This is a genomic window from Lysinibacillus sp. UBA5994 (assembly GCF_002429725.1).
Taxonomy (GTDB): domain Bacteria; phylum Bacillota; class Bacilli; order Bacillales_A; family Planococcaceae; genus Lysinibacillus; species Lysinibacillus capsici.
This window is the reverse complement of the sequence record NZ_DJAU01000056.1, coordinates 1-57671: the sequence shown is the minus strand read 5'-3', so window position 1 is coordinate 57671 and position 57671 is coordinate 1. Positions and strand designations below refer to the sequence as shown.

Below are 57671 nucleotides of genomic sequence, written 5' to 3'. Positions count from 1 at the left end.
TTTCACTAAATTTAGTACAATGGTACAGTTGAAATATATAAAGAGAGTGGTGTTAGCCTTGAGCAATTCACCTGTATACGGGGGACAAGCACAATTAGANNGGTGTGATGTTCGGAGGAAAGGAACATACTGTTACAGCCATTCGTCGTAACGATGATTCCATTGATTATTATCATTTCAAAAAAGTACAAAAACCTTTGTTACAAAAGCTTAAAAAAATCCCATTTGTACGAGGCGTTGTCGCGCTAATTGAATCCGCTGGCTTAGGTTCTCGTCACATGCAATTTGCTGGGGATCGCTATGATGTGACACCTGGTGAAGAGGAAGATCATAAAGAAGAAGGCTCTAAACTTCAAATGATACTGGGCGTTGCTGTAGTAGGTATTCTTTCCTTTCTATTTGGAAAATTTGCCTTTACATTAATTCCTGTTTTTATAGCTGATTTTTTCTCAAAATGGATTGAAGGAAAAACGGGACAAATTTTACTGGAAAGCGGTATTAAATTATTGTTACTGCTAGCCTATTTATATTTTATCTCGTTAACCCCCCTCATTAAACGAGTATTTCAGTACCATGGTGCAGAGCACAAGGTGATAAATTGCTATGAAGCTGGGTTAGACATTACCGTAAAAAATGTTCAAGCTCAATCACGCCTACACTATCGTTGCGGCAGTAGCTTCATATTATTCACAGTGTTCGTTGGGATGTTTTTATATTTCTTTGTGCCTACAGATCCACTGTGGCTTCGTATTTTAGATCGTATTCTATTAATTCCTGTTGTTCTGGGGATCTCATTTGAAGTCTTACAAGCGACAAATGCCTGCCGTAATATTCCAGTGTTACGCTTCCTTGGCTACCCTGGCTTATGGCTCCAATTACTAACAACTCGTGAACCGAAGGACGATCAAGTAGAAGTAGCGATTGCTTCCTTTAATATGCTACGCCAAGTAGAGCAGCAACCTGAAATCGCTGCGACATTAAATCATGATTAATAAAAAAGGCAGCCCAACGTCGGAGCTGCCTTTTTTTTCATTTTGTACTGCCTTGCATTTTCTGCTTAAACATAAAGATAGCGAGAATTGTCATAATTATTGTATAACCAAAGACAACAATAAGTGAATAAAACACATTCGCATACTCTGCATGTAAGATAGCCCTAGCTGCATTGACTGCGTGCATGAAAGGTAAAAGCTGCGCAATCTTTTGGAATGGTCCACCAATCATATCTAATTCGAACCATGTTCCACTTAACCAAGTTGTCACATTAACAAAGATGGCAAATATCCCTCCTACCTGCTTATCTGTAAATAATGTCCCAAATAATAATCCACAACTAATATAGAGTGGTGAAATTATTAGAAGTACAAGAATCATAAAGAGGATAGGCTTATTAAATGGCAACCCTAAAAACATGGCGGTAGCTAAACAAACAAAAATTTGTAGCAGAGCTATTGGTAGTAAAGGTATCATATACCCTAAAATGTAATCAGCGGCAGACAAAGGAGAAACAAAAATCCTCATTAAAAAGGATGAACTTTTATCTTTTCCTAGTAGCATTCCTGAAAACAGTGTGAGAAAAGAAAAACTAAATACAATGACGCCCGGTGTTAGGTTATTCATTTCATATAAAGCAAATGGCATATTTTTTTGCATAACAGAAAATAAGCCCAATAAAAGAATTGGTAAGCCTATACCAAATAATAAAGTGATTGGATCGCGGACAATCTCTTTATGATTCCTTGTTGCAAACGCAGCTACCCTCACAATAACGCCTCCTCTGTTTTTTCCAAGAATACCTCTTCTAAAGAATGCTTGCCTGTTTCACTGATCAATTGTTGGATCGTGCCTAGTGCACATATTTGCCCATGATGCATAATTCCTACACGATCAGCTAAAGCCTCTATCTCCTCCAAATAATGGGAGGTCAAAATAATCGTGACATGTCCTTTTAAGTGCTTCAATATGTTCCATACATCATTCCTTGCCCGTATGTCCATCCCTAAAGTCGGTTCATCGAGGAACAATACCTTTGGGTTTGACATTAAAGCCATTGCTACACTTAAACGACGCTGGTAGCCGCCAGATAGTGTCTTAGCCTTGTCATGCTGATGTGGAGTCAGTCCGAATAAGGCCATTTTGTCATATACTTGTTGTTGTGCTTTTTCTTTTTCGTAGCCATAAATCTGACTGAATAATAATAGATTTTCATATACCGTTAAATTAGGCGCAATGGCCGTTTCTTGAGGAGAAATATTAATAACTTGTTTTACAGCCTGTGTATTTTGCACAATGCTTTTTCCATCTATTGTGGCATCCCCCTCTGTAGGTGAAAGGAGCCCACACAACATTTTGATTGTGGTTGTTTTGCCAGCACCATTTTGTCCTAAAAGAGCGAAAAGTTCACCTTGATGGATTTGTAAATTTAATTGATTAACGACTACACGCTCTTTATAAAGCTTTGTTAAATCTCTTATGTTAATCATCCTGCTCTTCACCTCGATTGGTAAGAATCGCATTAATTTTTTCTATGTCACGTTGTGAAAATCTATATTGTAAAACCCATGTCACAATATAAGTTCCAAGAAAGCTGGCTACGAGAGAAAAAATATTAGCCATCGTTTTTGGCATCCATAGTAGCGTTACAATCGGTATCCAAATCATTGCCGTTATGAAAAAGTGGACGAAATATTGCTTCAACATTCCCCAGCTAGCCATTTCAAAAATAAGTGCAGCAAGAGCAAAGGTAATGCCAATAACACCCGTTAATAGAATTTGAGTAATTATTGCACTTATTTCATCTGTAAAGTAAGCACGAAATTCTGGTACCACCCAAACATATTTTCCTTGCCCTATGCCCATTGATACAAAGAATTGCACAATTTGTCCCATCACTATACCGATCAAAAATCCACCAATAATACGTGTTAAAATGTCTTTTCGCATATTTATCACCTCAGATTCCTAATTGCTTCTTAATTTTGCTTACATAACGCCTAGAAGCGTATGTTTTCGTGCCATTCTTCAATTCAACTCCGATTGTACCTGTTCTACTAATGTCCATATGCTTGATCATGTAGCGATTGACTATTTCAGCATTTGAAATACGGAGAAACATTTGAGGATTGAGCTTTTCCTCCAGCTCATAAAGACGCAAACGTACCGTATAAACACCGTGAATGCTCTGGACACAAACCTTTTTTTGCTCTGTATAAATACGCACGATCTCCTTACTATCGATCAATTCAACGCCTTTATGGGAGAAAGCTAATAAAGTGCTTTCTGCTGTCGTAGTAATAATTTGCATAAGATGCTCAATGTCATCAGTCATTTTATCTGTGAGAATGATTACTTTGGGTTCTTTATATGTAGGGTCAATCGATATTTCCACCTTCATATGATCACTGTCCTTTCTACGCCTCACTATAAATTTTTCCATACATGTTGTAAATGGATTATCGACAACTGGTCGTTATCAAGGAATAAGTGGTAATCTCAAAGATTCTGGCGAACAATAAAAACACCCTTTAAATAGGCCTATCCAAAGGGGTTAAACGTACAATTTAGCTTACTTAGAATCTTTTTTTACTTACTAGTAGGGCTGTAAAAACACCCATCATATTCAGGAGCTTTTAAAATATTGGAGGTAAGCTCTAATGATTGATTAAATTTTCCCAAATCAATTGCAATGATTGATTGTTTTGAGACACTTTTATTTTTCAAACATCTACAGATAAATAAACCTTGCTAAAAATGTACATAGAAAAAAACGTGTTTTGAATGGACAAAACACGTTTTTCTGTGAATTATTTACTTAGGATATTGATAATCTTCTGTTGCGCATCCACTGCCTCAGGGATTGGCATCACAACAAACACATGATTCATCTTAGGATAAACAAAGGTATTGATTGCAACGCCTTGTTCTGTTAGCTTCTCATCAAACTGTATTGCATCTGGATATAAGCTTTCGTGGGACCCAATAAAATGAGTTATCTTGCCAACTCCTTGAAAATCGCCGTAAATTGGACTAATTATTGGATCCTTTAGAGCTTTATCAGCTGCCCATATTTTTGTTATGACTTCCATTCCTTCACTAGCTAACATGGGATCGTTTTCTTCATATTCCTGAATAAGTGGATTTTCTAAACTCATATCAACACATGCCGACAATAACATAATATCTTGTGGTTGAGGCAGACCGTCTCGCTTCAACAGTTGAATTAGACCAAGTGCTATATTTCCACCTGCTGAATCTCCTATAATGGTTAATTGATTGGAGCTTTCAATAGATGCTAGAATCTCTTTATATAAGTTGAGCATCTTTGGGTACGTATCTTGATAGCTAAAATGAGGGACTTTTGGATAGATAGGCGCAATAACTTTTGCATTTAAGGCTTGTGCCATTTTATCCATGAACAACCAGTGTAAATTTAAAGGTTGATTCGTCCAAGCTCCACCATGAATATAAAGAATCACCATTTGTGATGAAGACTTTTGGTCATTTAAAATAAAAACCTGCATATCCTCGAATGTTTGCTCCTTCAAAGCGCTTAAAAGATTGACATCCTCCCCAATCACATAGGGGTGAATATTTTCTGTTCCTCTTTGCTTAATAATTTGTTGAGCATTTTCAATACTAGAAAAGCTCTTTTTATTACTTTGTGAAAACAATAATTTTTCAAATTGCACACTCTCTACAGATCGTTCTCCATTAAAAATTTCTATACTCATGTTTTTCTCTCCTTTTATTGTTCATTCTGTTTCCAAACATGTAATGATTAATAAAGTGATGTGCCAAACCACTAAAACTGAGTCTCGACGATGGTAAAATGCATCTTTTTAGCGAACTTTATTTTAATTCCACATTTTGAACAATACTCCTTCCAAAATCTATCATCAAATAAAAAGACCTTCCTGTTGTAATCCCTAAATGTAAAGAGCATTGATTGTGCTGTATATAAAAAGCTGCCATTTTGAAACAAAATGACAGCTTTGTTGTTGAAAAAAGATGATGTCAACAGCAGAAAAAGTAACTTTGCAAGGTGAGAGGTTGATTTCCGTTCCGCCAGCGTCCTTTCCAGGGGGCGTCCGATGAGCCGCTTCACTCACTTACGTTCGCTCTAGGGTCTCATCTGTGACGCTAAATCCCCTAGGAGTGACGCTGGCTCCACTCCAATCAACTATTCTGCAAAATGTCTTTACTTTTTTCATAGTAGTGGAGCGATCAAATCGCCCATTATCTATATTCTTAGAGGGTTATTTTCAATGTGGAGATGTGATGCTTGACAACACCACTTCATAAAGAGTAGTGAACACCTTCAATTTACTAAAAAACTTTCTATAAAAAGGTAACACTTTGGTGGGTTGGAGTGGAAGGCTACTTGACTCCCGTGGGATAGAGAGACAGGCGAGCCACTAAACGGAGCGGTAGCGGAGGAAGCGGCTTGGCGGTCGCCCACAGGAAAGCAAGTAGCTTGCAACGGAAATCCATTTCTACCTTTCAATTGACTGTTTTATTTTTCAACACTAAGAAAGCTGCCGTTTTGAAACAAAATGACAGCTTTCGATTGGGTATCTATCCCCTCCAAACTACCGCTATATTAATGGAGGTGGATTTGATAATGGCGAGTAACTATACCTATCCCATTTTCTAACCTCTTCCACTCTATGAATGGGGCTAATCAATTTTGTCTTGCTAACATGTAGATAGTTAAGATTAATTATCCTGAAATAATTCATCTACTTCTTTTGATAAAATTTCTACCTCATCTTCTGAATTTGGAAATAGGGCTTGATTTGCCTTTTCATCTATTGCTTTATGTTTTTGCTTTTTATTATGTGGAGTTCCATCATTCAGAGGTAGCTATACAAAAGCGACACGTATGTATTCCTCGTTCTTTAAGCTTTCAAGGTGATGCAATTCAAGGTCATCCATCGTAATACGACGGATTTTTAGTTTTTTATCATAATCCCCTGCCCAGAACCTCATTAATTCAGCACCTTGCTCTGGTTGTATATGTTCCTTCAAATAACTTAAAAAATCTTCTAAAAATTGAGGACCCCAATTTCCCTGGATGCCGTATACAAAGGATTTTTCATTATAAAGCCCTAAGTCGTAAGGTGGATTATTCCATTCGAATATATTCAAATTTTCAAAAGCTGATTCATCTGCTGCATGTAAAACTCGTGCATCATCATCCATCAAATGCCACGACTGTGTTGGTGTACTCTCTGTAATTGGATATAATTTTTTTAATTCTCTTACTGTTATTTCAGCAATTCCTGTACAATCAACTGTTTGTAAAGCACTGTTCGCCACTAGGACAGAATATAACGTCATATGCTTGTCTCCTTAAGCTTTAATAAATGAAACTCAAAATATTCTAAGCAAATCAATAAACTAACCTGCTCCACATACATTATAGTGGATTTAACATAAATATCCCAAAAAATCATCTCGTTCTACAAATCTAGCTAGATGATAGGCTCTCTCTATTCCCTCAAAAAAAAAAACAAGGAGTAGTCATGATTGTTTTAATAATTGTAAAACTGCTCATTTAAAAACAAAGGGCAAAATTTAGGAGCATGTTTAAAATAACTGATAAAAATCTGATAAATTATTGAATAACACAAAAAGATTACATATTCAAATATAAGTATGGATTAAATGTATTTATTAAAGACTTGTAAAACTCTTCTATCTAAATAGGAAAATTCATTATTTTTTTGAGAGTTATTTGAGAGTTTGTTTATTTATAATAACTTTGTTAATGAATCCTCATTATAAAAAAATATAAAACGAGGCATTATCCTATTCGGAAAGGAGAAAAAGTTATGAAAAAAAGCAAAGAATTATTGATAATGACAATTTGTATGTTATTACTTAGCTTGTTTCCTATAAGTTCTGTAGGAGCAGAAGAATCACAAATTGAAGAGCCGATAGCGCCGGAAGAATCTCAACCTGAAGAGTTGATAGTTCCGGAAAATGTTTCCTATGCGAGACATGAAAAAGTTGGTGATGATATCTTCCTTGGAGGAAAATACATTGAGATGGGGATTTCAAAAGGTGGTTCGTTTGGAACGGAAAGTGCAGCCCCAATAGATTTCCATCCTACTGGACGTCAAAATTTAGGATTTACAGTGGATTCTGATGGGTTTGATAGTGGGGAAGCAATGAACAGTGGCGATTATTTCTTACCAGGAAGCCCATACGAAGGATTTTATGTTGGTTATAAAGAAAGTGATGATAGCACAAAAGTATTTTTAAATGCAAATGCTTTAGGATCTATGGAGATTCTAATGAGCACTAATGAAGATTTATCGACAGAAGATAATTTAGTAGCAAAAACGAGTGGGGTAACGTCTGATGGTGCATTAAAAATAGAACAAACTGTTTCATTTAAAGCAAATGATAAATTCTTTAAAGCTACAGTTAAAATGACGAATATGACAGATAGAGAACTTTTAGATGTACGTTATATGCGTTCTGTAGATCCTGATATTGATGCGGATAAGAATCTTATATTTGATACTATCAATTCGGTTCCATTTAACTATCCGAATGATGCTAAATCTGTTGTATTATCGAAGGGTCCTATTACTGGAAATGCATTGATTTTGATGTCTACAGATTCAAAATCACGCGCATCCATTAATAGTTCCAATCCATTTGATCCAACTGCATTTAATGATGACGGTAAAGTAGCTGAAACAACTTATGATTCATGGATTGGTTTAACTTTTGCTGTTGGTAACATGAAACCTGGTGAAGCTAAAACAGTTGAGTATTTTTATAGTTTAGATAGCAATATTGAACAGACTTTAGAGGATGTTGAAAATAATTCAACACCAACTGTAAGCAATAATGCAACATTAAGAGACTTAACAGTTAATGCTTCAACTGTAGCAGAGTTTGAATCTGAAAGGGAAATATACAACGTAGAATTACCAGCAGGTACTACTACGGTTCCAGGTGTAATGGCGACTGTTGCAGATAAGGATAAAGCGAATGCTGTTGTGACAAATGCAACAAGTTTACCAGGCACAACAACAATTGTTGTCACAGCAGAAGATGGGTTTACAACAAAAACATATAGAATTAATTTTACGGTTAAAAATTTAACACCAACTTTAAGCAATAATGCAACATTAAGTAATCTAACTGTTAACGCCTCAACTGTAGCAGAGTTCGAATCTCAAAAAGAAATATACAATGTCGAATTACCGTCATACACTACTATGGTTCCTAAGGTAATTCCGACTGTCGCAGATAAGGATAAAGCGAGTGCAGTCGTGACGAATGCAACAAGTTTACCAGGTACAACAACAATTGTTGTCACAGCAGAAGATGGATTTACAACAAAAACATATAAAATTAATTTTACGGTTCAAAAATCAAGTAGCAATGGTGATACATGGACGCCAAATTCTATCCCTGCAACAACTAATCCAAGCTCGACAACAACGAAAATCCAAGTAGCATTAGAAATTGATGGTAACCATCCACTTGAAAAAACAACAGTGGAAATTGAACGCACTAAACATGCCAATGGTGAAATGACTGACTTCGTCAACTTCACACCATCGCAAGCATTAGAAACTGTAGAAAAAGCAAAACAAATTGGCAATAACATTGCACGTATCGTCATTCCTGATGTGAATGATGAAGTGGATAAAGTAACAGTAGAAATACCAAAGCAATCTCTACAAACATTACGTGACAATGGTTTATCACTAGAAATTTCAACAGTAAATGGTCATATTGCAATTCCACAAAGCTCAATGGAAGGCCTTGACGATAACTTCTACTTCCGTTTAGTACCAGTAAAGAAAGAAAGCGAGCGTCAAGCGATTGAAGAACGCGCTAAAGTAGAAAAAGTTGTCCGAGAGACACTACAAAGTAACGATTGGGGTGTGGTAGCTCGTCCAATGACAATAGAAACGAATATGCCAAGTCGTCCAGTACAAGTAACACTACCACTAAGAGATGTAAAGGTACCAACAGAAGCAGTAGCACGTCAAAGATTCTTAGAGCAACTAGCCGTCTTTATTGAACACTCAGATGGTGAGAAAAAAGTGGTCTTTCCTGAAGTCGTCACAATGGCAAAGGGTGAGCTTGGTCTACGCTTCACTGTAGATAAGTTCAGTACGTTTACCATTATTCAATTTGAAAAGCCAGAGGTAAGCGAGCATGAAGCTTATATTAAAGGATTCCCAAACGGCACATTTGGTCCTGATAAGAATGTTACACGCGCACAAGTAGCGATCATGATGGCTCGTATTTTAGGCTATACAGAAGGACAAGCATTAAAGAAAGCACCGTTTAAAGATGTAGCCAAAAACCATAGTGCTGCAGGAGCAATTGCCTTTGTAAAAGAACAGGGCATTATGAATGGTGATAACAATGGTAACTTCCATACAAATGCCAACATCACACGTGCTGAAATGGCGGCAGTCGTAGCCAACTATAAACAGCTTTATGTTGAAGAAGGTGTGGCAATTACGTTCAAGGATACTGAAGGCCATTGGGCACAGTGGATTATTGAAGCAAACCGTACTGCAGGCCTCATCAATGGCCTTGAGAATGGAAGCTTTGCACCAAATGTTGCTTTAACACGTGCACAAGTAGTCGTAATGATGAACCGCATGTTTGAACGTGGTCCATTAAACGGTGTGACAAAACCAAGCTTCCCAGATGTCAAAGCAACACATTGGGCATTCAAGGAAATTGAAGAAGCCGCAAACTCTCACTCTTATATAAAAGATACAGTTGGAAAAGAACAGCTTTCAGAATAGAAAAAGCCAAATACAAGAGGCTGAGACAAAAAAGAAAAATGTTAGATCGCTTGTATTGGTAGTGACCCCTTAAAGTTAGAGTTTTATTTATGCAGCTAATTGGCTGGCATAAGTTCGGTATTTTACTGAACTCATGCCGGCCAATTTTTGTTTAATTCGATCATTATTATAGTAATCGATATACTTTTCTATTTTCTTCTTAAACGCTTCGTAGGAGATCAATTCTTCTCTGTAATACATTTAGCCAAAGAAGTTCTCCATGGCCGCATTGTCTGCACACGTTGCTTTACAGACATGCTTAGGAAAATCTTATTTTGCTTGAATGTTATCACCAATGATGTTGATAGTGCCAACCCTGGCTTGAATGAATTGCTGCACAAAATCATTTCATTTAGTTTATTTAATGTATCTAACAACACTTCTTTTTATTGTACTAACATTCCCCTCCAACTCAACAAGAGTCTCCTAATTGAAGTAATTTGCACCTCAAAAAATTCTTCTTGTTATACAGCCAATTATAATTTTAGATGTTCTGTTTGTGTTAGACATGAAAAATACCCCTTTAGATAAAATATCTAAAGAGGTATTTCATTGCCATTATGATTGCAACTTTATTTCAAAGCCACAACAAATTAATTTAAAATATTAATTACAGGCCGCATTTCAACTGTGCGCCACAGTTTGTACATGTATTACAGCCGCCCATTTCTTCGACTGTGCCTTTACGGCATACTGGGCATGTATTCCCAACGTCTGAGCCAATAACAGTTGTTGACTCTAACGCTTGAATCGTATCTACTAATACGACTGGACGTTTTGTATGTTCTTCAACCAATTCCTCTTCAAATGAAAGTTGATCCATATCATTTTCTTCTGCTTTTAGTGTAAGTACTTGTGAATCACGGCTACCGTCAACATAGACCGTACCACCTTTAGCGCCACCTTTATATAGTCGCTCGTACACTTTTTCAACTTGCTGTACTGTATAGCCTTTTGGTGCGTTTACAGTTTTAGAAATAGATGAATCGATCCATTTTTGAATAATACATTGCACATCCGCATGCGCTTCTGGTTTTAGCTCCATTGCTGTAACGAACCATTCTGGAAGCTCTTGCTCATTTACTTCTGGATGACGGTTCAAATATTCTTGGACAATTTCAGCTTTTACTTCAATGAATTTACCTAGACGACCAGAACGATAGTACGTGAAGGAGAAGTATGGCTCAAGACCTGTTGCTACCCCTACCATTGTTCCTGTTGACCCTGTTGGTGCAACCGTTAATAAATGTGAGTTACGGATACCAGTCGCTAAAATTTGCTCTTTGATATGAGCAGGCATTTTTTGCATAAAGCCTGTCTCTGTAAAGGCTTTACGTAAACGAGCTGTTTCTTCGTCTGTAGCACCTACTAAGAATGGGAAGCTACCACGCTCCTTCGCAAGCTCTGTAGACGCCTCATACGCAGTTTCAGCGATTGTTTTAAAGATTTCATCGACTAACGCATTACCTGCTTCTGAACCGTATTCTTTTTCACAGTAAATCAGCAAATCGGCTAAGCCCATAACACCTAATCCGACACGACGTTCACCAAGAGCTTGTACACGGTTTTCTTCTAAGAAGTAAGGTGTCGCATCAATCACATTATCCTGCATACGAACACCAACACGAACTGTTTCACGTAGTGCTTCGTAATCAACTGATTGATTTTCTTTATTCGCAAACTGTGCTAAATTCACAGCAGCTAAGTTACACACAGAATATGGTGCAAGTGGTTGCTCACCACATGGGTTCGTCGCTACAACACTTTGACCGTATGCCTTTGCATTTGTCATGTCATTGGCGTTGTCAATGAAGAAAATACCTGGCTCTGCCGAGTATGTTGCACATACATTAATTAAATTCCATAACTCTTTCGCTTTAATTGTACGGTATGTGCGGACTTTATAGCCCATTTTCTCCCATTCACGAACATCACCAACTTCATGCCATTTCGTGTTGTAAACGCTCATTTCTTCCTTTGTATATTCTTCAACAGCTGGGAAACGAAGCTCGAAGTCAGCATCTTTTTCAACTGCTTCCATAAATTCTTTTGTTAATGTCACAGAAATGTTGGCACCTGTTAAAAACTCTGGGTTATGAACAGTGTACGTGCCACCATCACGTAATTTATTTTCAGCCTCACGAATGATAGCTGTATCAAATCCACCTAAGCCTTCAATGTTTTTATAATTCACGATGCCTTGATACATCGCTTCTTCTTGCATAGAAAGTGGCTTGAAGTTTAATTTTTCTTTGGCTAGACGGATGATTGTTTCATCCGTTGTATTTTCGATCAGGTAACGCAGAATACGTGGATTTTGCATTTTGGAAATAATAAACTCCACAATATCTGGATGCCAATCTGCTAGCATAATCATTTGTGCGCCACGACGTGATCCACCTTGCTCCACAAGATGTGTCAATTTAGCAATATCATCTAACCAGGAAACAGAACCAGATGATTTACCGTTTACACCACGAGCTAATGTGTTGCGTGGACGTAATGTTGAACCATTTGTTCCTACACCGCCACCACGGCTCATAATCTCCATTACTTGCTTACGGTGATCACTGATACCTTCACGAGAGTCAGCGACAAATGGCATCACGTAACAGTTAAAGAAAGTTACATCTGTTTCAGAACCAGCTCCATAAATCACTCGTCCAGCTGGAATGAATTTCAAGGATACTAATTGCTCATAAAATTTTTCAAACCATTCTTGACGTTTTTCTGGTGTTTTTTCAACAGCGGCAAGGCCCGTTGCATTTCGTTTTGCAATTTGTTCATAAAATATCTCAAGAGGCTTTTCTAACACGTCAATTGAACGCGTAATCACACCCGTTTCTTGCTCTTGCGGATCGTCTAATGCGCTACGATAATCCTCTTCAATCAAAATCTCTGCTGTTTTTGTAGACATATCCAATTTTTGAATTGTCCCTAAACCACGTGCAGGAAATTTCGGATCAGCTTTTACCGTTAATACAACAAAGTCGCCGGCTTTCAATGTTTTCTTTTCTGTGTCTTTAAACGAATAGCGATCGATCATGACAAGTCTTGATACACCTTTGTGTGTAATATGCATATCAGATGTTACGGGGTGTACCTGCGGGAATTGTTCAATATCTTTGTTTAACTGTTCAAATTGATTGTTTACTTCGGGTTGATGATTTGTGAGTACCATCGTTTAGCCTCCCTTGTTTTCTTCATTACAAAATAAATACACAATATCTTGTGTCGTTAAACACTACATATTGTGTATATGTCTTTAAAAAAGATACTATATATAGTTTTTTAATTCAACTCTTGCTTTTTTTAATAGATTCAGAACTACTTGTTATGACTAGGATTGAACGTTAAAAAATATTTTTTTCATACCATTTTTTACTTTTTAAAGTTCCACTCATCTGAAGCATATTTTTTTTCTTCTAAAGCTTGCACATATTCTAATTGCTCCTCAGAAAGTGTAAATGGTTTTAATTCAATTTGCAACGATTTTGCAAAGCCATCTCTAAAAGCTGTCACACATTGTTCAACTGTCACTGGCTCTTTTACAAGACTGTTGATGGCAACAGCCTTTTCTGGTAGCTTTCTACGCATACGATTCTTCGCTTCTTCACTGGAGAAATTAAATACGGATAATAATTTCTCTTGATCCAAATCTAATAAAATGGCGCCATGCTGTAAAATGACACCCTTTTGACGTGTTTGAGCACTTCCAGCTATTTTTTTCCCTTCTACGACAAGTTCATACCAACTTGGTGCATCAAAGCAAACAGCACTTTTTGGACTCTTCAGGTCCGCTCTTTTCTCCTCTGTATCAGGTACACTAAAATAGGCATCCATACCTAGGTTATGGAAACCTTGCAAAATTCCCTCACTTAACACACGATATGCCTCTGTCACAGATTCTGGCATATTCGGATAGCTTTCCGTCACAATGACACTATAAGTTAGCTCATGTTCATGTAGGACAGCTCGTCCACCAGTTGGTCGACGTACAAAACCTAAGCCTTGTTCACGCACAGCATCTAAATTAATATCTCTCTTAGCTTGTTGAAAATAACCAATGGATAATGTCGCAGGCTCCCACTCGTAGAAACGAATTACTGGTGGAATTAACCCCTCACTATGCCAATCAAGTAAGGCTTCATCTAGTGCCATATTAAAAGAAGGACTACATTTCCCTGAATTTAAAAAATACCAAGTTGTCATATGCTCATCTCCTACAAATATAAAATGATCCATCAGGCCCCACCTGTGGGTCAACTTTAACGAATATTATACTACAGTTCAACTTGCGAACGATTGCTTGTGTAACGAAAAAAGCGAATTCGCTACAACCTAGTTAATTTTATCAAACTCATTGGACTATCGCTAGCGCATCTTTTATAATAATAGAGAAGATAGAAAGGGGTAAGAAAATCTTGGACATACTTATCACAATCGGTGTCGTTTTAGTAGTCACAATTGCATATATCGGAATTAATGCACTACGACTCAAAAAAGCCGTAACCAACCTAACACAAGAGCAATTCATAGAAGGCTATCGTAAAGCCCAGCTGATCGATGTTCGTGAGCAAAAAGAATTTGATGCTGGTCACATTCTTGGTGCACGAAATGTGCCTTCGACAACACTACGTCAACGTTATAAAGAAATCCGCCCAGATTTACCAGTATATCTATACTGTCAAAATACAGGCCGTAGCTCACGTGCTGCACTATTTCTTAAAAAACGTGGGTACAACCAAATTTACCAACTTCAAGGTGGTTTCAAAACTTGGACAGGTAAAATAAAAGCAAAAAAATATTAATGCTCTCATCAAAAAAAGTCGTCTCAAAGTACTATGAGACGGCTTCTTTTTTAAAAAATTCAGAGTTTCTACTATATTATATCTATTTCAAATGATGCTGTACGAGCTTCATGTCATTAAAATAAAAAAGTAAAGCAACAAAACGCATTATAGTCCCCTTATTTGATACAAAATCTACTTTGAACGAGTTCGCTACTTGAGTCGGATCCTCATAAAATTGAGCGCTTTGATGTCTTTTTGGAGCGGTTTTCACTTATGTTTGAGCACTTCGAAAGCTACGTTGAACAATCTTCCAATAAACCACCTCATATTTAAAAACTCCTTCACGAAACACTTTGTATGACCAAAAATACTATTTTTCGTTAGAGATATGCCAGTTACGAACCCTATTCTTCTATTTTTCTGAAAATAGTTAAAATTTATTGTTGAATAATTTTAGAAGCACTGTTAGGATGTATAATATCTTACAATAATAATTGATTATCAAGTTAATAAGCTATGAATGCTATGGATCAAACTATAGCAGGAGCAGTTCTGGAGAGAGCGCACATTGCGTCGCCGAAGGGTTCACTATCTCAGGCAAAAGGACAGAGGAGTAATACAGCTTTTATAAGCGATGCTACACTATCTCATGTAGACATCTGCGAATAAATGGTATTTGTTATTCTGACGTTTTTCCGAGACTAGTGTCACAACTAGTCTCTTTTTATTTTTCCAGTCATAGTTTTTTATGCATCTTTGAGGGGGATTAACGTGGAACAGCAACAATTAAAACGAGATTTAAAAAATCGCCATGTACAGCTTATTGCCATTGGTGGAACAATTGGGACTGGTTTATTTTTAGGCTCTGGAAAAGCTATTGCCTTAGCAGGGCCTTCGATCATCCTAGCCTACTTAATTGTAGGGACAGCGCTATTTTTTGTGATGCGTGCCTTAGGCGAATTGTTACTATCCAATGCAGGCTACACTTCATTTACGGATTTTGCATCCGAATACATAGGGCCTTGGGCAGGTTATATCACAGGTTGGACATACTGGTTCTGTTGGATTATGACGGCGATGGCAGACATTATTGCGGTGGGGGTATATACACAATATTGGTTTGATATCCCACAATGGGTGCCAGCCATTGGTTGCCTTGTATTGTTATTACTACTAAATCTATTAACTGTTAAGCTTTTTGGTGAGCTAGAATTTTGGTTCGCTATTATTAAAGTTATTACAATTGTAGCACTTATTATTATTGGTCTTATTATGCTAGTAACTGGCTTCCAAACTAGCTCAGGAGCAGTATCAGTTGAAAATCTATGGGCACATGGAGGCATGTTCCCAAATGGTATATACGGCTTTTTAATGGCCTTCCAAATGGTTGTCTTTGCATTTGTTGGTGTGGAATTAGTGGGGGTTTCAGCAGCTGAAACAGCAGATCCTCAAAAAAATATTCCTTCTGCCATTAATAAAATTCCATTTCGCATTTTACTTTTCTATGTAGGGGCATTATTTGTCATTTTATGTATTAACCCATGGTATGAGATGTCTGCTTCAAGCAGCCCCTTTGTCCAAGTGTTTACATTAGCAGGTATCCCGATTGCTGCTGGTATTATAAATTTTGTTGTGCTTACTTCAGCGGCTTCAGCAGGTAACAGTGGGTTATTCTCCACAAGTCGGATGCTCTATAATCTTGGTAACAATAAACAGGCATCTCCAGCATTCGCCAAACTCAACAAAAACAGTGTACCAAGTAATGCACTCGTTATTTCTACTATTGTTGTATCTGCTGGTGCTCTGTTAAGTAAGTTGATGCCAGAGAACGCCTTTAGTGTTGTGACGACGATTAGTGCAATTTGTTTTATCTGGGTGTGGAGCATTATTATCATTTCGCACATTATCTACAAACGAAAAAAACGTGCTTTACATGAAGCTTCAATCTTCAAAGCACCACTGACACCTTTTATCAACTACGTCGTGCTTGCGTTTTTCGCCTTTTTATTAATGGTGATGTTTATTTCTGAGGCTACGCGTACGGCACTGCTGTTAACACCAATTTGGTTTATCGTTTTATTTATTATTTATAAAATGAAAAAAAGATGACTTCAGACTAAGCGCTGAAATCATCTTCCACTTATTAAAAAATAGTCATATCCCATTCTGTTGCTAGCTGTTTCAGCAACTGTACACCTGCCACACTGTTTCCTATTGGATCAATCGCTGGTCCGTAAATTCCGATACCACAGCCAGTAGGAAACGGCGAGTGTAGGCCTGCATGTCCTGGAACAGCCGCAAGAATCGCACCTGATACACCACTTTTGGCAGGGAGACCAATAAATGCCGCAAACTTCCCTGAGGCATTGTACATACCACACGTTACCATCAAAGCCTTCGCTAATTTTGCCACTTGTTTTGGGAATAGCTGTTTCTTTAACAGTGGGTGATAGCCATCATTCGCAATAACTAGGCCAATCATGGCTAAATCTGATACATTGACTTCAATTGCACATTGCTTCAAATAAACCTCAAGCGCCGCCTCTACTGGACAATCTAAAAACCCTGAATCCATTAAGTAATAGGCCAATGCTCGATTACGATTAGCCGTTTGCCACTCTGACTGGAATACTTCTTCATTGATACTCAATTGCTTGCCTATAATTTGTTCTAAAAATTGTAGAATCTTTGTGACCTTCTCTTGTGGAGAATGACCAGCCAACATGGAGGATACCGTAATAGCCCCAGCATTAATCATCGGGTTAAAGGGTTTACCTGGCTGATGACTTTCTAAGCGAATAATTGAGTTAAAGGTATCTCCTGTTGGTTCAACATCTACTCTTTCTAAAACATATGGTAAGCCTCGATCCATACAGGCTAAAATAAAGGTAATAACCTTGGAAACGCTTTGAAGGGTAAATAGTTCTTCGGTATCTCCCGCTTTGATTTCGTGGCCTTCAGTCCCAACAATCGCCACAGCTAATTGATTAGGATCTTTTTTGGCTAAAGCAGGGATATAATTAGCACATTGCCCTTCTTTGGTAGCTGCACGATACTGTGATACCCACTGTGCTAGAAGATGATGCTGATGATTGGGTTGTGTTGACATGTCGCGTTCTCCTTTCAAAATGAGGCAAAAACAGAGCCTTCATAGTTCTCCTATGAAGACTCTATCCTGTTAGCGCTTAGGTGGCTGTGTTCCCTCTGGAATTAAAGATTGATATGTTTCACCATCTAGACGTTCTTGCCATTCCTTTTTCGCTTTTTCAATGTATAGAGGATTATCCAGCAACGCTAAGGCTGTACAAGCCATAATTTTAGCAGCCTGTAGCATTCCTTTATGCGCTATTGGGGTCACTCCCTGAGACACTACCTGCCATGTATGTAATGGTGTCCCTAATGCCATGCATACAGTTGTACACTGTACGGTTGGTACGTTCCAGCTAACATCTCCAACATCTGTAGAGCCACCCATAATAAATTCAGGTAGCATGCCTGGAACATGATCAGCAATCACTTTTCCTTGTAATAGCTTGGCATCTTCTTTACGCAAGCCCACTAATGAAGCTGCTTGTACTTCTGGTGTAAACGTATTGAAAATAGCCTGCGCATACTGTTCATCCTCTATTGTATAGTCTGGCATACCAATTTCAAGTATTTGTTGATACATCACATCATAAAGTGTTTTATTTGTAATAAGATTCGAAGCAGCACCTTCAAACTCGATGTCCACTGACGTCCCTGTCATCATTGTGGCACCCTTTGCAATGTTCTCAACGCGTTGATAAATTTCCTGTACTTGCTGCTTTTTAGGTGCCCTAACTAGATACGTTACCTCTGCATATGGTTGAACTACATTTGGCGAAGTTCCGCCAGAATTAGTAATGGCATAATGCACACGTGCTTCTGGAATGATGTGTTCTCGTAAGTAGTTTACCCCAACATTCATAAGCTCAACAGCATCTAAAGCACTTCGTCCAAGATGTGGTGCAGCTGCGGCATGAGCACTTTTGCCCGTAAACTTAAACGTTGCGGCATAGTTTGCTAGAGAACTACACGTCATCACAGTCGAAAACGTACCTGGATGCCAAGAGATCGCGATATCAACATCATCAAAAAGGCCAGCCTTTGCCATATAAGCTTTACCAGATCCATTCTCCTCTGCAGGGCAACCGTAAAAACGAATTGTTGCTGACTGATGATTTTGCTCTAAATAATCCTTTACAGCAACAGCAGCTGCGAATGCGCCAGTACCTAATAAGTTATGACCACAGCCATGTCCGCTTCCACCATCCACAAGAGGCTCATGTTGTGTCACCCCACCTTTTTGACTCAAGCCTGGAAGCGCATCATATTCACCTAAAAAGGCAATTACAGGCTTGCCAGAACCATAAGTTCCAACAAGCGCTGTTTCAAGACCCGCAACACCGACTTCTGTTTGAAAACCCTCTTTTTCTAGTGCCTGTTTCATATATTCCATCGATTTCTTTTCTTGAAAATGAAGCTCGGGTACAGCCCAAATCGCATCGCTTAATGCTACTGTAGCTTGCTGTTTTGCTTCAATTAACATTGAAATTTTCTCATGATAACTCATATTTGTCCCTCCAATTTCATTATGCTTTTAACAATGTTCCTTTTTGGTCGTTTAGTGTGACAAGCGACACAATACAGATAAGCGCAAAGCCAATTAACATCCAAAAGGCTGCATCAAAGGAGCCATTAAAGGCATCCACCATAAATCCAATTGCCATCGGTGTAACAAACCCTGCTAATTGTCCCCCTGTATTGGCAATTCCCATTGCAGAACCTGTGATAGAAGAAGGTAATTTCTTGAGTACAATAACAGGTAGTAATGTAATGACAAACGCAATAAATATCGAAACGACTGTTTGGTAACCAATAAATAACGTCACTGTTTTGGCAGTAAACATTAAATACAATAAAAGACCAATGACTGCGCAGGAGATGGAGCCTAACACTTTCTCCATACCTTTTGGTAGCTTATCAATGATATAGCCACTACCATATACACCAATTATCGTTGTAATGGCAGGTATTGTTTGCGCCCAACCAATGGACATTAAATCCAAGCCTCGATTTTTTTGAAGATATGTTGGAATCCAAGAAACTAATCCCCAGTTCACTGCATAAATACAAAAATAAGCAATGATTAAATTCCACATTAGGGGTGTTTTCAGTAACTCTTTAAAATTCACTTTGTTCGTAGTATTTTCTGTTCCAGCTGTTGCTGCCTCATCTTTCGGGAGTTGAATGTATTTCCAATATATAAAGGCAATTATTGCCCCAATGGCCCCAATGATAATAAACATCATGCGCCAGCCAATCGTTCCTAATAAATAAGCAGCTAGCAAAGGGACGATGAGTGAAACAATGCCACCAGAAGTAAGCATGATGGACATCGCTCTACCTCTTTCCTCTTTTGGGAAAATCGTAGCAATAATTTTAGAGCTTGATGGCTGAAAACCACCCTCGCCAATGCCAAATAAAAAACGAATCACAATCATCGCTGTTAAAGACCAAGCAATGGCTGTTAGGCCAGTAAAAATAGACCACGTGATAACAGCCATCAATAAAACTCGTTTTGCGCCAAACTTATCGGCAAGCCAGCCACCCGGTATTTGCATAATGGCATAGCCTAAAAAGAAAGCGCTTAAAATAATACCCGTTGAAGATGCATCCAGTTGCAAATCCCCTGTAATCGAAACTACTGCGTAGTTCATAATATAGCGATCTAAATTCCCTAAAGACCAGCCTAAAAATAAAAGTGCAAGGATGACATTTCTAGATTTCTTCGTTATTTCATTTGTTGTCATTCATATCCCTCCCATATATAGAAATCCTCTCTTTATTGCCACGACTATTCTTGAATATGCTTGCCCCCTTGTCCGTAAATCCCCTTTTATATACCGACATTTTCGTTATATATTCGTATAATAATCAAAGTTCAATAAAAAGACAATATTTTTTTGAAAATTTCTAATAGATAATCGTCTTCGTAAATCCATATTATTTACCTAAATAACCGCTAAATTCATTAATTTATCAGTATTTAAGGCTTCAAAAAGCATAAAAAAATGTCCCACACCATTTATTGGTTTGGGACATTTTTGTTTTTAGACAAGTTGATACATTTTAATAGGTCTGCCTCGAGTATGCTGTAATTCTTCCCCACAAATTCTCGCTAAATCTACATTACATAAATCTGCTACGATTCGTTGGGCATTTCTCTCGCTCATTTGCAGTTGTGTCGCTAAATCCTTTGTCGTAAAATGCTTCCAATGCATTTTTTGTACAAGTGCATGGATTTTCATATAGGTTTTAATACTAATATTCCCTTTTTTTAGTTTTTCTAAGATATAAGGGTCTTCTGCTCGGTAGGAATAGGATAGCTCTTCTACATTCCCTACCGATTCAATAATGGTGCCATCATCCTGTATCATCACGATGTCAATAGCCTCGTTTTCCTTCGTCTGTCTTAGTCCTCGGTGAGCATGTAACTCAGCATTGAACACTGTTTGAGCAAAGCCAATGCCTGCTGTCACCTTCGTCTCCATTTCAATCGACAACTGATACATTTTTTCCTGTAAAAATCGTATTTGCCCTTCAATCGCACCTCTTGTACTAAAGATCGTATATTTACCATTCCCCTCTTCAATAAGAGAGCCATCAATCTGTTCACAGAGCTGTAGTAGATTTTCCTTCGTACGCAATTCTAAATATTGAATACGATAGCCTTGCTTCATGCGCTCTTTTAATGAATCGAAGTCCTTAATTTCAAGCATGACTGCACCAATTTGTGTCTCTTTATAGTAGGACGTTTTGATCTTCTCTGTAAAAAGCTGAACTGTATGATAAATTTCTGTTTTTGTCGGGGAAACCCAATAAGATGGAACGCCTCGTTTCTTCAGCTCTTCATCAACAGAGGGATAACAAGTAATCGCAAAATCAATTTTGCCCGCCTGCCAAAGACTATAGTGGAAATCAAATAGCTCTTGTGGATCAATAGCGACATCAAATTCCTTTAAATACATATGATGGACATTATGCTGAATCTCTGCAAGACTTTCTGAAGCCATTTGAGAAGGCGAAGGAATAATATCGATACTAACATTTTCTATAAACTTTTTTTGCTGATAGGATTGCTCTAAAAAACCCCGATAAATAGCCGCTTCGGAAAAAATAATATGGGTCAATTTATCTTTGGATACATTCGTTTGACTGGCAAGCTTATAAGGGATGTAACCAGAAAACAACCAGAAATCGACAGCCTGATTATGTGTCTCCACAAGATGCTTTGTTTCTGTCGCCACTTCATATATATACGGAATAAATTCCATATCCTGTTCGATTTCTCGTGCTAAGGCAATAATTCTTTCAACGGATTGAATGGGACCAACAACACCTATTTTATACATCTTTTTGTTCCTACCTTCTTTGTGAAACTACAATCTTTATGTAAAAAATTTCTTCCTTTGTTGTACATAGTATAGCGGACAATCAAATTACTAGACAAATCTTATGTATAAAGAAAAGCCTCGAAAACTGTTCGAGGCCATCTGGAAGTAACAATTATTGCTCGGTTGGATACATGTTTGTATAGAGTAACTCTAATCTTTTAGAGAGCTTTCCATAGGCTGTTTGCCATGCTTTACGTGCAGCATCATTACTGCTCCCTGCTGGTTCGTATATAGCATGCACCTCTTCAACCTTCTTCAAATCACCCTCTGCTTGCGTGAGCTTCGAATAATTTTTAACAACCTTCTTATCAGCATCACTCAGAGCATCATAGGCTTTACGGATTTCACTTACTTTCTCCTGTAAACCATTGATATATTCACCTTTTACAAGAAGTGAATTGATGGATTCAATTAATGACAATGCATTTTCATTCGTTTGTTGTTGTCCTTTTTGCTTATCAATGATCAATTGTCTAGTTCCTGCATCAATCAGGCTCACTTGTTTAGATGTAAGCTTTTCATATGCCTTGATCACAGTGCTTGGATTTGAAGCAAAGGATTTCTCATAGGTCTTCATAAAGCTTTCCACTTTTTTCACGTCTGCAAGCGCAGTTTTTAAAATATCATAGTTCGTAATCAGTTTTTTCTCACTTGAACTAAGGCTACTATATTGTGTAGAAAGATTTTTAATACGTTCAATCGTTACGACATAGAGATTATTGGAAACAATTGTGGCAATATCATTATTTAGCTGTGTAATTTTCGATGCATTTTCATCTATATTTTGATTTTTTAATAAAGCTTCATATTGTTCTTTTGCTAAATGCTGCTGATTCGCAGGTAATTTCGCATAAGCTTTTTGCACTGTTTCAACTTTTTTAGCCTTTTTCGCAGCATCTGTTTCTTCTCTAGCAGTCTGTATTTTTTTATAGAATGATTTTACTCCTGTAATATCCTTATTTGCTGCTGTTAATAAATAATAATTTGTCACGTATTTTCTTGCAGCTGAAGACAATTTTTTATAGGATTCAGAAGCTGTATTAACAGCGGTTTCTAATTGATTGAATGAATATTTCGTAACATCCGCAAATTTGGCTATATCCGCCTTTAACGCCTCTGCTGCTGCTTTATCAGTAGGCACTTTACCATTGCCATCAACTGAAATCTTTGGCGTGTTTAGTAAAAATTCTTCAGCATTATATACAAGTGATTGCTGTAAATTTGTAAGATTATTATAAGCTTTTAAAGTACCTGTATAGCTTGAATTAAGTTTACTTTCCGTTACACCAGTTGTTGCAGATAATTTTTGATAGGCATCCATATCTTTAATTACTTTTTCAGCTGCTTTTAAATCTTTCTGTAAAGTAACAAGACTATCGTAACCAATAATTTGTGCTGCGGAGGCTTTTGTTAAGCTCTTATATTCCTTGATCATTTGATTAACATTATTGACATGACTTTGCCATGAACCAGCAGACGGATTGAACGGATAAACATCATCACTAATATAGCTATCTATGACATTATTTAAATTTATAATTTGGCTTTCTTCTGCACGTTCTGCTGTAGTCAAACGCTGCACATACACATCTGGCACTAATTTTAATTGTTTATACGTTAATTTTTCATAGGCTGTACGTATTGATTTAGCAGTCGTCACTTGTTTATTAGGCGTACTATTTGTAGCTAATTTATCAAATGATTTAATGAATTGCTCGACCTTTTTAATATCCGATTTAGCCTCAGACAAAATTGCTTGGTTTTGAACAGCGGCTCGGTAGCTTTGTGATAATTTCTCAATATCTGCTTCGATTGTCTTTACGCTCGCTTGTAAGGAATCAACATCCGAAGCTACATATTTCACAAGTGAATTTTCATAAGATAATAAATTAATAATAGCTTGATTGAGTTTTCTGACTTCTTTTATCTCTTCAAGATCATTTGGCTCGTTTAATAGATTTTTAATGCTCGTATATAGGGTCTCATCTACATCTAAGCTACGCTGTAACAGATCTAGCTTATTATAAGCCTCTTCTAGTTCCTTTATTTCTTTTTCATTACTAGTCTCTATTTTACTCCATTTTTCATTTAACTTAGTTATTAATTCAACATCAGCAAGTGCTCGCTTTAAGACATCATAATTAGACACATTACCTTTAGCTGCCGCTGATAAGGATTGATAGTTTTTTTCTAGTTCCGCAACTTTAGCACTAAATTCTGCTAAACTTGATACATTGTATTTATTATCATTGACCAGTAAAGCTTTAATCTCTTTCGTTAAAGTATCAGTGGGTTGTTTAGAGACTGTGATGGTATCAGATAGTTTAGATTCCGCAAAAGAAAGACCCACTTTTGCTTTGACAGTGACAGCAATATTTTTAATATCCTTTTCAATGGCATCCTTCGGAATCGTATATGTACTACCTGCAGCTCCCTCTATGATAGTAAAGGAGTTATCGCCTAATTTATAAAACCATTGATAACTATATGTAATTTGATCACTTTGCAATTTTGCACCATTCTTATCAGTTACAGTAATACCAGCTACTTTCACTGTTTCTCCAGGTGCTACAAAACCAGCGGATTGACCTTCTAACGTTGGAATGGTGATATCGAGCTCTAATGGCTGAATAGTGCGCGGTGCACTTTTAAATTTTTTACCGTCTGTCGTAGTTGCTTCCACAAAAATGCTTTTTCCAGCTGCTTCAACAGGCACTTTTAAGGAAATAGATGTTGCTCCCGAGATGGGCTTATTTGTTGAACCCTCTTCACCAGTAATTTCCTCTAGATAATACCATTGATAGGCATTGACGATTGAATCATTTGGTAATTTTTCTACTTTTAATGTTGCATTGACAATATTTTCTCCAGTGACTGAAACTGTTTCGGCCGCACCTGCTACAGTGGGAACGATAAGTGCAACAGGAATAGCTGCTGCTGTTAAAAATAATTTTTTATTCAAATCTATTGACCTCCTCAATCCTTCTCCTGAATTATATCGGTCATATGGCCATAATTTCCTTGAATATTAGGTAAATACTCTAAAAAGTGTATTTTTTCCTGATTTACTATTTAACAAATAATATTTTTTTGATAACGTTTTATCATTTTTGATTATAAATAAATACTTTTCAAACAAAAGCCTTCTAACCCACATTCGTAGCCTCTACGAAGAGATTAAAAGGTATTAAAAAAATATATGCACTTATGCTTCCGCTTCATCTGGTTATCCTCGTATCATATAAGTTGGTCGGGTCAGGGTCTTATAGGTATAGGGATTCGTATGTTGGGTTTCACTTACTTGGATACGAATCGTCATCCCTTCTCCTACTTTGCTATCTAATGCGAATTTCCCATTAAAAGCTTGAACGCGCTCCTGCATGCCTTGTATGCCCATAGAATCGGCAAGTAGAATATCATCTATATTACAACCAACACCATCATCGCTATACAAAATTTGGAATCCCTCTTCGGTGCCCAATAAATGTATTTCAACTGTATTAGCATAGGAATGTTTTAACGCATTGTTTAATAATTCTTGGAACAGTCGATAAATCATTAAATTTAAACGCTCATCCTCTAAATAGAGGCGGTCAATCGTATATATCAAAACAAAATTAGCCCGTTTATGAATTTTCTGTATTAGTTTTTCAAGGGCTGCATTTAAGCCCAATGTATCTAATAGAGGTGGCTTTAAGTTTTCGCAATAGCCCCTCAAATCATTCAGAGAGATAATCATATGTTCATGAAGCTTTATAAGTTTAGATGGGATCTCCTCTTTTTCTTTGGTATGCATGAGGACATCCATTTCCCTTGCAATGTGCAGTTGTTCTTGTAAAATCGTATCATGAAGTTCCTGTGCTAACTGATATTTTTCTTCCTCGAACCTTAGCCAGAGTAATTTATTGAGCCATGGTAGCTGTCGATTATCAGCTTCTTTCATATGCTTTAACTGATTTAAAAGCTCCTCAACCATTTTTGTGTTTTCGATAAAATTATTTAAATAGAGCAGCAATAATTCTAGCCAGAGCAGTTCCTCGTCCTTGAGATAAATCGTTTTATTATGATCCACAACAAGGATTCGTTTATAGTTCACATCCTGATGAATAAAGGCGATATAGAAATGATCTGTCTTTTTAATATCTCCCAAGCCTAATCGTTCGACTAGTACCTCATCTATTTGATGCTGCGTGTATTCTTTGGATTTATTTGTTAAGGTAACTTGATGTGTTTGAAAATCATATGTGAGCACATACACACTTTCCATTTCAAGCTGAACCACAACCTCCTGTACAAATTTCTCCAATAAGTCCTCAATTTTCACCACTCTACCAATACTCTCAACGGTCGTATACAAGCGGTGGATGTAGTCGCCTTTTGTAGAAAATAAAATTTTCCGCTTACGATAATCAATCCGCTCTTTAATATAGAACAACGCCATTAACGATAGAAAGGCAAAAAAGAAAATCTCTGTCATGCGCGAAACTGATAAATCTGCAAATAAATATAAACCGATTAACAGCCATATCGTAAAGCCAAATGAGAAATTAAAATAATAACGCAATCGAGAAATGAAATACTCCATATCAAAAATACGTTCAGTGAGTTGTGTAAAAATGAAGCTGAATGGAATTAGTAAAAGAAATAATGAACAAATATCAGCAGAAAGTAGTTGTTCATTGACAAAAATTTGAGGTAAAGCATATAAAAATAAAAAAGGCAGAAATGGGATAATTATACTCATTAATAAAAGCTTTAGATGGGAAGATTTATACTTAAAAAAACCTACAATTAAAATTCCAAGATTCAATAGTATTAATAGAAAAAATAGCCATAGTATCAATTCAGATAATATCGGATTAATTGATGGATAAAAAATACTAAAAACACTCATTGCAACAGCCAAAAAAGGTAAAACAAAGAAATTTCTTATATTTTTTAAGAATAACCACTTTATATCTAAAAACAAAAAATATTCTTTTAAAAAGAGCAATAAAATGACTAAACACAGAAGTAAACTACTACGATTAATAATCATACCTATATTATCTAAACGTCCTGAAGCACCAATACTTACATAGGCTAAAGAAACACTTAGAATAAATAATATAAGTAAATTAGTAAGTTTTTGGTTAATTCTTTTAGAATATAAGTATATTGTAATGAATAATGTTAGAAAATAATAACAAGCTGGTATTATCAATAAATAGTAAAATTGTTGAGGAATATCTAGATTTTTTATCTGTATAGAGACTATCCTTCCATCCGACTTTTGAATTGTAATTTCTTTCGCTGCTCTTATGGCAGAATCAAAGGATATATAAGATAAATTACTTATTTTAACATTATCAACGTATAAAACAATATCTCCAGGAACAATTTTATGCTTAGACGCCCAATTTTTATAGTAAGAATCCGTTATTGTCCAATTATCATTTATTTTTTCTAATTCTATATTTAAAAAGGGCGTGCTATAAGTAATATAAAGTAAATAAATACCTGAAATTAAATAGAATCCTATAGCAAGCCCAAACCATTTATTTTTTAAATATTTTAGTACCAAACGCGATTTTCTAAACATACATCTTCATCAAACGAATCCAATATTGCCTTTTGTTCTAATGCTGTTACACCAATGAGAGAAGCTTTTTTTTCTTTTAACAATGTCACTAACGTCGGATTTTGCTCTAAATACTGAATCATGTTAATCATTAAAATCGCCTCATTTCTTCATTTTTTTAGTTTATAGTCACTATTTTTTGCCAATAATTCCTCTTAATAAGGAATTATTAACCATTTATGTAACTATATTTTCATTATACTACCTCTCTCCAATAATTCAACATAATTTTCTAAAAAATTCAAAAAATAATAGATTACGTAATAATTTTGCTTTATTTTCAATTATTTTTCTCCAATAATAGACATAAAAACAAATGAAAAGCTCCTTCCTTCTAGTAGGAAGAAGCTTTTCATTTTTCTCTTTTGCTAATACTGACACCCTTCTTGTAGCCACTTGTAGAAATCACAAGTAATCAATGTTGCATGCTTTGGGTTCATATCACCACTATCTACTGCTAAAACACGATAATCCTCTGCCTTTATGTCCATTAAAAAGACCATTCCTCCACTATCATCACCAATTGCAATATAGCCTTTTGCATATTCTTCCACTTCCCAAGTCTGGTTTCTTTCTATTACTTCCTCTGTACCATAAATGAACACGCCATTCGTAAACGATAAACCGTTACTTTCCTTTAATACAAGTGTATACGCACTCGGAAGTTGGCAATTCAGCCTATGTTCTATGTGTACAATTTGGTGAACTGTTGCTGGTGGATTAGCTGTATAGCTATTATGTATAGGTAACATGTCGTCACCGTCCTTTCCAATAAACTTTTTTACGTCTGCGCTGCACAAAATTCATAAAACGCCAGGATTAAGGCATCAACCTTTTGTTTACTGACAATTTTACCTAACCATTCTTCTGGAATATTGTCCAACTGTTTATACATTCCCGCGATCGATCCTGTAATTGCTGCAACGGTGTCCGTATCTTCTCCTAAATTAACTGCCATCAGAATCGCTTCTTTAAATGTTGTAGAATTACCTACACACCAAATAGCCGCTTCTAACGAATGAACAATATAGCCACTGGATTGAATCTCGTCTTCAGGCGTATTTAAAAAGTTTTCATGAAAAATCCTTGCATAAGCATTTAACTCTGCTTTCATTTCATTTTGTAAATTATTTTGGAGTAGTTCAAAGACCTCTTTTAAGGCCACTTCTAGTGAATTATTTCGGTATAAGCTTAATAATAGTTCAATGTAAATGATGGACCCTACTATGGAACGCGGATGACCATGAGTAATCTCTGTATACTGATGAACTAATTCTTTTCTTTTAGTAAAATCTACCTCATGCATGACAACGAATACTAAAGGAGCAATTCTCATTAACGTACCATTGCCATTATCAAACTCGCCCGTTTTACCACATTTTGCTGGCGGAACACCTTTTTTATAGTTCGAAACGGCTTCAGCTGTAGTAATTCCAATATCAAACATTTCGCCAAATGGTGTGAGATAGCCCTGCTCCATGTATTGTACAAATTTATTCATTAATGTTTTGGTATCCCCATTTTCAATAATGTTCTCGACCAGGCAGAGTGTTAAAGAAGTATCATCAGACCAAGTACCAGGTGGCTGATTGTAAGTACCGTACCCCATCACATCTTGCACATGGAAAGTCCCTCTTTGTTTAAACTCAACAGGTACGCCCATTAGATCACCGATAATCCCACCGTATAAAGTGTCAAACACCCGCTCCCTCAATTTTGTATCTACCATAGATGCCACCCCTAGCTTTAATTTAATTTATCACAATTCAAAAACAGTACATTTAATTTTATAATAAATCAATTCCTCATTTATTATTTTTTCGATCTCTCTCCAATCTCCTCCAGCTAAACCTGAACCAATTTTAGGCATCTGTATCGATAATCTATTTTTTAATGCAAACCTAGCAACTTTTCTTAAACATAAACGAAGCACATCATAATCAATATAGGTTGTACGATCTTTATCATTTTTCCTCACACCATGCTGTGCAAGCATATTGGCAACAAAAGTAGCTTTCTGCTGGTCTACACATACAAACTGAACCTCTCCTAACCCAAAAGTTTCTTTATCCTTCGACCATTTTACATAATCATTTTTAGCAATAGGGAATTGCTTTGATAAAGATAAAACAAAGCCTTTTCCCCATTTTCCTAAAATATTGACTACATGAATAATGAGTGTATGTTCTTCTAAAGGAAGAGATGCATCGCCCTTTAAGTAGTTTATTGGAGATTTGTTAGCTACAATTCCCTCCTGCCATTTGTTCTCAAAATCTAATCTTGTAATAGGTACACTATCGCTTACATCTAAACTATCGATATGTCCGTCATACAATAAAAATCCAATATCTTCGTTCCAATCGTGCAATGATGAAGAACAGTACATATCATTTTTTATTATATTGATCTGCCTAGTTGCAACGCCATCATCAAATTCTGAATATAATTGACCATAACCTTTTAAAAATTCAATATTATCACATTTATAGTATAATAGACTATTACCAAACTTGATATCTTCTTCCATCACTTTCCCCCCTTAATAGAACCAACCTAACCCTATCATATTTTTGTGCTTAATAAGGTGCAAAGATTTTATTAATTATACTTTCGATTGTAGATAGTTAGGCACTAACTCTAAGTCCTTAAATTGAATCCCTTTAAGATGGAATTTTTCACAGATTTAAATTTTTCTGAACAAAACAGGTATCTTCCCAGTTTAAATCGTTTAATGGAAATAAATCAAGATCAGAGTCTTTTAACACCAATCTTATATACTTATCAATGAAACTTCCATCAACTCTTAATTTTGCATTACTTAGCACTTCTCTTGTAAGATACTCAGATTTTTCATAACTAACTCATGCATGTCTTTTTGACAAAAAAACCGCTCACATAAACGTGAACGGTTTTGGAGACTATGCTTTTTGATAACGAAGCACTGGTGTACGAGCAGCGCGTGTTTCGTCTAAACGAGATACGACTGTTGTATGAGGTGCTTCTTGAACGATTGATGGATTTTCTTCTGCTTCTTTCGCAATTTGAATCATTACATCACAGAATGCATCTAACGTTTCTTTAGATTCTGTTTCAGTTGGCTCAATCATCAATGCCTCTTCCACATTTAATGGGAAGTATGTTGTTGGTGGATGGTAGCCAAAGTCTAACAGACGTTTTGCGATGTCTAATGTACGAACGCCTAGTTTCTTCTGACGACGACCCGATAAGACAAATTCATGTTTACAGTGACGGTTATATGGTAGATCATAGAATGGCTCTAAGCGACGCATCATGTAGTTGGCGTTTAATACAGCATATTCTGTAACAGCTTTTAAGCCATCAGGACCCATTGTACGAATGTACGTATAAGCACGAACATTGATACCAAAGTTACCATAGTAAGGTTTTACGCGTCCGATTGATTGTGGACGATCGTAGTCAAAGTGGTATGTGCCTTCTTCAGTTCTTACTAATACTGGTTTTGGTAGGAATGGAATTAAATCTGCTTTTACACCTACTGGACCAGAACCTGGACCACCGCCACCATGTGGGCCTGTAAATGTTTTGTGTAGATTTAAATGCACACAGTCAAAGCCCATATCGCCAGGACGTGCTTTACTCATTACAGCATTGAGGTTCGCACCATCATAGTACACTTTACCGCCTACAGAGTGAATTAGCTCTGCCATTTCGATAATGTTTTCTTCAAACAACCCTAGTGTATTCGGATTCGTTAACATTAGAGCTGCTGTATCAGAACCTACTACTTTGCGAAGGTCTTCGATATCAACTAAGCCATTTTCATCTGATTTAACAGTGATTGTTTCAAAGCCTGCTACTGTCGCAGATGCTGGGTTTGTACCGTGAGCTGAATCAGGAACGATTACCTTGTTACGGTGACCTTCACCATTTGCTTCATGGAAGGCACGAATCATCATTAACGCTGTCCATTCACCATGAGCACCTGCTGCTGGTTGTAATGTAACTTCATCCATCCCAGTAATTTCCACCAAAGAAGTTTGAAGATCATAAAGAAGCTCCATTGCCCCTTGTGCTGTTGATTCATCCTGTAATGGGTGAACATTTGCAAAGCCAGAAAGACGTGCAACTGTTTCGTTAATTTTCGGGTTATATTTCATCGTACAAGAGCCAAGCGGATAGAAGCCAGAGTCTACTCCATGGTTTCTACGAGAAAGTGCTGTATAATGACGCATAATATCAAGCTCAGATACTTCAGGTAGTTCTGCTGCCTCTGAACGTACTAAGTTTGCAGGTAATAAATCTGCTAGGTCTACCTCAGGCACATCTAGTGCTTCTAAACTATAGCCAACGCGACCTTCTTTTGAAATTTCAAAAATGAGTGATTGATTTTCGTTATGCATTAAGAGCCCCCATTTCTGCAACAAGTGCATCAATTTCTTCTTTCGTGCGTAATTCCGTTACTGCGATTAGCACATGATTTTTAAGAGAGTCATAATTTTGACCTAAAGGATAGCCACCGATAATACCCTTTTCGATTAAGCCTTTATTGATTTCCTTCACACATTTATTCGTTTTCACAACGATTTCATTGAAGTGTGCGCCTTGGAATGCTACTGTAAAGCCTGCTGCTTCAAAGGCATTTTTTGCATAACGTGTTTTCGCGATATTTTGAGTAGCCATTTCACGAATTCCTTGTTTTCCTAGAGCTGTCATCGCTACAGAAGCTGCAAGTGCAAGTAGTGCTTGGTTCGAGCAAATATTCGAAGTTGCTTTATCACGACGGATATGTTGTTCACGTGCTTGTAGTGTTAATACGTATCCACGACGGCCTTCACCATCCACTGTTTCACCAACAAGACGTCCTGGAACCTTACGCATCAATTTTGTTGTCACTGCAAAGAAACCACAGTGTGGGCCCCCGAAGGCTTCAGAAATACCAAATACTTGCGCATCACCTACACAAATATCAGCACCAAGCTTGCCAGGAGGCGTTAAAATTCCTAATGCCAATGGGTTAGAAGATACAACGAGTAAGCTTTTTGCAGCATGTGCAATATCCCCGATCACTTGGATATCTTCCACTTGTCCAAAGAAGTTTGGATATTGTGCAATAACAGCTGCTGTGTTGTCATCGATTAACTCTTTTAATGCATCCACATCTGTCACACCATCTTTTTGCGGGATAGTCACGATATCAATGGATTGACCATATGCATATGTAGCAACAACATCGCGATATTCTGGGTGCACTGCTTCTGACACTAAAATTTTCTTGCGACGCGTATGACCAGCTGCCAACATACCCGCTTCTGCCAATGCTGTACCACCGTCATACATAGAAGAGTTAGCAAGATCCATTCCCGTTAGCTCAGCAATCATCGTTTGGAATTCAAAGATGGCTTGTAGCTCACCTTGTGAAATCTCTGGCTGATATGGTGTATAAGCTGTATAGAATTCTGAACGAGAAATAACATGGTCTACGATCACTGGTTTATAGTGGTTATACACACCTGCACCTAAAAATGATACGTTGGCATTTGTGTCCTTATTTTTAGCAGCAAGTGCCGTTAACTCTTTTAATAACGCAGATTCTGATTTTGCTTCTTTAATATCATAAAGGCCTTTAAAACGGACTTTCTCAGGAATATCCTCAAATAACTCATCGACTGAGGATACACCGATTACGTCTAACATTTCTTTTTGATCTTGCTCCGTCATAGGTAAATAACGATGTTTCATAAATGTAGGTCCCTCTTTTCAACTATTATTTTGAACGCTTGTAAAACGGTGTTTCTACTGTTATTACCTTTAAGTGTTTACCGCGAATTTCAATTTCTAGCTCAGTTCCGATTGTTGCGAATTGACTGTCAATTAACGCGTGACCAACATTACGTTTTGATGAAGGAAGCTGTGTACCAGTTGTCACTTCACCGATTTCTTGACCATCCTTAAACACTTTGTAGCCATGGCGTGGAATGCCTTTATCAATCATTTCAATGCCTACAAGTTTGCGTGGTAGACCATTTTCCTTTTGAGCTACTAATGCTTCATGACCAATGAAGCCTTCTTTATTTAATTTCACAGCGAAACCAATACCAGCCTCTAGAGGAGAAATTGTTGCTGATAGCTCTTGACCATATAGTGGTAGCCCCGCTTCAAAACGAAGTGTATCACGACATCCTAGTCCAGCTGGAACCACACCTTTTTCTTGACCTGCCTCTAAAATTTTACCCCAAAGCGCTTTGATGTCTTCTGGAGCGCCATATAATTCAAAGCCATCTTCACCTGTGTAGCCACTGCGAGACACTAATACTTTATGTCCTGCAACCTCCACATTCTCTTGGAAGCGGAAAAATTTAATGGCACTTACATCAGTCGAAGTAAGGGATTGAAGAACTTCTTCTGCTAGTGGTCCTTGAAGAGCAATTTGTGCGTAGGCATCCGATTGGTTATCAATCGTCACATCATATTGATGTTGATTTTCCATCATCCAATCATAGTCTTTTTCAATGTTAGCTGCATTGACACATAATAAATAGTGATTATCAGCTAATTTATATGTTAATAAATCATCAACAACGCCACCATCTTCGTAGCACATTGCCGTGTACTGCGCTTGACCGTCAACAATTTTTGATACATCATTTGATAAAAGATTTTGTAAAAAACCTAATGCATCGGGACCTGTTACTAAAATCTCTCCCATATGTGATACATCAAATAAGCCTGCACGATTACGTACTGCATCATGTTCTTCTTTAATAGAAGAGAATTGAACAGGTAATTCCCATCCACCGAAGTCAACTGTTTTTGCACCATATTTCGCGTATTCTTCAAATAGAGGTGTACGTTTTAATTCATTCGACATTCTTTTTTGCCCCCTTATTGTTAGTTACATTTTTACTGGTAGTAGTTCGTCTGCTTTTTGTATTCCTACAGTCACTTAAGTAAAACGGGCTATAGACATAAAAAAAGACAGACGAACCCCTTTTCGGGATTCTCTGTCCTTGCACCTGAAAGTTACACCAGACTGGCTCGCAAGCTTTACCGTTGCCAATCAGTCGGCTTTCCCCTTTGGTGGCTGTTATTGTTATACTACAGCTCTCTCCAGAGTTGCGTCTTATACGAGTCCTTTTACCTGAGAGATTCATAGCCCATTGCTACTTGCTCCTTCGGTGACGTCTACACGCTCTCTCCCCGCACAATCATCCGCCCAAGATAAATCTTGGTACTATTTAGTATTCAATGAACATTTAGTTACTTATTTGTCTATATCCTAACATTAAATGCATTGGAAAGGCAATCATTTTTTAAAAGATAATAAAACACGAACATTAAATAAAAATAAGCTAATTATCGTTCGTTTTTCAATCTTTTCACTTGAAATACTAAATACTCTAGAATTTGGCGAATCGTCCTACCTTCTGTCAGTACCTGAATATGACCTGCATCACGGTAAAACTTCCTTCTGTAGTGATACAGACTTTCTAGCTCCTCCTTTGTAGAGCTCTGTACAATGGGTCTATTTGGATCATGCTGAACTCGTTTATAAATATCCTCAAACGACGCATCTAAAAAAAACACCAGTCCACTGCGTCTCATAATTTTTCGATTTTCAGCATTGATGGCAACGCCACCACCAGTCGAAATAATACAGGCCTCGTCCCTAAAATTTTTCAAAAATTCTGTTTCTATTTCTCGAAAGTGGGCCTCACCGTATTTTTCAAAAATCTGTGGAATTGTCATCCCCTGCTGACGCACAATCTCATGATCCATATCGTAATATGGCATCTTCAATAAATAGCTTAAACGTCTTCCTAATGCACTTTTTCCACTACCCATAAAACCAACTAAATATATTTTTCGCAATTCGATTCACCTTCTTATAACTACGATTCTACACTGTCTGACAAAATTTGTCCCAATAAATTTATCGTAGCTCGAACATTCAATTTTTCTAGCCCATCATATGTTCGATACTGCATTTCATAAGACATATAATACGCAAGAACAAAAGTAGTTACAAAAAATAATAATGCAATTGCGATCAAAAAAATAGCCCCTCTGTCATTTTTCAATAATTGGCACATAAAAGGCTCGCTCCTTTTGAATACCACTAGCCATTTCAACAGCTACCGTCAGCTTATTTTCGGAATAGCTAAATTGACATTTATTGATTCCTATTAGCATAGGAACATGTCCACCCTTTACCTGCTCACGAATAATATTCGAGTAGCAATCAATATGATGGAGCGTATTAGCTGTTTGGAAAGTTATTCTTTTTTGATCTTCACGAATGGAAAAGGTGGAAATATCTTTTAGAGAGAGGTTCAAGTCAGAAACAAATAGTTCCCACTTTGTTTGTTCATCTATTAGCATAGTTGATTTCATTTCAGCAAACCAAAGTATTATAAGGACAAAAAAATGAGAAATAAGCACAAAAACGACTAATTGAAACATAGCTTCTATTAATGTATAGCCTTTCTCATTCATGCACTTCACCTGTCACTTGGATACATTTTTGGCGTGACTCCTGTAAATTTTGAAATTGGACACAAACTTGTTGTTCGTCAACTATCCAATGATAAGCAACCTGTTCAATGGTCCGAGAGCCCTCTGTTACTTGAATAGCATGGTACTGTTTTAAACCTTCATATGCTGTTTCAGCTGCAATTAGCTCCATTTTTTTATTAGCAAGATTTGTTTTCATCGTATAGGTAATGGGGATTAACGAGGTACAAAGCAGCATCAAAATACCCACACCTAAAATAGTTTCTACAAAAGAATAGCCTGACTCATTCAATCCTAGCTCTCCCTCGCCCTAATGTTATGATTACTTTTTTCTTGCCCTGTGGTGTTTTAAATGCCATGGTGCCTGCTGTCATCACATTGCCGCTATAGTTATAGACAAGTGTTTGAATTGAACTCTCAGCTGGCAAAAATTCAACCCCCTTTGGAAAAGAGCGTTCATATAAATGAGTATACATATCTTTTTGAATAGTATAACGATTTGTTGAACCTTCCATTTTCAGGGCTATATATTGTCGTTGGCTCATACTGTAGGTTTGAATATATTGAATATCCAGTTGTAATTGCGTAAAAAATCGTTCTAATTCCTTGGTTTCTGCTATTTTCAATGAGAATTTACTAACAATCGCTGTTAAACTCATAACAAGAAATAAGACAACCAGCATTTCAAGAATTGTAAAACCACCGTTTTTATGAACATTCATTAGCTATCCGTACCTGTTTCCAAGTTGACATTGGCTGGACGTACCTCTCCCTCATTAGTAATCACTATTTCTTCTTTATTTGGGCAGGTTGTTTCATTTTCCTTTAAATAGCCCTTCGCCACTAAATCCTCTAAGGTAGGATAAGCCATATAATCTACACGATACGCCTCTACTTGACCTTGTACCATGCTTATATAAGCCGTACAGCCTTTCTTATCTATTGTGGCGAAATGCTTTGTAACATTTGGGATTGTAATTAAAATAAGAATAGATATAATTAACAAAACTATAAGCATCTCAATTAAAGTAAAACCAGCTTGTTGGTTAAGACGTTTCATCATCTTCCTCCTAAACTAATTCAATCATGTGATAGATGGGTAATAATAAACTGATATAAGCCGCTATTATACAAGCAGCTATAAGGATAAAGAAACTTGGCTGCACAAAAGCTAATATTTTTTGCAAAAGCTGTTCCTGCTTTTCCATTAATAAATCGCTATACAATACTAACTCTTTTCCTAAATATCCGCTGTGCTCGCCATGCTCAACGAACATCGGAAAATTCTTTTGAAAAACGGCCATGATCGTTACCGCCTGTGTGAGTGATTCTCCAAAGATGACTCTATCTTTTATACGCTGTGAAAGAACTTGAAGAAATGGTTGTAGTTGCTGTTCCTCTAATAGCTGTAGGCTTGCTTGTAATGAAAATCCACTTTGTAGTAAGCTTCCTAAATAAGCAGCAAATTGCCTTGTCAAAGTCAACCTAAAATAGCGTTGTATAAAGGGGATTTTTAATAAGACTGTAAGTTGATGAGCAACAGCTTGTCGTTTAAGATAGAATCGAAAAAGGAATACGCTACCTATTACTATGAACATGGTCGAGATAACTACATCTGGAACATGCAATAACAGATTGGACAATGCAATGCTTGTCTCTTCTGTTTCAGAGGTACGACTGCCGACCATTCTTTCAATGTTCGGCAAAAAAAATGTACGAAACACAAAAAATAATAACAATAAAAAGATAATCAGTGTGACAGGATAGATCAGCAGCTTGATTAACTTTTTTTTAGTCTTTTCACTTACTGTTATCTGTTTAGCTACACCTTTAAATGCTTCTATCATGTGGCCATTGTTTTCCGCCACCTTAATTGCCATTAAATAATGATTCCCTAGCTGTAATGTTTCAAATATCCCTGCAACGCCTACTCCTTGTCTGAGCTTTTCATCAATTTGCTGCTGTATGTCCTCATGTGCTTCAATATGATGAGGTAGTAGCATGGAAATAGCTTGGGGAAATAAATATCCTTCCTGCATTAATACACATAAACGATTGAAAAGCTGAGCTTGCTCCTTTACCCGCCATTTCGTAGCCCGATTATAAAAAAGAACAATTTTATCGATGTATGTTTGTAACTGCATATAGGCTCTCCACTAATTCTTTTTGTCCCATTAATGTTACATCATAAGGAAGTTTGTAATTGCCCTTATTTTTGATGGCGGTGATGGCTCTTGATAGATGGTCATCATGTAATATCTCAAAGATAGCTCGACGTTCTTCATGTATAGCTGAGGTTTGAACAAGCATTTGGGCAACTATACCGATAACCGTTTGACGAAGCTCCTCTATCGACACACCTAAATCCATTAAACGATAGAGACAATTAATGGAGTCTTTTGCATGAATAGTGGAGACAACTAAATGCCCTGTTAGAGAAGCTTGGATGGCAATATTTGCTGTTTCTCTATCGCGAATTTCACCAATCATAATGACATCAGGTGAATGGCGCAAAATGGCTTTTAATCCTGCAGCATATGTAACGCCTGCTCGCTCGTTGACTTGAATTTGAAGTAAATTGGCTTGGCTGTTTTCTACAGGATCTTCTAAAGAAATCACATGTCGATTCAATTCTGTGGAACAGTAGTGAATGAGGGAATAAAGTGAAGTAGACTTGCCAGAGCCGGTTGCTCCCGTAAAAAACAGAAGACCTTGTCGGTTTTGTACCAGCTCCATGAGTTGGTAAGCTGCGCTTTTGGAAAAGCTTAGGGAAGTTAGTGGAAATGCATGATTTTGGAGAAGTAAACGAATAATTAAGCTTTCTTTTAAAAATACAGAAGGCAGTGTGGATACACGAAACGAATAAGAATTTTGCTCCATTGCCTTTTGAAAGGCACCGCTTTGAGGTTTACGACGCTCACTAATATCTAATTCTGCAAGAAATTTATAGTAAGAGATCATTCTTTCTGCAAGTTCATGAGGTAGCTCACCAGCGTGGAGAAGTTTATCATATTTTCGAAAATAGATCCGATAATTTATGTTTCCTGGAACTAGCAATAAATCGGATGCTCCAAAATGATAGGCCTTTAGTAAAAGTTGCTCACATTTTTGTTCAACAACTGTTTCAAAATTCTGCATATATGCACCTCTCTTTTAGTTCATTCGAATATGACCGCTCTATTCGTTATTTCCTAGTATAAGGAGGAACTCGCCACGAGAAAAGCCCTTTTCAGAAAATAAAAATTTATAAGTTAATTTTCTGCCAATAATGTTTTTTGCTATAAAAATGTGGATAAAGTGCAATTTTCCACTAAAAAAGAATATAAATACATGAAAAAATTAATATTTATGCTGAAATGAACTGTATCTTTTTCAATAATACAATATAATAGTATCAACATGATTATTTTCCTAACACTTGGTAGACGAACATAATTTTTATAATTAATTAAAGAGGTGAAGCTCATGATCCATCCATTAAAAATTACTAGTACACTAGCGGATGAAACAAGATACTCTATTTATGAGTACATATTGCAAGAGAAAAAAACAGTTACTGTACAACATATTGCTGATAAATTCGGTATCCATCCAAACGTTGCTCGACTTCATTTAACGAAGCTTTCAGAAATAAATATTATTACAGCTGACTATGTAAAAACAGGTAAAGGTGGCAGACCTGGACGTGTTTATAAAGCTTCAGAAAAAGGCGTATCTCTTACTTTTCCAAGACGTGATGAAGATCGTTTATTAAAATGGACGATACAATTAATTGAAGACTTTGGTCCATCTGCATTAACAAAGTGCCAGGAAATTAGCTACCAAGACGGCTACCAGCAAATGAAAAATTATATGAGTGCTGAATTGACATTAAGTAATTCTCTTTCCTTCGATGAAAAACTTCAGCTATTAACGGACAATGCCGCTTTAATTGGCTATATTCCACAGATTCAACAAACTGAGCAAGGAAAAAAAGTTATCTTCTCCATCTTCAATTGTCCATTCCAGGAGCAACTGACAGCCTATTCTGAAATTGTTTGTTCATTACATGAATCCTATTTAAAAGGGCAATTAGATGCATTGTTTACGAACAATGAATTTGTGCAAATGGAAAGTATGATACATAATTGCGATTTATGTAAATATGAAATAAACGTGACAGAAATCGATAGCTAGATTAAAAATCCATTTGTTTGTCACAAACATGGAGAAGTTCCAGTTTACAGACACCTTTCCTATCATTTATAATGAGTAAGAGATTATTGTGTCGTGGGCAAAAGGAGGGGAAATTTCATGGATAATATGTATAAAGTTATGGCATTCTGGACAGGTATTTTTGCCGTTATGTTCTACCTTGGTGGTATGAACGAGGTATCGCTATTATTCTTAGGTAATACAGGTTTATTCTTATTATTAGGCTTCTTAAACCTTTCAGAACGTATGTACATGTACATTTTCGGAGCATATTTAACTGTATTCTTCGCTGGCTTCACGTACTATACAACATTCATTCACGTACCTGGTGGCGGTCATTAATACAAACAAAATCGCGTATCTCACTTTCGGTGAGATACGCTTTTTTATGTGCTAAAACAGTTTATTGTCCATGTTTTAAAATCCATTTAAAAAAGGATTTGTCTCCATTTCTGCACCTACCGTTGTATAATTACCGTGTCCAGGATAGATAATAGTATCCTCAGGTAATGTCAACAGTTTATTATGGATAGATTCCAATAAAATTTTGGTTGATCCCCCTAATAGATCTGTACGTCCTACACCTTGTTCAAATAACGTATCTCCCACGATGGCAAAACCGTCATTTTCAAAGATATAAGAAATACTCCCCGGTGAATGCCCAGGTGTAAAAACAGCTTGAAACACAAAATTACTTATTTCAATTTGCTGTTCTTTTTTGATGATAGTATCTTGCGCTGGTGCGGCTACCCTATAATCTGGTAATGCAGGATATTTACTAGAGCCATTCTTCGTTGGATCTGCTAGCCAACTAACTTCCTTTTCATGAATCCATACAGGAACGTCAAATACCTCACGCACTGCATCTACTGCCCCTATATGATCAAAATGGGCATGTGTTAAAAAGATAGCAAGAGGTTTTAAGCCGTTGCTACGGATTGTTTTAATTAGACGCTCCGCCTCTTCACCTGGATCAAATACGATACATTCTTTTTCTTTATTCGATACGATATAGCAATTCGTTTGGACGGGACCAAGAGAATAACTTCGTACGTTCATCATAGTTATCACCTCAACTTCCTATTATACAGGCTTTGCCACAATTTGACGATAAATGTTCATAGTTTACAGTATTTTAGTCCTCGACAAAAACAAGTAGAACGTTTACAATTAAGGAGGAATATTGTTTGCGACATTCATTTTCTGATGTCGAAAGGAGTGTCTATTTTTAATGAACTTATTAATGGTTATTTTTGGTCTAGTAGCGATTTTAGCTGTATTTGGTACATTCCAAGCAATTAAAGAAAAGAACCTATTAAGCGTTGTTTTCAACTTATTAAGTGCTGCTGTATTCGGATGGTTCGTCATCATGACGATTGTTCACAGCGGTTACCCACCAAAATTACACTAAAATTCAGACAAAAAAAGAGCAGTCTCTTCGGAGATTGCTCTTTTTTTGTCTATTATTACTTATTGAATTGAAGAAACCGCTTCTTGCCGATTTGTAGTACATCATTATTCATTAATACTTGTGATATGTCATCCATCGCCATTTTTTCTCCATTCAAGGATACTCCTTTTTGCTTGATTAACCGCAAAAACTCACTCTTACTTTGAATAAAACCCATTGCCACTAGTTGTGGAATGATATCCACGATTCTTTCCTTATCAATTTCTAAGAGCAGTATAGGAATGTTTTTTGGTATTTCCTTTTTTTGAAATGCTGCTTCAAAATAAGCTCTTGCTTCCTCCACTGCTGTAGATCCATGGTATAAAGCCGTTATAATTTCTGCTAATAGGAATTTCAAATCGCGGGGATTCTCTCCCTTTTGTAGTCTATCTTGAATAGCCTGCACTTGTAGTGGATGCTCATCTGTTGCTAATTCGAAATATTTGATAATTAAAGTATCTGGTACTTCCATCACCTTTTTAAACATAATCTCAGGTGCTTCATTGATGCCAATATAATTACCTAAACTCTTACTCATTTTTTCAATACCATCTAACCCCTCTAGTAAGGGCATAAAAATAGCAATTTGTTTTTCTAATCCTCGATGCTTTTGTAAGGTGCGTCCCATTAAAATATTGAACGTCTGATCCGTTCCACCTAACTCTATATCTGCCTCAAGTTCTACTGAATCATATGCTTGCATAAGTGGGTAGAAAAACTCATGTATACCAATTGGGATGTGCTGCTGGTAACGTTTCTGAAAATCCTCGCGCTCTAGAAGTCGAGCAACAGATGTTGTGGCTGCTAGCTTGATGACTTCTTCAAAGGACAGCTTCGCTAACCATTCACTATTAAAACGAACCGTTGTCTTGTTCGGATCTAGTACTTTAAAAATTTGCTCACAATAAGTTTGGGCGTTTTTCTTCACTATATCGTCATTTAAGGCTGTTCGCCCCTTAGCTTTACCTGTAGGATCGCCAATTCGTCCTGTAAAATCACCGATAACAATAACTGCATGATGGCCTAAATCTTGCATTTGCTTGATTTTCCGTAGAACAACCGCATGACCTAAATGAATATCTGGTGCGGACGGATCGAGCCCTAGCTTAATCGTTAAAGGTCGCTGTTCTTTATACGATCGCTCTAATTTTTCAAATAAATCCTGTTCATCAACGATCTTGTTAGCACCCTTCTTGATAATCGCTATTTGCTCCTTTGGTGTTAAAAACATACGAAACATCTCCTTGTAATATTAAATATTAATATTGCAAGTTCTATAAGAGTAAATGGGGTACCGATTTTGTTTACAAGGCTTTAATAGCTTTACACGTTTTGGCTTAGAAGGCATAAAAAAACGCCTTTAGGAAATTCCTAAAGGACGTAGATAAACGTGTTACCACCTTTTTTCGAGAGCTATTCACATAGCTCTCCTCAACAAGTACAGCCATAGCGATACTTTTGCAATGATTACGGATGCAACCCCGTCGTAGCCTACTATAGTTTCGGTACGCAGCTCCAAGATGTATTCACTTTAATATCCCCTTGCGCCTCTCAACAACCGGCTACTCTCTGTCAGTTCCATTAAAGTTACTCGTTCTTTTCGATGCCTTTCACTCTTATACTCCGAAATGCGAAAAACAAATCTTCGTTATGCAGATATTTACACTTATTATAATCGTATCTTGCTATTTGTCAATAAAAAGAAATGTTCAATAAAGTGTATTCACGTTGCATAGTGTTGTAAAACATTGCGAAAGGTGTTTTCTTTAGCATAGGATTCACAAAAAAATTTTATGAATAGTGCTTGAGACTAATTCTTTTTTATCAGCAATAAAAAAGAGAGATCCCTATACGAGATCTCTCTTTGATTATTTAACTGAATCCTGCTTTAAATTACCTGTTTTTTCGTCATAGAAGCGAAGTAAGTCTCCATTAATGATGGCATCAGAATTTTCTAGCTCCATTGTAGCACGATCAGCATAAGACTGACATGGCTCACCATCTATTTCTTCGCCAGTTGCTTTGTCATAGCAAGCTTCACCAGCATAGACGTATTTATCTGTAATAAAACGTCCATCACGGAAGACTACAAAGTCCTCATGCTCTGGAGAAAATAAATCTGCACCCATTTGCATATCTTTTGACGTTTCAACGCCAAGAAGGTGTAAGATCGTTGGACGTAAATCCATTTGTCCTGAAATCTCAGTCATTTCTTTTCCATCGCCCGCTCCTGGGATATGGATGAATAAAGGTACTTCTTGAAGCATTGCATTATCCATTGGTGTAATTTGATCTTTTCCTAAATATTGTGCCATTGCTTTATTATGGTTCTCAGAAATACCATAGTGATCCCCATACATCACAATAATAGAATTATCATAGACACCTTGATCTTTTAACTGTTGGAAGAAATCTTTTAAAGCCTCATCCATGTAACGTACTGTTTGGAAGTAACGATTTAATGTACCTGAATTTGAATCATATTCAGGAATCATAATATCTTCTGGATCCAATGTAAATGGATAATGGTTCGTTAAAGTAATAAGTCTAGAGTAGAATGGCTGAGGCATATCTTTCATTAAAGCAGCTGATTGCTCTAAGAATGGAACATCTTTCATTCCCCAGTTTACAGCTTGCCCCTCTTCCACAGTATATGAATCTATATCGTAGAATTTATTAATTTTTAACGATTGATACATCATGTCACGATTCCAGAATGATTTATTATTAGGGTGCATGACATTTGTAAAGTATCCATTTTCTCCAAGGCGTTCAGCCATTGAATTATACGTATTTCCACCATGTGTGAAGAATACAGCACCTCGACCTAAACCAAACAGTGAGTTTTCAACAATAAACTCCGAGTCAGAAGTTTTTCCTAACCCTGTTTGGTGATAGAAGTTACTGAAATAATACGTATCTTTATCTTTTGTTAAAGAGTTTAAGAATGGCGTAATTTCATGACCATTCATGTCATTATTAATGACAAAGTTTTGTAATGACTCCATCGATACCACAATCAGGTTACGACCTTTATATTTCCCAAACATCTCTGGATTTACAGCAGCCTGATTAGAACGTATATAGTTGTTCACTTCTACTAGTTCACTACCATCGGCTAACGCACGTTGTGCAGATGATTTAGATTGAATATAAATGTCATACAAGTGGTAATTGTACGTACCAATGTTTTTTACTAATAATTCGCGGTCAAAACTACGTGTTAGTAATTGTGGACGCTCAGTTTCTGCTAATCCTAAATTTAAGAATGTCATTGCTATTGCAAGCACAAAGAATGCACGACGGAATTCAATATTCACTTTAAATGCATCTTTCATTTTTGGTAAAAATTTATTCGCTAAGATTAAGATAACGACATCAACGAAATATAATACATCCCAAGGCTCAACAATGGCTGCTACTGATGTTCCTAAGTCACTAAAGTTACTTGTTTGGAATAATACTGGTAGCGTAATAAAATCATTGTAGAATCGATAGAACGCTACATTTCCGTATAAAACAATGGACAAAATAACGCTGACCGTAATCAAATAACGATTTCTAGCTTTTGCTGATTTAAAGAATAGTGATAAACCATACGTAAATAGCAAGAAGCTTAATGGATTAATAAATAAAATAAACTGTTGCATTGCATTTTCAATTTTCATTTCAAAGCTTGTGTGGTAAACAATGACCGTTTTGATCCAAGTTGCTATAATTGCTAGTATCATAAATGAATGTTTAGGCCACTTTATTGATTTCATTCCTAACATCCTCCCTACTTCCTTACAAAAAAATAATAATTTTTTACATTTTGTTACGGAAACAAAATATATCTTAATCCTTTTTTAACAGATAATCAACACATATCTTAGGGAAAATTTTTTCTCCCTGCTCTTTCTATGCACCAGATATCTATATATACGTTTTGCATTGTAAAAAGTTTCGTAAAAACATAAAAACAGCGGAAACCCACTGTTTTTAAGAATATTACATACATGTTACATTAATTTTACAATACCCAATTACATTATATTTCAAACATTACTTTTTATGCTCTTCCATACGAAGTCTTGTTGTTTCTTGTCGAATAAGCAGTAGAGCCATTTGATAATCTTTTATATCTAGTACATTCGCTTTATAGAGCTCACGTATTTCATCCTCCATCAACATCAAATCGCCAATAGGATCACGTGTATAAATATAGGTACCATATGTTTTCAAGAGTTCATAAATATCTAGCATTTTATCCATTTTCATTCGCTCCTCGTTGTGCAACACAGTCAATACGTTTTGTGGGCGTCACAATGATATCTACTGGGCAATCATGTGCTTCAGTAGGAACACAATCAATGATTTGCTCATCAAAGAGCAGCGACATCAGCTTACCCTTATTATAGTTTAATACATAGCGGTCATAATAACCACCGCCATAGCCGATTCGATAACCGTATGGATCAAAAACAACGCCTGGTACAACAATGATATCCATCTCATTTGCGTCAACAAACTCACTTTTTGCTGGAATGGGCTCACGCAAATGCATATATACAGTTTCAAGCTGTGCAAATGATTCAATGGCATAAAATGACATTTCTCTTGTTTTTGGGTGACATTTAGGAACTGCGACCTTTTTACCTAGTTTCCATAATTCCTCAATTATAAGAATTGTGTCGACTTCTGGCTTATTTGAAATGGTAATGCCAATTGTATTTGCTTCTATTATATATGGTTCCTGTAGCACCTTGTTTAACACAGCTAATGATTGACGATGATAGTCTTCATCCGTCATAGTTGCAAGGGCTTGGCGTACCGTGTTTCGTAAAGTTGTTTTATCCATCTAGGCTACCTCCTATATCGTAAAACTTCATATCCTCCTGGAATTGTTACATTGAATGATGTGATAAAATGTAGAAAGCCAAAACCACTTGTGGTTTTGGCTTAATGAGCGATTACTTAGTTTCACGGTGAAGAGTGTATTTCTTCTCGCGAGAGCAATATTTTTTAAGTTCAAGACGCTCTGGATTGTTACGCTTGTTCTTTTTAGAAATGTAGTTACGTTCGCCGCAATCTGTGCAAGCTAAAGTAATATTTACGCGCATCATTAACCCTCCCACTCTATATCAAGAATTTAAATTTGAGCATGATTTATACGACTAACCTATTATAACATAAACTGAAAAAAAATCTACCTTCATTTCATATTAAGTTTGCATATGGTAAAATATCTTATAATTACATACTACATTGAGGTGAAACTATTGGATTTATCCATCGTATTAATGAGTATCGGCATTTTTCTGATCATCGTTTCGTTCTTTTTCAAAAATAGCTCGAAAAAAATCGAACAAGATGTCGAAGAATTATCTATCTCCATCTTCCAAGAAACGAATAATTTAAAACGTCGCCTTAAGATTGTGGAGGAAGAACTTTTACTAGAGCCTGAGTTCCAAGTGAAATCAAAATCAAGTATCCCTCCAAAAGGTCAAGATCCTAAAGTGCACCAAGTCATGCAGGCCGTTCAACAGGCTGCACAGAGTTCAAAAGTTGGACAAACAACAGCACCAGCAAAACCGATTCATCAAATTATTATTAGTCAGGTACTTGAATTAAATAAACAGGGTCTTTCTGTAGCAGATATTAGTATTCGCTCAAATTTAACAGAAGAGCAAGTTCGGCAAGTGATTGCAAACGGGGGGCGTTGATTGATGAATAAGTCTGCCATTCGTGCATTTGGTATAGCCATTTTTCTTGTTGGGGCATTGCTTGCACTCGCAAACCGCTTCGATGTAAATATTGGTCTTCCTACTAAGGAATTTTCCAATCAACAACAGGTAAAAGAACTACAAAACAAACTAAGTAAGGCCAATCAAGAAATTGCCTCGTTAAAGGATCAATTAAAGCAAGTACATACGACTGAAAAAACTTCTACAACAGATGCATCTAAACAAGCTGATGAAGAAGCAGATACAGATGTAACAACGATGTCTCTGCAAATCTATAGTGGTATCACACCGTATAGTGTGGCCCAAAAACTTGAAGACGGTGGCATTATTACCAATAGTGTTGAAATGGAGTTACTACTTGCTAACCCTAAATATGCTAGAAGCTTACAAATCGGCTCCTATGAAGTCAATTCTGCCATGACATTAGAAGAAATAGCTAATTTAATTACAGGTAAGAAACAATAATTTAAAAAGCTGTCGCCCATTCATATATGAGGCGACAGCTTTTTTATTACGCTATACTTTCTAGAAAGGCTTGCATCATCATACTGCCTTCTTTTGTGCCGATTGATTCTGGATGAAACTGCAGACCATAAAGAGGATATTCTTTATGTTGAATGGCCATAATCTCTCCGTCATCACCTGCTGTGGCGAGTATTTTAAAATCCTTGTGTAAAGTTTGTTCTTCAATAATAAGTGAATGATATCGCATAACCTCGATATCCCCATCTAATTGGGCAAATAAACCTGTTTGCTCGTATTGTAATGGGGACAGCTTTCCATGCATAATATTTTTTGCCTGTACTATATTTGCGCCAAAAGCCTGACCTATCGATTGGTGCCCAAGACATATACCTAAAATAGGGAATTTTTGATAGAGTTCCTTGATGACCTCTATCGTTATCCCTGCTTCATTTGGCGTTCCTGGCCCTGGTGATAAAATGATGGCTTCTGGCGACAGTTTTTGAATTTCTTCTATAGTAATGACATCATTTCGTACGACCTTGACGCTTTTTCCAAGCATACTGATTTGTTGAAATAAATTATAGGTAAAAGAATCGTAGTTATCTATGATTAGAATCATTTTTTTACCTCCAATAGGGCACGTGCCTTATTCAGTGTTTCTTCATATTCTGACAATGGAATCGAATCATAAACAATACCTGCTCCTGCCTGTACATGTGCCTTTTGATCCTTAATGAGCATCGTGCGAATCGCAAGGGCCAAGTCCATATCACCAGTTGTCGAAATATAGCCTACTGCTCCCGCATACACCCCACGCTTTACTGGTTCTAATTCATTAATCAATTGCATGGCCCGAATTTTTGGTGCCCCTGACACTGTACCAGCAGGTAAACAAGCACGAAGTACATCCAGTACATGGAGGTCATCTCGCAATTCGGCAATAACCTCAGATACCATATGCATCACATATTTATAGCGCTCAATTTTCATGTATTTGGTTAGCTTGACAGAACCCACTTTTGCAATACGTCCAAGATCATTGCGACCCAAATCCACTAACATACGGTGTTCAGCTATTTCCTTGCTATCCACTAATAGCGCATTTGCGATGGCTTCATCCTGTTCTATTGTCGTGCCACGCGGCTTTGTACCTGCTATTGGATTGGTTGTCACTTTTCGATTTTTTACTTTTACAAGACTTTCAGGAGATGTTCCTAAAATAATATAGTCACCATAATCCATATAAAACATATAGGGTGATGGGTTAGACGTGCGCAATTGACGATAGAGCGAGAACGGCGAACCTGTAAACGGCGCAGAAAAACGTTGCGATAACACAATTTGGAAAATATCACCTCTCAAAATATGCTGCTTAGCACGTTCCACCAAAGCAACAAATCGTTCCTTTGAAATCATAGGCTTAAACTGTAGCTCATCCACCTTTAATACCTCAAAGGTCGTACCTGCACAAAGCTGTTGCTCCATCCTTGTAATAGCAGCTTCCATCTCCTCTAATGAACGCCCATCCTGAAATAGATCAATCGAAGCTAGTGTAATTTCTTGTGTTAGATGATCAAAAACAATAAATGTATCATAGAAAAAAACATGAACATCAGGCATAGCTAAATCATCCTGTAAATAGTCACCTATTTTTTCTGTGTAAAATGCTGTTTCATAGCCAAAGAAACCTATAGCTCCTCCAAAGAATGCAAAAGGATAGCTTTCTTTATGAAAGGGTATTAGTTCTTTTAATCGATCAAGCACATTGCCTCTAGCCTTGTCATTTTCTGCTCCTTTTGAAAACACGAATTCTTCATTGTTTCCTTTTAGTTCAGCCACTGGATTGATGGCGATAAAGGAATATCGCCCACTTTCCTCATGTTTCGCTGAGGATTCGAACAACATTTTATGCTGCCCTTTCAGTGATTGATACACAGAGATCGGGGTCATCATATCCCCATGTAATACTTTCATAGCATACTTTCTAAGCTCAACTGTCATACTCTTCTCTCCTTCTCTAAGCTCTGCTCATCTACACCTCATCTATCTTTAGCAGCAGAAATCTGCTAAAGGCTCTCTCTTCATTCAGCTAAAACATTTGCCGTCTAAAGAAAAAAATATAAAAAGGCCTTTCCATCCCAAAAGGACGGAAAAGCCGTGGTGCCACCTTCATTGGTCTCCTGATAGGAAAACCCTCTCTAAGCCTTGTAACGTAGGCATCCGCTAATCCGTACTTTTTTCAGGATTAGAGCTCCGAAGTCCATTCACTAAACATTTGTACTAGTTTTCACCAACCACTAGCTCTCTATAACAAATTGTACTAGCTACTACTCTTCATCAAAGCTGATTTCTTGGTAATATTGTAAAGCAAACTATCTTACAATTCAATTTATTTTTTATTTCGCAGACTTTCTTCTTCAGGATGGCTAGCTAATGTAATCGATAGCTCCTCCATTATTTGACGAATGGCAAATAAAATATCCTGCCGCACTTCCAGCATAACAGCGGTATCATTTGTGGCAACAAAGAATCGAACAAGCACGCGATACGAATCATGATGAAATTCATCTATAAATACATGAATCATGTCTTTCTCTGTTTTAGCATGTAAATAAATTTCCTTATGAATGGCCGTTAAAGCGCTACGTATGTCTTCCTCATTATTAGCAGCAGCGATATATAAAAATTGCTCACATTTCCGTTTTTCTCGTTTAGATAAATTATAAAGTGGGCGATTCACTAAATAGGAGTTCGGCACATACACAAGTCCTTTGTCTCCTGTTTGAATTAACGTACTTCTTAAATTAATATCCTCAATCGTTCCTTCAATTTTTTGATCCTCTGTCGCAATCCAATCTCCTATTTGGAATGGATTATCTAAAGCTACGGACATGCCACCAAATACATGCGCTAGTGTATCGCGAATCCCAAAGGCAATCGCCACACCCGTTAAGCCGATTCCAGTTAAAAAGCCATTCAGATTAAAATCCCAAAAGGAAGCAATCGTAAACATAGCAAAAATCATGATAAGTACTTTACCGATTCGTAGAAAAAACGGTAGTAAAACATTTTGATCCTCTTCGCTTGTTAATTCAAATGGTTGTTTCGTATAAAAATTCAAAACATCATAAATCCCTTTAAAAGCAAAAAACACCATAATAGACAATACAAAATTCTTTGTTGATGGATGTGTAAATAAAGGGACTTTTATTAAATAAGATAAGCTTAGCACAATGACCGTCGTCATAAAGGCATAGCCAATTGCTTTACTAAATTGAGCCAGTACATTTGCTTGGAAATTGCGCTGACGATCTTTTAAAAATAGCACAACACGATGAATAATTTTTTTGATGATGAATCGTTGAATAAGCCACCCGACTAAACAAATAATGACAGCAATTAAGCCATCTAGCCAGGTTGGGACTGTAAATTTAGGTAATAACCAATGTAATGAATCCATGTATTTCTCCTTTATAACTACCTATGTATCGCCAGCAAAAAGGAGCCGACCTTCAGTAATGGTTAGCCCCGTTCTTGTTATTGTATGGCATCATCTGCAAAAAAAGCCTTACTAGCAAACCAAAATTGCTGTTTATTAAAGTTATGTTCATGCATGGCAATTACCGAAAATTCAGCATGATATTTTTGCTTCATTTCCTTTAGCATCATTTTTGCTTGCTTGCCAACGAGATGCTGCCCATCAATAGGTGCTCCTTCTGTAAAAATAATGACATCTGCTTCTGTACCTAATTGATTTTCCTGTAGCAATGCTTTCACAAATTGTAAAACAGGTAAAATGGCTGCCTCTCCCTTTGCCTTATATTCGATAAAACTTTTAAAATCAGCTAAATTTAAATGACCATTTTCAAAGCGGTAGTGGACATGAATTTGCCGATCATACGGTACAATGTATAAATCACGGCCTTCTCGATGTGCACTCATAAATAACGCTAAAATCATACTTTTACAAATCTCAGAATAAGCGGCCATTCCTGTCGTTTGTTCTAAACAAATAATCATCGGGCCAGGGTCTTGTTGATAATCATGAAAGGGTACATAGTAAATATTGCCGCTTTTCGTTGTCTGTTGCTTAAGCTTTTGACGTCTAAGCTCTGACCATTTTCGTTCATAATACTGGCGTTGCTCTTTGCCATTTGCTAAGCGTTCTGCCTTCTCAATAGCAGGAATATTCTCTTGGATTTCATGCATGATATCCGTCAATTCCAGAGCAAATGCTGCCATATTTCGTAATGGCTCACTCTTGAAAAAATAATCGATAAAATAATGTTGTTCCCCTTCACTTAACTCCTCTATATGTAGGTTTTCATAGAGAAAACGTAAATAGTCAAGTTGTTCTATTGTCAACTGCTTGTCAAATTGCTTGATGAGGGATTCAATTGCATCTTTCATGTAGCAGCACCTCCTAAGCACCACATTTTTTGGATAATGTCTATAGTATAACCAAAAAAAAAATTTGACAATACAAAAACGCTTGCTATAAAGACGTTACAGCCAAAGACAATGTTGCTGCCACAGGAGATTTTTTTCTACAAATGAAAAAAAGAGCTAAAACGCAGCTCTTCTTTCTTAATTATTTAATTCATAATGTTTGCCTTTTACTAAGTAAAATAGATGTTCAGCAATATTTGTAGCATGGTCAGCAGAACGCTCTAAATAGCGGCAAATAAATGTTAGGTGCGTAATCTGTGAAATATGGGAGGGATTTTCTACCCCAGCACGGAGTAAAAGGGTGATCGTTGCCCCGTATAAATCGTCCACGTAATCATCTAACTCTGCAATCTCTTTAGCGCGTACCGTATCTTCCTCAGTAAAGGCCTTCATGATGCTCTCTAGCATTTCTACTGTTTTATTGCACATGGTTTGGAGATTTGTTATTGGGAATATCATCGGCTCCTTACCAATTCGAATTGCTTCTTTAGCTATATTAACCGCATAGTCCCCTACTCTTTCCATATCTGAAGCTGCCTTTACGAGAACCATGAGACGGCGTAAATCTGTTGCTACTGGTTGTTGCTTGGCAATCATTAGGATCACATGGTCATTAATTTCTTCTTCAAGGCGATTAATGATTAAATCGTCCTCCAAAATTTTCAAAGACTTTTCTAAATCCTGCTCTACCAATGCTTCAAAAGCTGTTTTTAATGCAAGGATACTGCTATTAGCAATTGCAAGAAATTGCCCCTGTACCTCTTTTAACTCTTGTTCAAAACGTTCACGTACGATCATTCATTGCTCCTCCTTAGCCGAAACGTCCCGAAATATAGTCTTCTGTACGTTGATCTGCTGGTGTTTGGAAAATAACATCCGTTTTATCGTATTCGACAACCTCTCCACTTAGGAAGAATGCTGTACGATCAGAAATACGTGCCGCTTGCTGCATATTATGTGTCACGATGACAATGGAATAATCCTTTTTCAGTTCTTGAACCAGCTCTTCCACTTTCAACGTAGAAATCGGATCTAAGGCAGATGTTGGCTCATCCATTAAGATGACATCAGGCTCAATCGCTAAGCAACGTGCAATACAAATACGTTGTTGCTGACCACCTGATAATCCGTAAGCATTTTGATTCAAACGGTCTTTTACCTCGTCCCAAATGGCTGCCCCTCTTAATGATTTCTCCACAATTTCATCGAGAATTTTTTTATTTTTAATGCCATGAATTCTTGGTCCATAGGCAATGTTATCATAAATGGATTTTGGAAACGGGTTTGGCTTTTGGAATACCATACCTACACGTGTTCTTAATTCCTCTACCGTATAGTTTTTATCTAAAATATTTCGCTCACGATATAAAATTTCTCCTGATGTACGTACGATTGGTACAAGTTCAACCATGCGGTTTAATGTTTTTAGATACGTAGATTTCCCACAGCCAGATGGTCCAATAATAGCCGTTACTTCATTTTCATAGATGCTTAAATTAACATCTTTTAAACCATGATGATCACCATACCATAAGTTTAAATTGCGTGTATCATAGACAATATTTTTCGCCACATCTGCTATAGGCTTAGTCGTTGCCTGGTTCCGTTTGACAATTGTTTTTTCCTCTTTAAAATCTAATACCATAAGGTCACCTCATTAATAACGTTTTTGGAATTTATTTCGGATATAGATGGCAATCGAATTCATTAATAGCAGCACTGTCATAAGCACTAAAATACCTGCGGCTGCTACGTATTGAAAGGCTTCTTGTGGTCGTTTTGCCCAATCATAGATTTGCATTGGTAATGCTGTAAATTGACTCAGTAAACCATTCGGTAAAAACTGGAGGATAACTGGAATTCCAATTACAACTAGTGGAGCTGTTTCTCCAATGGCACGAGACAAGGCTAAAATACTTCCTGTTAAAATACCTGGAATGGCAGCTGGCAATACAACACGCAAAATCGTTTGCCATTTCGTTGCACCCATGCCATATGAAGCTTCACGTTGTTCGTTTGGCACTGCACGAATAGCCTCTTGAGCCGCTACAATGATAACAGGTAAAATTAACAAACTCATTGTAAAGCCAGCAGCTAAAATGCTTTTTCCTAGACCCATCATACGTACAAAAATAGTTAATCCAAGTAATCCAAAAACAATGGAAGGAACACCTGCTAGATTCGATATATTCATGCGAATAAAGTCATTGATTTTATTTTTCTTGGCATACTCCTCTAAATAAATCGCAGTACCAACTCCTAAAATAATCGATACTGGTGCTACAACTGCCATTAACCAAAGCGAACCGATTAAAGCAGCTTTGATACCTGCCTTATCCGCAAATCGTGATGCAAAATTCGTCAAGAAATCGATATTTAAGTAATCAATTCCCTGTGTCACAATGCGGTACAGTAAAATAGCTAAAGCAACAAGTGCAAACGTAGTAGCTAAGAAAAAGAGAGTTTTCCAAACTTTATTTGCTGTAATACGCTTTGTCATTCGTTTCATGACGACTGTGTCATCCATATAGCGCATGCTAGTAAACCTCCCTGAAGCGTTTCGAAATATAGTGAGCAAGTAAATTCATTACTAGAGTAAAGATAAATAGTGTAAATCCTACTGAATAAATTGAGTAATAAATGGTTGTACCATAACCCGCATCACCAGTTGAAACCTGTACAATGTATGCAGTCATTGTTTGAATAGAGTCTGTCACATTGAGGTCAAATTTCGGTGTTGAACCACCTGCAAGCGATACAATCATTGTTTCTCCAATTGCCCGGGAAATAGCTAACACAACAGAAGCGACAATCCCTGAAAGCGCAGCTGGTAATACTACTTTGATTGCTACTTCAAATTTCGTCGCACCTAGAGCTAAGGCTCCTTCACGCATACTATTTGGTACAGATGACATGGCATCTTCTGAAAGAGATGTAATCATTGGTAAAATCATAATCCCTACAACAATACCAGGACTTAATGCATTAAATAGTTTGAGTCCAGGTACAATTTCTTGTAAAACTGGTGTGACAAATGTTAAAGCGAAGAAGCCATAAACAATTGTTGGCACACCTGCTAATACCTCTAAAATAGGTTTCACTGTACGTCGTGTTTTCTCACTTGCATATTCACTTAAATAGATAGCTGAAGCAATTCCAAATGGTACAGCTACTACAACTGCAATAAGTGTCACTTTTAATGTACCAGCGATTAATGGCAGTATCCCAAATAACGGTTCGTTACCTGAAAACGGTAACCATTTAGTACCGAAAAGGAAATCCGTAATCGACACACGTTTAAAGAATTCAAACGTTTCAAAAATAAGGGTGAAAACAATGCCAAATGTTGTTAATATCGAAATAATAGCTGCAGAAAATAATAGAGCTGGCATGGCTTTTTCCACTATTTTCTTTGTTTTTTGGTTGCGCGAATTTGCAATTAATTGCTGCACAGATGATGTCTTATTTTCCTTTTGAGAAACCATTGGGAGCTCCTTTCAAATAAGTGAGGGAAAGAGCATACATCTCTTCCCCTCTATGCATGTCTTCTTATTTTAAGCCTTCTAAAATTTTTAAGCCTTCAGTATATTTTTCTTCAGGTAAACGAACATAGCCCACTGCTTCAGCCATATCGCCTGCGTTTTCAAGTGTAAATTTAATGAAGTCGTATGCTGCTTCATTGTCCTTCATTGCACTATTTTTTACGTATGTGAATAATGGACGTGAAAGTGGTGTATATTCGCCACCTTCAATTGTTTCATTTGTTGGCTCTACGCCATTTACTTTGACAATGTTTAATTTATCTTTATTTTCAAGGTAGTAAGCATAACCGAAGAAGCCAATCGCATTTTTATCACCAGCTACACCTTGCACTAGCATATTATCATCCTCTGATAATGTTGCTGAGCTTACTAGATCTGCTCCATCTAAAATCACTTCATCAAAGTAATCGTATGTGCCTGAATCAGTACCTGGTGAATAGTAAACGATTTTTTCATCTGGCCATGATGGATCAATATCAGACCATTTTTTCTCTGTCCCATCTTCAATCCAAATTTTTTGTAGTTGTTCTACCGTTAAGTCCTTCGCCCAATCATTTTCTGGGTTCACGACTACTGATAAACCGTCATATGCTAAAGCTAGCTCTGTAAAATCAATGCCCGCTTCTTCTAATTTCGCTTTCTCTTCATCTTTTATATTACGAGATGCATTTGAAAAGTCTGTTTCACCTGCGATGAATTTTTCAAAACCACCACCAGTACCAGAAACCCCCACTGATACTTTGACATCTGGTTGTGTACCTGCATACTCTTCAACAACTGCCTCAATGATTGGTGCTACTGTTGATGAGCCATCTCCAGCTACAGACCCTTGTAGCTTTTCATCAGCAGCTTCTTGTCCTGAGCTTGCTGGTGCGTTCGTTTCTGTATTGTTTCCGTTTTGTGCAGAATCGCTACCACATGCACCTAGCATTAATGCAGAACCCATTACCGCTGTCATCGTTAAGTACTTCCACTTTTTCATCTCATTTGCCTCCGTCATGAACTGTTTTATAGTTATTTGTCTTACAATCTTTACTATAATGACTGATTGTTGAAGTCGTATAAACGGTTCGTAAAAGAGATGTAAAGGAATGTAATGCTTTGTAAACGTTTGTAAAGATGAATTTACAATAGGGGAAACTTGCTTCCTATAGGAAAGGTGTTATAATAAGCAATTGTGTCAGGAAATATTTATTTTAATGATAAGGAGAGTTTGACCTTTGTCATGAAACATGCAAAAGTACAAAATGTCGATTATTTTAAAACATATTTATCATTAGTAATGGAACATCGGGACTACACACTTCAAGAGGCGATTGATTTTATGCTTGCTTCTTATTTCTATAACAATATAGAACTTTATGGGGTAAAACCAAGAGAGCAATTTGAATTAGCCATTCAGCAATTATCCGCATAAAGGCACTAAATATCTGAAAGGGGCGTTTTGCTATGCAAACGCCCCTTTCACTACTTAGTTAAGTTTAAATTTCACAACTGATTCAGTTCATCAGCAATTTTGACAAGTACCTCTGAATTGCGCATTTCGTATACATTCCATATTTACTTAAGAAGTAGCGTAACATCATTCAAAATTCATAAAAAAGTAAAAATCAGAACCACCAGTCTAA

The 57671-nt window shown here is 36.9% G+C and carries 54 protein-coding genes, 1 pseudogene, 2 riboswitches and 2 other annotated features; of the genes and pseudogenes, 10 read left to right on the top strand and 45 right to left on the bottom strand.

All coding sequences use genetic code 11. The features are described 5' to 3' along the window. The first annotated feature begins 19 nt into the window (after nt 1-19). Nucleotides 20-992, top strand: a pseudogene (locus B3D98_RS16535) (DUF1385 domain-containing protein). Between the two features lie 37 nt (nt 993-1029). Here the strand turns inward: B3D98_RS16535 and B3D98_RS16530 are convergent. From B3D98_RS16530 to B3D98_RS16505, 6 genes are all read right to left on the bottom strand, one after another. After that, complete coding sequence (locus tag B3D98_RS16530; protein ID WP_288584385.1) at nt 1030-1764, bottom strand: ABC transporter permease; 735 nt, start codon at nt 1762-1764, stop codon at nt 1030-1032. Next, entirely contained in the window at nt 1761-2483 is a 723-nt protein-coding gene (locus B3D98_RS16525) for an ABC transporter ATP-binding protein (protein ID WP_048392283.1), read from the bottom strand. Before B3D98_RS16525 ends, B3D98_RS16530 begins: the two co-directional genes overlap by 4 nt. Continuing rightward, the gene (locus B3D98_RS16520) at nt 2476-2943 is read right to left on the bottom strand and encodes a DUF3021 domain-containing protein (protein ID WP_048392282.1); all 468 of its coding nucleotides are present in this window, start codon (nt 2941-2943) and stop codon (nt 2476-2478) included. Before B3D98_RS16520 ends, B3D98_RS16525 begins: the two co-directional genes overlap by 8 nt. A 10-nt stretch (nt 2944-2953) precedes the next feature. Beyond that, complete coding sequence (locus tag B3D98_RS16515) at nt 2954-3394, bottom strand: LytTR family DNA-binding domain-containing protein (protein WP_048392281.1); 441 nt, start codon at nt 3392-3394, stop codon at nt 2954-2956. Between the two features lie 409 nt (nt 3395-3803). Beyond that, nucleotides 3804-4730: an alpha/beta hydrolase fold domain-containing protein gene (locus B3D98_RS16510; protein WP_288584381.1), complete on the bottom strand. Its 927-nt coding sequence runs from the start codon at nt 4728-4730 to the stop codon at nt 3804-3806. A 1132-nt stretch (nt 4731-5862) separates the two neighbouring features. After that, on the bottom strand, nt 5863-6339 hold the full coding sequence (locus B3D98_RS16505) for a hypothetical protein (RefSeq protein WP_288584378.1): 477 nt from the start codon (nt 6337-6339) through the stop codon (nt 5863-5865). A 494-nt stretch (nt 6340-6833) separates the two neighbouring features. On the opposite strand from B3D98_RS16505, the gene B3D98_RS16500 reads away from it, so the two are divergent. Further along, nucleotides 6834-9794 (top strand): S-layer homology domain-containing protein, encoded by a 2961-nt coding sequence (locus tag B3D98_RS16500; RefSeq protein ID WP_054549154.1) that lies wholly within the window; start codon nt 6834-6836, stop codon nt 9792-9794. Nucleotides 9795-9881: 87 nt separating this feature from the next. On the opposite strand, the gene B3D98_RS21685 is transcribed toward B3D98_RS16500, so the two are convergent. From B3D98_RS21685 to B3D98_RS16490, 3 genes are all read right to left on the bottom strand, one after another. Continuing rightward, the gene (locus tag B3D98_RS21685) at nt 9882-10034 is read right to left on the bottom strand and encodes an IS3 family transposase (RefSeq protein ID WP_081010949.1); all 153 of its coding nucleotides are present in this window, start codon (nt 10032-10034) and stop codon (nt 9882-9884) included. A 409-nt stretch (nt 10035-10443) separates the two neighbouring features. Next, a complete protein-coding gene (locus tag B3D98_RS16495) occupies nt 10444-13014 on the bottom strand; it encodes a vitamin B12-dependent ribonucleotide reductase (RefSeq protein WP_048392276.1) in 2571 nt (856 codons plus the stop codon). Nucleotides 13015-13214: 200 nt separating this feature from the next. Continuing rightward, entirely contained in the window at nt 13215-13994 is a 780-nt protein-coding gene (locus tag B3D98_RS16490; RefSeq protein ID WP_081010955.1) for a lipoate--protein ligase family protein, read from the bottom strand. A 263-nt stretch (nt 13995-14257) separates the two neighbouring features. On the opposite strand from B3D98_RS16490, the gene B3D98_RS16485 reads away from it, so the two are divergent. Together B3D98_RS16485 and B3D98_RS16480 are read left to right on the top strand one after the other, a co-directional pair. After that, on the top strand, nt 14258-14644 hold the full coding sequence (locus B3D98_RS16485; RefSeq protein WP_004231073.1) for a rhodanese-like domain-containing protein: 387 nt from the start codon (nt 14258-14260) through the stop codon (nt 14642-14644). A gap of 524 nt (nt 14645-15168) precedes the next feature. Then, nucleotides 15169-15245, top strand: a riboswitch (glycine riboswitch). Between the two features lie 152 nt (nt 15246-15397). After that, nucleotides 15398-16735 carry an amino acid permease gene (locus B3D98_RS16480; protein WP_066036347.1) on the top strand — a complete coding sequence of 446 codons (1338 nt, stop codon included), beginning with the start codon at nt 15398-15400 and terminating at the stop codon, nt 16733-16735. Nucleotides 16736-16769: 34 nt separating this feature from the next. Here B3D98_RS16480 and B3D98_RS16475 read toward each other — a convergent pair whose 3' ends face one another. The 21 genes from B3D98_RS16475 to comGA all read right to left on the bottom strand — a co-directional run bounded on the left by B3D98_RS16475 (nt 16770) and on the right by comGA (nt 39355). Continuing rightward, nucleotides 16770-17735, bottom strand: a complete 966-nt coding sequence (locus B3D98_RS16475) for a glutaminase (protein ID WP_048392274.1) — start codon at nt 17733-17735, stop codon at nt 16770-16772. 69 nt (nt 17736-17804) lie between these two features. Beyond that, nucleotides 17805-19220 carry a M20 family metallopeptidase gene (locus tag B3D98_RS16470; RefSeq protein WP_066036348.1) on the bottom strand — a complete coding sequence of 472 codons (1416 nt, stop codon included), beginning with the start codon at nt 19218-19220 and terminating at the stop codon, nt 17805-17807. A 19-nt stretch (nt 19221-19239) separates the two neighbouring features. After that, entirely contained in the window at nt 19240-20460 is a 1221-nt protein-coding gene (locus B3D98_RS16465) for an MFS transporter (protein ID WP_048392272.1), read from the bottom strand. 300 nt (nt 20461-20760) lie between these two features. Further along, nucleotides 20761-22062: a hypothetical protein gene (locus B3D98_RS16460; protein ID WP_054549149.1), complete on the bottom strand. Its 1302-nt coding sequence runs from the start codon at nt 22060-22062 to the stop codon at nt 20761-20763. A 154-nt stretch (nt 22063-22216) separates the two neighbouring features. After that, nucleotides 22217-25066 carry a hypothetical protein gene (locus B3D98_RS16455; protein ID WP_288584368.1) on the bottom strand — a complete coding sequence of 950 codons (2850 nt, stop codon included), beginning with the start codon at nt 25064-25066 and terminating at the stop codon, nt 22217-22219. Between the two features lie 264 nt (nt 25067-25330). Beyond that, entirely contained in the window at nt 25331-27685 is a 2355-nt protein-coding gene (locus tag B3D98_RS16450; RefSeq protein WP_288584366.1) for a sensor histidine kinase, read from the bottom strand. Further along, nucleotides 27658-27816: a competence pheromone ComX gene (gene comX, locus B3D98_RS16445; RefSeq protein ID WP_131522431.1), complete on the bottom strand. Its 159-nt coding sequence runs from the start codon at nt 27814-27816 to the stop codon at nt 27658-27660. Before comX ends, B3D98_RS16450 begins: the two co-directional genes overlap by 28 nt. Nucleotides 27817-28092: 276 nt before the next feature. Next, nucleotides 28093-28476 (bottom strand): SMI1/KNR4 family protein, encoded by a 384-nt coding sequence (locus B3D98_RS16440; protein ID WP_288584362.1) that lies wholly within the window; start codon nt 28474-28476, stop codon nt 28093-28095. Between the two features lie 29 nt (nt 28477-28505). Further along, entirely contained in the window at nt 28506-29453 is a 948-nt protein-coding gene (locus B3D98_RS16435; protein WP_115674079.1) for an ADP-ribosylglycohydrolase family protein, read from the bottom strand. Nucleotides 29454-29483: 30 nt separating this feature from the next. Next, a complete protein-coding gene (locus tag B3D98_RS16430; protein WP_288584358.1) occupies nt 29484-30251 on the bottom strand; it encodes a macro domain-containing protein in 768 nt (255 codons plus the stop codon). A 391-nt stretch (nt 30252-30642) separates the two neighbouring features. Continuing rightward, a complete protein-coding gene (gene gcvPB, locus B3D98_RS16425; protein ID WP_048392265.1) occupies nt 30643-32106 on the bottom strand; it encodes an aminomethyl-transferring glycine dehydrogenase subunit GcvPB in 1464 nt (487 codons plus the stop codon). Continuing rightward, nucleotides 32099-33445: an aminomethyl-transferring glycine dehydrogenase subunit GcvPA gene (gene gcvPA, locus B3D98_RS16420; RefSeq protein ID WP_004231057.1), complete on the bottom strand. Its 1347-nt coding sequence runs from the start codon at nt 33443-33445 to the stop codon at nt 32099-32101. Before gcvPA ends, gcvPB begins: the two co-directional genes overlap by 8 nt. Before the next feature lie 25 nt (nt 33446-33470). Then, on the bottom strand, nt 33471-34574 hold the full coding sequence (gene gcvT / locus B3D98_RS16415; protein WP_054549144.1) for a glycine cleavage system aminomethyltransferase GcvT: 1104 nt from the start codon (nt 34572-34574) through the stop codon (nt 33471-33473). Between the two features lie 248 nt (nt 34575-34822). Then, a riboswitch (glycine riboswitch) is annotated at nt 34823-34915 on the bottom strand. A 144-nt stretch (nt 34916-35059) separates the two neighbouring features. Then, complete coding sequence (locus B3D98_RS16410) at nt 35060-35575, bottom strand: shikimate kinase (protein ID WP_004231053.1); 516 nt, start codon at nt 35573-35575, stop codon at nt 35060-35062. 20 nt (nt 35576-35595) lie between these two features. After that, nucleotides 35596-35757 carry a hypothetical protein gene (locus tag B3D98_RS16405; protein WP_225340350.1) on the bottom strand — a complete coding sequence of 54 codons (162 nt, stop codon included), beginning with the start codon at nt 35755-35757 and terminating at the stop codon, nt 35596-35598. 16 nt (nt 35758-35773) lie between these two features. Beyond that, a complete protein-coding gene (gene comGF, locus B3D98_RS16400) occupies nt 35774-36199 on the bottom strand; it encodes a competence type IV pilus minor pilin ComGF (RefSeq protein WP_115674082.1) in 426 nt (141 codons plus the stop codon). Beyond that, on the bottom strand, nt 36192-36509 hold the full coding sequence (locus tag B3D98_RS16395; RefSeq protein WP_112118304.1) for a hypothetical protein: 318 nt from the start codon (nt 36507-36509) through the stop codon (nt 36192-36194). The genes comGF and B3D98_RS16395 overlap by 8 nt, the downstream gene beginning before the upstream one ends. Continuing rightward, a complete protein-coding gene (gene comGD / locus B3D98_RS16390; RefSeq protein WP_288584344.1) occupies nt 36502-36939 on the bottom strand; it encodes a competence type IV pilus minor pilin ComGD in 438 nt (145 codons plus the stop codon). The genes B3D98_RS16395 and comGD overlap by 8 nt, the downstream gene beginning before the upstream one ends. Further along, entirely contained in the window at nt 36939-37277 is a 339-nt protein-coding gene (comGC, locus tag B3D98_RS16385; RefSeq protein WP_048392260.1) for a competence type IV pilus major pilin ComGC, read from the bottom strand. The genes comGD and comGC overlap by 1 nt, the downstream gene beginning before the upstream one ends. Nucleotides 37278-37287: 10 nt before the next feature. After that, nucleotides 37288-38361: a competence type IV pilus assembly protein ComGB gene (gene comGB / locus B3D98_RS16380; protein WP_288584341.1), complete on the bottom strand. Its 1074-nt coding sequence runs from the start codon at nt 38359-38361 to the stop codon at nt 37288-37290. Further along, complete coding sequence (gene comGA, locus B3D98_RS16375; RefSeq protein ID WP_281216163.1) at nt 38336-39355, bottom strand: competence type IV pilus ATPase ComGA; 1020 nt, start codon at nt 39353-39355, stop codon at nt 38336-38338. Before comGA ends, comGB begins: the two co-directional genes overlap by 26 nt. A 327-nt stretch (nt 39356-39682) precedes the next feature. Between comGA and B3D98_RS16370 the strand changes: the two genes are divergently transcribed. Continuing rightward, nucleotides 39683-40393, top strand: a complete 711-nt coding sequence (locus B3D98_RS16370) for a helix-turn-helix transcriptional regulator (protein WP_048392257.1) — start codon at nt 39683-39685, stop codon at nt 40391-40393. 117 nt (nt 40394-40510) lie between these two features. Further along, nucleotides 40511-40753, top strand: coding sequence for a DUF2626 family protein (locus tag B3D98_RS16365; RefSeq protein ID WP_004231035.1), 243 nt, complete (start codon nt 40511-40513; stop codon nt 40751-40753). A gap of 75 nt (nt 40754-40828) precedes the next feature. On the opposite strand, the gene B3D98_RS16360 is transcribed toward B3D98_RS16365, so the two are convergent. Then, the gene (locus tag B3D98_RS16360) at nt 40829-41473 is read right to left on the bottom strand and encodes an MBL fold metallo-hydrolase (protein WP_257960689.1); all 645 of its coding nucleotides are present in this window, start codon (nt 41471-41473) and stop codon (nt 40829-40831) included. 169 nt (nt 41474-41642) lie between these two features. Here B3D98_RS16360 and B3D98_RS16355 point away from each other — a divergent pair, with 169 nt between their 5' ends. Continuing rightward, a complete protein-coding gene (locus B3D98_RS16355) occupies nt 41643-41822 on the top strand; it encodes a DUF2759 domain-containing protein (protein ID WP_004231029.1) in 180 nt (59 codons plus the stop codon). A 55-nt stretch (nt 41823-41877) separates the two neighbouring features. Here B3D98_RS16355 and tyrS read toward each other — a convergent pair whose 3' ends face one another. The 5 genes from tyrS to rpmG form a co-directional block, all read right to left on the bottom strand. Further along, a complete protein-coding gene (tyrS, locus tag B3D98_RS16350) occupies nt 41878-43092 on the bottom strand; it encodes a tyrosine--tRNA ligase (protein ID WP_288584327.1) in 1215 nt (404 codons plus the stop codon). Nucleotides 43093-43232: 140 nt separating this feature from the next. Next, nucleotides 43233-43474: a binding site (T-box leader), on the bottom strand. Nucleotides 43475-43729: 255 nt separating this feature from the next. After that, nucleotides 43730-45625, bottom strand: coding sequence for an LTA synthase family protein (locus B3D98_RS16345; RefSeq protein ID WP_048392681.1), 1896 nt, complete (start codon nt 45623-45625; stop codon nt 43730-43732). Between the two features lie 280 nt (nt 45626-45905). Next, entirely contained in the window at nt 45906-46115 is a 210-nt protein-coding gene (locus B3D98_RS16340; RefSeq protein WP_004231021.1) for a YqgQ family protein, read from the bottom strand. Then, nucleotides 46108-46701 (bottom strand): 5-formyltetrahydrofolate cyclo-ligase, encoded by a 594-nt coding sequence (locus tag B3D98_RS16335; RefSeq protein WP_259950857.1) that lies wholly within the window; start codon nt 46699-46701, stop codon nt 46108-46110. Before B3D98_RS16335 ends, B3D98_RS16340 begins: the two co-directional genes overlap by 8 nt. Nucleotides 46702-46813: 112 nt before the next feature. Further along, entirely contained in the window at nt 46814-46963 is a 150-nt protein-coding gene (gene rpmG / locus B3D98_RS16330; RefSeq protein WP_008408521.1) for a 50S ribosomal protein L33, read from the bottom strand. A gap of 150 nt (nt 46964-47113) precedes the next feature. Here rpmG and B3D98_RS16325 point away from each other — a divergent pair, with 150 nt between their 5' ends. Both B3D98_RS16325 and B3D98_RS16320 read left to right on the top strand, forming a co-directional pair. Beyond that, on the top strand, nt 47114-47566 hold the full coding sequence (locus B3D98_RS16325; protein WP_231595624.1) for a hypothetical protein: 453 nt from the start codon (nt 47114-47116) through the stop codon (nt 47564-47566). A gap of 3 nt (nt 47567-47569) precedes the next feature. Further along, complete coding sequence (locus B3D98_RS16320) at nt 47570-48052, top strand: hypothetical protein (protein WP_103118431.1); 483 nt, start codon at nt 47570-47572, stop codon at nt 48050-48052. Nucleotides 48053-48098: 46 nt separating this feature from the next. On the opposite strand, the gene B3D98_RS16315 is transcribed toward B3D98_RS16320, so the two are convergent. From B3D98_RS16315 to B3D98_RS16275, 9 genes are all read right to left on the bottom strand, one after another. Beyond that, nucleotides 48099-48671 (bottom strand): anthranilate synthase component II, encoded by a 573-nt coding sequence (locus tag B3D98_RS16315; protein ID WP_054549137.1) that lies wholly within the window; start codon nt 48669-48671, stop codon nt 48099-48101. Continuing rightward, a complete protein-coding gene (trpE, locus tag B3D98_RS16310) occupies nt 48668-50053 on the bottom strand; it encodes an anthranilate synthase component I (protein ID WP_103118432.1) in 1386 nt (461 codons plus the stop codon). Before trpE ends, B3D98_RS16315 begins: the two co-directional genes overlap by 4 nt. 138 nt (nt 50054-50191) lie before the next feature. Next, nucleotides 50192-50402 (bottom strand) — a binding site (T-box leader). Between the two features lie 39 nt (nt 50403-50441). Beyond that, on the bottom strand, nt 50442-51512 hold the full coding sequence (locus B3D98_RS16305; RefSeq protein WP_048392250.1) for a mechanosensitive ion channel family protein: 1071 nt from the start codon (nt 51510-51512) through the stop codon (nt 50442-50444). 77 nt (nt 51513-51589) lie between these two features. Next, nucleotides 51590-52462, bottom strand: coding sequence for a hypothetical protein (locus B3D98_RS16300; RefSeq protein WP_048392249.1), 873 nt, complete (start codon nt 52460-52462; stop codon nt 51590-51592). 177 nt (nt 52463-52639) lie between these two features. Continuing rightward, nucleotides 52640-53299 (bottom strand): phosphate signaling complex protein PhoU, encoded by a 660-nt coding sequence (gene phoU, locus B3D98_RS16295; protein ID WP_048392248.1) that lies wholly within the window; start codon nt 53297-53299, stop codon nt 52640-52642. 13 nt (nt 53300-53312) lie between these two features. Next, a complete protein-coding gene (gene pstB / locus B3D98_RS16290; RefSeq protein WP_048392247.1) occupies nt 53313-54146 on the bottom strand; it encodes a phosphate ABC transporter ATP-binding protein PstB in 834 nt (277 codons plus the stop codon). Nucleotides 54147-54158: 12 nt separating this feature from the next. Then, complete coding sequence (gene pstA / locus B3D98_RS16285; protein ID WP_048392246.1) at nt 54159-55037, bottom strand: phosphate ABC transporter permease PstA; 879 nt, start codon at nt 55035-55037, stop codon at nt 54159-54161. Nucleotide 55038: 1 nt separating this feature from the next. After that, complete coding sequence (gene pstC / locus B3D98_RS16280) at nt 55039-55986, bottom strand: phosphate ABC transporter permease subunit PstC (protein WP_288584287.1); 948 nt, start codon at nt 55984-55986, stop codon at nt 55039-55041. Between the two features lie 64 nt (nt 55987-56050). Continuing rightward, nucleotides 56051-57025, bottom strand: a complete 975-nt coding sequence (locus tag B3D98_RS16275) for a PstS family phosphate ABC transporter substrate-binding protein (protein WP_288584285.1) — start codon at nt 57023-57025, stop codon at nt 56051-56053. Between the two features lie 243 nt (nt 57026-57268). On the opposite strand from B3D98_RS16275, the gene B3D98_RS16270 reads away from it, so the two are divergent. Next, a complete protein-coding gene (locus tag B3D98_RS16270; RefSeq protein ID WP_009370174.1) occupies nt 57269-57460 on the top strand; it encodes a hypothetical protein in 192 nt (63 codons plus the stop codon). Nucleotides 57461-57671: the final 211 nt, after the last annotated feature.

Excerpts from the sequence above, each read along its gene's own strand:
- B3D98_RS16525 (WP_048392283.1), bottom strand. The coding sequence starts at position 2,483 with ATGATTAACATAAGAGATTTAACAAAGCTTTATAAAGAGCGTGTAGTC.
- B3D98_RS16520 (WP_048392282.1), bottom strand. The coding sequence starts at position 2,943 with ATGCGAAAAGACATTTTAACACGTATTATTGGTGGATTTTTGATCGGT.
- B3D98_RS16515 (WP_048392281.1), bottom strand. The coding sequence starts at position 3,394 with ATGAAGGTGGAAATATCGATTGACCCTACATATAAAGAACCCAAAGTA.
- B3D98_RS16510 (WP_288584381.1), bottom strand. The coding sequence starts at position 4,730 with ATGAGTATAGAAATTTTTAATGGAGAACGATCTGTAGAGAGTGTGCAA.
- B3D98_RS16505 (WP_288584378.1), bottom strand. The coding sequence starts at position 6,339 with ATGACGTTATATTCTGTCCTAGTGGCGAACAGTGCTTTACAAACAGTT.
- B3D98_RS16500 (WP_054549154.1), top strand. The coding sequence starts at position 6,834 with ATGAAAAAAAGCAAAGAATTATTGATAATGACAATTTGTATGTTATTA.
- B3D98_RS21685 (WP_081010949.1), bottom strand. The coding sequence starts at position 10,034 with ATGTATTACAGAGAAGAATTGATCTCCTACGAAGCGTTTAAGAAGAAA.
- B3D98_RS16495 (WP_048392276.1), bottom strand. The coding sequence starts at position 13,014 with ATGGTACTCACAAATCATCAACCCGAAGTAAACAATCAATTTGAACAG.
- B3D98_RS16490 (WP_081010955.1), bottom strand. The coding sequence starts at position 13,994 with ATGGCACTAGATGAAGCCTTACTTGATTGGCATAGTGAGGGGTTAATT.
- B3D98_RS16475 (WP_048392274.1), bottom strand. The coding sequence starts at position 17,735 with ATGTCAACACAACCCAATCATCAGCATCATCTTCTAGCACAGTGGGTA.
- B3D98_RS16470 (WP_066036348.1), bottom strand. The coding sequence starts at position 19,220 with ATGAGTTATCATGAGAAAATTTCAATGTTAATTGAAGCAAAACAGCAA.
- B3D98_RS16465 (WP_048392272.1), bottom strand. The coding sequence starts at position 20,460 with ATGACAACAAATGAAATAACGAAGAAATCTAGAAATGTCATCCTTGCA.
- B3D98_RS16460 (WP_054549149.1), bottom strand. The coding sequence starts at position 22,062 with ATGTATAAAATAGGTGTTGTTGGTCCCATTCAATCCGTTGAAAGAATT.
- B3D98_RS16450 (WP_288584366.1), bottom strand. The coding sequence starts at position 27,685 with ATGTTTAGAAAATCGCGTTTGGTACTAAAATATTTAAAAAATAAATGG.
- comX (WP_131522431.1), bottom strand. The coding sequence starts at position 27,816 with ATGATTAACATGATTCAGTATTTAGAGCAAAATCCGACGTTAGTGACA.
- B3D98_RS16440 (WP_288584362.1), bottom strand. The coding sequence starts at position 28,476 with ATGTTACCTATACATAATAGCTATACAGCTAATCCACCAGCAACAGTT.
- B3D98_RS16435 (WP_115674079.1), bottom strand. The coding sequence starts at position 29,453 with ATGGTAGATACAAAATTGAGGGAGCGGGTGTTTGACACTTTATACGGT.
- B3D98_RS16430 (WP_288584358.1), bottom strand. The coding sequence starts at position 30,251 with ATGGAAGAAGATATCAAGTTTGGTAATAGTCTATTATACTATAAATGT.
- gcvPB (WP_048392265.1), bottom strand. The coding sequence starts at position 32,106 with ATGCATAACGAAAATCAATCACTCATTTTTGAAATTTCAAAAGAAGGT.
- gcvPA (WP_004231057.1), bottom strand. The coding sequence starts at position 33,445 with ATGAAACATCGTTATTTACCTATGACGGAGCAAGATCAAAAAGAAATG.
- gcvT (WP_054549144.1), bottom strand. The coding sequence starts at position 34,574 with ATGTCGAATGAATTAAAACGTACACCTCTATTTGAAGAATACGCGAAA.
- comGF (WP_115674082.1), bottom strand. The coding sequence starts at position 36,199 with ATGAATGAGAAAGGCTATACATTAATAGAAGCTATGTTTCAATTAGTC.
- comGD (WP_288584344.1), bottom strand. The coding sequence starts at position 36,939 with ATGAATGTTCATAAAAACGGTGGTTTTACAATTCTTGAAATGCTGGTT.
- comGC (WP_048392260.1), bottom strand. The coding sequence starts at position 37,277 with ATGAAACGTCTTAACCAACAAGCTGGTTTTACTTTAATTGAGATGCTT.
- comGB (WP_288584341.1), bottom strand. The coding sequence starts at position 38,361 with ATGCAGTTACAAACATACATCGATAAAATTGTTCTTTTTTATAATCGG.
- comGA (WP_281216163.1), bottom strand. The coding sequence starts at position 39,355 with ATGCAGAATTTTGAAACAGTTGTTGAACAAAAATGTGAGCAACTTTTA.
- B3D98_RS16370 (WP_048392257.1), top strand. The coding sequence starts at position 39,683 with ATGATCCATCCATTAAAAATTACTAGTACACTAGCGGATGAAACAAGA.
- B3D98_RS16365 (WP_004231035.1), top strand. The coding sequence starts at position 40,511 with ATGGATAATATGTATAAAGTTATGGCATTCTGGACAGGTATTTTTGCC.
- B3D98_RS16360 (WP_257960689.1), bottom strand. The coding sequence starts at position 41,473 with ATGATGAACGTACGAAGTTATTCTCTTGGTCCCGTCCAAACGAATTGC.
- B3D98_RS16355 (WP_004231029.1), top strand. The coding sequence starts at position 41,643 with ATGAACTTATTAATGGTTATTTTTGGTCTAGTAGCGATTTTAGCTGTA.
- tyrS (WP_288584327.1), bottom strand. The coding sequence starts at position 43,092 with ATGTTTTTAACACCAAAGGAGCAAATAGCGATTATCAAGAAGGGTGCT.
- B3D98_RS16345 (WP_048392681.1), bottom strand. The coding sequence starts at position 45,625 with ATGAAATCAATAAAGTGGCCTAAACATTCATTTATGATACTAGCAATT.
- B3D98_RS16340 (WP_004231021.1), bottom strand. The coding sequence starts at position 46,115 with ATGGATAAAATGCTAGATATTTATGAACTCTTGAAAACATATGGTACC.
- B3D98_RS16335 (WP_259950857.1), bottom strand. The coding sequence starts at position 46,701 with ATGGATAAAACAACTTTACGAAACACGGTACGCCAAGCCCTTGCAACT.
- rpmG (WP_008408521.1), bottom strand. The coding sequence starts at position 46,963 with ATGCGCGTAAATATTACTTTAGCTTGCACAGATTGCGGCGAACGTAAC.
- B3D98_RS16320 (WP_103118431.1), top strand. The coding sequence starts at position 47,570 with ATGAATAAGTCTGCCATTCGTGCATTTGGTATAGCCATTTTTCTTGTT.
- B3D98_RS16315 (WP_054549137.1), bottom strand. The coding sequence starts at position 48,671 with ATGATTCTAATCATAGATAACTACGATTCTTTTACCTATAATTTATTT.
- trpE (WP_103118432.1), bottom strand. The coding sequence starts at position 50,053 with ATGACAGTTGAGCTTAGAAAGTATGCTATGAAAGTATTACATGGGGAT.
- B3D98_RS16305 (WP_048392250.1), bottom strand. The coding sequence starts at position 51,512 with ATGGATTCATTACATTGGTTATTACCTAAATTTACAGTCCCAACCTGG.
- B3D98_RS16300 (WP_048392249.1), bottom strand. The coding sequence starts at position 52,462 with ATGAAAGATGCAATTGAATCCCTCATCAAGCAATTTGACAAGCAGTTG.
- phoU (WP_048392248.1), bottom strand. The coding sequence starts at position 53,299 with ATGATCGTACGTGAACGTTTTGAACAAGAGTTAAAAGAGGTACAGGGG.
- pstB (WP_048392247.1), bottom strand. The coding sequence starts at position 54,146 with ATGGTATTAGATTTTAAAGAGGAAAAAACAATTGTCAAACGGAACCAG.
- pstA (WP_048392246.1), bottom strand. The coding sequence starts at position 55,037 with ATGCGCTATATGGATGACACAGTCGTCATGAAACGAATGACAAAGCGT.
- pstC (WP_288584287.1), bottom strand. The coding sequence starts at position 55,986 with ATGGTTTCTCAAAAGGAAAATAAGACATCATCTGTGCAGCAATTAATT.
- B3D98_RS16275 (WP_288584285.1), bottom strand. The coding sequence starts at position 57,025 with ATGAAAAAGTGGAAGTACTTAACGATGACAGCGGTAATGGGTTCTGCA.
- B3D98_RS16270 (WP_009370174.1), top strand. The coding sequence starts at position 57,269 with ATGAAACATGCAAAAGTACAAAATGTCGATTATTTTAAAACATATTTA.